Consider the following 57,671-nt stretch of genomic DNA (forward strand, 5'->3'; position numbering starts at 1 on the left):
TCCACTACCCCGACTACATCCACTACCCCGACTACATCCACTACCCCGACTACATCCACTACCCCGACTACATCCACTACCCCGACTACATCCACCACCTCGACTACATCCACCACCGCGCATCCAATGCCGGCCATTACCTCAAACTGTGGTCGCTCTCCATCCTCAAGCGTTTGAACTACTATATTGAAGACATCCAAATCGCCAAACGCGTGGAGGCGGGCAAATACGGCAAGTTTTTTATTGTTCCTCTGCAGGTATTCAACGACAGCCAAGTCCGTATCCATTGCGACTTTCCCAGCGTCCGCAGCTTCCTGCTCCATGTTTTGAGCTCATTCGCCGCGCACGCGCCTGCCGATACCAACATCATCATCAAGCATCATCCGATGGACCGCGGCTTTATCGACTACTGGCGCGACATTAAACGCTTTATCAAAGAACACCCCGAACTCAAAGGCCGCGTGACTTACGTCCATGATGTCCCCCTGCCCGCTTTCCTGCGCCATGGCCTCGGCATGGTCACCATCAACAGCACCAGCGGCCTGTCCGGCCTGATTCACAATATGCCTGTCAAAGTGCTCGGCCGTGCCTATTATGATATTCCCGGCATTACTGACCAAAATACCTTGGCAGAATTTTGGAATCATCCGACACCGCCTGATAAAGAGCTGTTCCATGCCTACCGAATGTACCACCTCAACGTGACCCAAATTAACGGTAACTTCTACAGTAAGGTCTTTTTTCCTCACAAAAACACATCCGACTCTTCCACACCGACAACCTGACTTAGTGAAGGAAAAGTTCAGGCCGTCTGAAAAACATTTCAGACGGCCTGAAGCAAACAATATCTTAGCTACTACCATGTAAATAAAACATAAAAACTGCATTTATCATTAACAATAAATTACAAAGACAGTATAATAACTGAGATGTCATAAAAGCATACCAACTCAAGCTGAGGCCTTAATAACACACAAAATATGGATGTACTCCCAGGCAAAACAATATAACAAGCCAAACATCCTAAAGATAAGCCAGCAAGGCAATACACTTTACAAAACTGTGGCGAGCAATATTTTTACAAAACCCTCAACCGGTATCGCCGCCCATATGCCGCAGCATCCGTCTTCCACTTTATATCCGCCCGCAAACCATGACCGCCGCTCCTGATATCCTCTACCGGCAAGCCGCCGCCCTTTTGGAACAATCCAATACCGCCCAAGCCCTGCCCCTGCTGCAACAGGCCGCAGAGCAGGGTTATACGGAAGCTGCTTTTGTATTGGGCAATCATCTGCTGCAAAATGGTCATCCGGAGCAGGCACTTCCATGGCTGGAAGCCGCCGCGGCCCAACGCCATCCTAAGGCACTCTTTACCCTGCTGCAACAACGCGAACACAACGGTACCCCAACAGGACAGCTTCTCAACGACTACGCCTGGCTGGGTGAGCAAGGTCATCTTGAAGCCCAATTAATCCTCATGCGTTACCACGCGCAGCGCAACAATCCACAATCCCTTTACTGGGCGGAGCTTGCTACCGCCCGATATGCCGCGCCTGCATATTACCATCTGGCACGCCATCACCAACGCCAAGGCGACATTGCGACAGCCATCGAACAATACGAAAAAGCGGCCGCGCTCGGCGTGACTGCCGCCTGCTGGCAACTCGGTCAAATCTACTTCTACGGCACAGGTGTCAGTCCAAACCACGGACAAGCCGAACATTATCTCGAACAAGCCGCGCAAGCCGGCCACATCGCCGCACAAACCCTGCTGGCCGACCTTCTTGCCACCCAACACAAACCTGAAGCCTTAGAATGGTATCGTCGTGCCGCCGATAAGGAACACGCGAAAGCACAGGCCAAGCTGGCCCAATACGCCCTGACCGGCGAACTTTCCGAACGCGACCCGTTCCAAGCGGCGCACTATGCCAAAGCCGCTGCCGAGAAAGACTATCCTGAAGCCCTAAAAATCATGGGCGACCTCTACCGCTACGGCCTCGGCATCAAAGCCGACAACCATATCGCGCATGATTACTACCACCGGGCCGCCGCGCTGGGTTCTGCCGCCGCCGCACAAAAACTCATCAGCGACGCCGCGCTGTACCATCCGCAACAATACGAACAAATCAAAACAGCCGCCCTGCAACAGCAACAAACCGAAACCATCTACCGTTTGGCGGAAGCACAAGCCCACGCCATCGGCCGTCCCGCCGACTACAATGCTGCGCGCAAGAATTACATGGAAGCTGCCGAGTTCCACCATAAAAACGCGGCGGCAGCCTTAGGCCGCATCTACCATTACGGCCTCGGTACAGCGCCAGACCCTCGGGCGGCTGCACACTGGTACGCCATCGCTGCCGAACAAAACCATCCTTCCGCCCAATACCACCTCGCCTGTTTTTACTATCACGGGCAAGGTGTCGGCTGTCATGTTCCGACCGCCTGCTACTGGCTGCAGGCCGCCATCAGCAACGGCCACACTTCGGCTGAATCTTTAACATCCCTATTAGAACAATGGCGCCGCGAAGCGCACCATACCATCGGGCAAAAGGCCGTCTGAAAAGATTTACACTCGCATTTTTTGACAATCTTTAACTATTCCCCTAATATTTGCCAGTTATTTTTCACGGACACGTCATTGTTTTCATTTCTTTCTGAAAACACCTTGTCCGCGCATCAATACCATGACACTCGGCGGATAACGCCAAGCGTTGAAACACACTACATCCGGAACAAAAACGGATGCTCGGAAAAACATTTCTAGGAGGTGAAACAACATGGAATGGGAATTCAACAGTTATTACACACTGATTGCCGCCACGCTCGTGTTGCTGGTTGGTAAATTTCTGGTTCAAAAAATCAAATTCTTAAGAGACTTCAATATTCCCGAGCCGGTCGCCGGCGGTTTGATTGCCGCTATCGTCCTGTTCGCCCTGCACGAAGCCTACGGTGTCAGCTTCAAATTTGAAAAACCGCTGCAAGATGCGTTCATGCTCATCTTCTTTACATCCATCGGTTTGAGCGCCGACTTCTCCCGTCTGAAAGCGGGCGGTTTGCCTTTGGTTATCTTTACCGCCGTGGTGGGTGCATTCATCATCGTCCAAAACTTCGTCGGTGTCGGCTTGGCGAGCGCATTGGGCTTGGATCCGCTGATTGGCCTGATTACCGGTTCGATTACCCTGACCGGCGGTCACGGTACTGCCGGTGCATGGGGTCCTGACTTTGAAAGCAAATTCGGCCTGACCGGCGCAACCGGCTTAGGTATGGCTTCTGCAACATTCGGCCTGGTATTCGGCGGTTTGATCGGTGGTCCTGTTGCACGCCGTCTGATCAACAAATTGGGCCGTAAACCTGTCGTCAAAACTGCCAAATCCGACGACAACGATGCTGCCGACGACATCTTCGAACAAGCACAGCGCACCCGCCTGATTACTGCCGAGTCTGCTGTCGAAACCTTGGCTATGTTTGCCGGCTGTTTGGCATTTGCCGAAATCGTGGATGGCTACGACAAAGCCTTCTTCGACTTGCCTAAATTCGTATGGTGTCTGTTTGCTGGTGTGGTCATCCGCAACGTCCTGACCGCAGCCTTCAAAGTCAATATGTTTGACCGCGCCATCGACGTCTTCGGCAATGCTTCCCTGTCACTCTTCCTTGCCATGGCTCTTCTGAATCTGAAACTGTGGGAGTTGACCGGTCTGGCAGGTCCTGTGACCATCATCTTGGCCGTACAAACCGTTGTGATGATTCTGTACGCCACTTTCGTTACCTACGTCTTCATGGGTCGCGATTACGACTCTGCCGTATTGGCAGCAGGCCACTGCGGCTTCGGTTTGGGTGCCACCCCGACCGCCGTTGCCAACATGCAGTCCCTGACCCAAACCTTCGGCCCGTCGCACAAAGCCTTCCTGATTGTACCTATGGTCGGCGCCTTCTTCGTTGACTTGCTCAACGCCGCCATCCTCTCCGGCTTTGTCAGCGTCATCAAAGGCTGATACGTCTAACATAGAAAAGCACTTGCCGCATTTACTTGCTGCAAGTGCTTTTGTTATGATAGGCACGTCAGGCCGTCTGAAAGGCCGTCATCTTCAGGAGTACCCATGTACAAAAAAACCGCTTCCGTATTGATTTTAAGCACGATTCTTCTTGCCGCATGCAGCAAAGAAGAGCCGAAAGCCGCGCTTGATTGCGCCCAACCGGCCACACTGCAAAACATCCGTACCACCATCGAAGACACCCTCAAACAACAAGCGCGCTCCTTTGCCCGCAATGACAACCGCCAATTCGTCGATGCCGACAAAATCATCGCCGCCGGCCTCGAATTAGAAACCCTGCTTGAAGACCCCAAAGAAACCGAAGACAACGGCAAAGCCATCTGCCGCGCCAACCTCAAAATCCGCATCCCCGACAACATCCTCAAAACGGCCATAGACAACAGCCCGCTGATTTACGGCAACACCCCGTTGTCCGACATGCTCGAACAAAAACTGATGGGCAGCAACCTGACTTTTGAAAATAACACGTTCAGCACCACCCTGCTCTACACCCCCGACAAAGACGGCAAACCGGTTCTCGAAGACAACACTCTGAGCACCACAGCCCAGACCCTTTCCGCCACCCTGTTGCCCTACGGCGTGAAAAGCATCGTCATGATAGACGGCAAACCAGTATCCAAAGAGCAGGCCATCAAGCTGCTGCAAAACCAAAATACGGAAGAGCCGCCGACTGTTGATCCACAAGACATCCTTGAAAACAACGCCGCCAGCCAAGCCGTCGGCTTGACCGATGATGACAACGATTCAGACTACGAAGTCCTGCGTCCTGACCGTGAAACTCCGCGCAACGAACCGCCCGGCCTCAGCCAAAGCGAACTCGACAACGCGCGCGCGCAAAACCGTCAGGCAGACGGCGAGATCAACGACCTCTGGGGCGGCATGGACAGCGATGTCAAACAACAAATCCTCGGCGAACAACGCGCCTGGATTCAAAGCAAAAAACTCAACTGCCAACAAGCCGCCGCCTCCGCAGACAGCGCCGCACAAGCAGAATACCTGCGCCTGCAGTGTGAAACCCGCATGACCCGCGAACGTACACAATACCTGCGCGGCTATTCCATCAACTAAAACCGATAAGGCCGTCTGAACATTCAGACGGCCCACAAGAAAGCACATCACATCATGCAATACCGAATCCACCGTGAAGGCGATGCCCAAAACACACCATCTTCAGCCTCCACACCCGTCGATAACTGGGAGCGCAACATCCTGCGCGAAGTCCTCCTCGCCGCCTACCAAGAACAGCGCCGCGCCCGCATTTGGCGCAATATCTGGCGCGGCATCGCCGTCCTCATCTTCCTCAGCCTGATCTTCGGCCTCGCGGAAGAAGAAGGAAAAACCACGAGCATCCACGCCCGCGGCGAACACACCGCCGTTATCGACCTGACCGGCGAAATCGGCAACGACATCGACGACCAAGTCCAAATCCTGCGCGACAGCATGGAAGCCGCCTACAACAACGGCAATGCCAAAGCCATCATCATCCGCGCCAACAGCCCCGGCGGTTCGCCTGTCGTGTCCAACACGGCCTTTAACGAAGTCCGCCGCCTCAAAGCCGAACACAAAGACATTCCTGTCTACCTCGTTGCCGAAGACATGTGCGCTTCCGGCTGCTACTACATTGCCGCCGCAGCCGACAAAATCTACGCCGACCCTTCCAGTATTGTCGGCAGCATCGGCGTGATCGGCGGCGGTTTCGACTTTACCGGCCTGATGGACAAAGCCGGTGTCAAACGCCGTCTGAAAACCGCCGGCAGCAACAAAGGTATGGGCGACCCTTTCACGCCTGAAACCCCGGCACAAACCCAAATTTGGGAAAGCATGTTGGGCGATATCCACCAAGAATTTATCAAAGCCGTCAAACTCGGCCGCGGTGCAAGGTTGAAAGACAAACAGTATCCCGATGTTTTCAGTGGACGCATCTACACCGGCAAAGAAGCCAAACAGGTCGGCCTGATTGACGACTTCGGCAGCATTTACAGCGTTGCCCGCGATGTTGTCAAAGCCCCCGAGCTGGTCAACTACACGCCGCAAGACGATTTCAGCAAAATGCTCAGCCGTCGCTTCGGTGCGGAAGTGAAGGCCAAAGTCAAAGAAACTTTGTCTGAAATTTGGTAAACCAAAAAACTAAAAGGCCGTCTGAAACCCAAAATATGGGGTTTCAGACGGCCTTTTTTATATGATTTTTAAAATAAAACGCTGATTATTGTCCAAACATCCATCGGCTTCATCAAATCGGCAGGCAGATGCTCCCTGATGATGCTGTTACAGGAACACATTACGCCTGCGAACGATTAAACCTTCACGCTTCAGACGGCCTGCTGCATATTGTGCGCCATATCAAGCGCGGCGCGGACGGCGGTAATCAGGCTGCCGGAATCGGCTTTGCCCGTGCCTGCCAAGTTCAAGGCCGTGCCATGATCGACGGAGGTGCGGATAAAGGGCAAGCCGAGGGTGATATTCACACCTTCGCCGAAACCGGCGTATTTGAGCACCGGCAGTCCTTGGTCGTGATACATGGCGAGGACGGCGTCGGCATCTTTGAGCAGGAAGGGTTGGAACACAGTATCGGCCGGATAAGGGCCGCGTGCGTCTATGCCTTCGGCCTGCAGGGCATGAAGCGCCGGAATAATGGTGTCGATTTCTTCGTGTCCCAAATGGCCGCCTTCGCCCGCGTGGGGATTGAGGCCGGTAACGAGGATGACCGGTTTGGCTATGCCGAACTTATGGCGCAGGTCGTGTTCAAGAATGCGGACAACCGACTTGATTAAAGGCTTTGTGATGGCGGCGGAAATATCTTTCAGCGGCAGATGAGTGGTGACCAATGCCACACGCAGGCCGCCGCCGGTCAACATCATGACGACCTGTTCGGTATGGCTTTTTTCGGCGAGGTATTCGGTATGGCCGCTGAAAAAGCCGTTGCCTGCGTGGGCATCGTTGATGATGCCTTTGTGCAGCGGCGCGGTAACCATACCGGTAAACAGGCCGTCTGAAATGCCTTGATACGCCGTATCCAGCAGCCGGAGGACATACGCGGCATTGGCAGGATTGAGCTCGCCCGCCCGACACGCGGCATCTAAAGGAATATGCAGGACTTCGAGTTCGCCCTTGGGCAACAGATCAGCCGCTTGGGCTTGGAAGTCGCGCAGGATGACGGATTTGCCGAGCTGTTCGGCCCTTTGCGCCAACAGGTTTTTGTCGCATAAAACAACGGGGCGGCAAGGAAAGTCGGCGAAAGCCAAATCGAGGCAGATGTCGGGGCCGATGCCGGCCGGTTCGCCGGATGTGATGGCGAGAATGGGAGCAGTCATGGTGTTTCTCGGTATGGTTTACAGTATTTAGACAACGTCAGGCAAAATGCCTGCCCTACTTTTTTCAGATTAACACAAATACAAAAAGGCCGTCTGAAAACAGTTTTTGCTTGGTCAAACTGTTTTCAGACGGCCTTGGCTGTTTATCATTTTACACTTAAGAACGGCGGCCAATCATGCGGTATAAAACGTCGTGGCCTTGAATGCGGTGGACGATAACCATGGCGATGTGGCCGGCGACAAGCGCGAAGAGCAGCCAACCGAGTTTGCCGTGCGCCATATTGCCGAGATTAGACATCCATTCGATTTTTTCAGGCGAACCCTGCATCACTTCGATACCGAATACTTTCAAAGGGCCGCGGCCGCCGCCATATTGGCGGATCATGCCGATAACGGGAACGGCAAGCATGAGGACGTAAAGGGCAAGGTGGCCTGCTTTGGCAGCAAAGCTGTCGGCGGCAGGACGTTTGGACGCATTGAGCAAAGCCCAAACAATGCGCACGGCAATCACCAACAGCGTGATGAAACCGATGGATTTATGCACGCCGAAGAGCGATTTGACCCATTCTTCGCCATCGTAGATGGTCCAAACGGTAATGGTGGAGAGGATGCCGATGAAACCGAGTACGGTCAGCCAGTGCAACGCGCGCGCGACAGCATCGTAGGTTTGTGGGCGTGTAGCGGTCATAATGTTTCCTTGTTTTTGATTTGTTTGGTTTTTTGAATCGGCGGCATTGTAACAAAAATGCTCAACCAATTATGTTGCCTTTTTGAAGAGATTTCGTAAATGTTTGGAAAATTTGAAGAAATGGCGGTTTTATCCGTAAGACTGCCCAGGCCGTCTGAAAACAAGGGCAGGAATACCACCTTCTATGCCGAACTCGGGCTAAAATAGGCGTTTTTATTCTCGGGTACGCATCGATGCAGGTTTGGATTCGGCGGTTTGCGCTGTTGCTTCTGCCTTTGGGTTTCTTGGCGGTCATGGTGGCCGCGCCTTTGCTGTCGCTGGCGTTTTACGACGGCGAAGGCGCTTGGGCGGAAGTGGTGGCTGATGACTATATGCGCCTGCGCTTGGGCTGGACGGTGGCGCAGGCGGTTTTGACCTGCGTCTTGGTCACGGCTTTGGGCGTGCCTGCGGCGTGGGTGCTGGCGCGGATGGACTTTGCCGGACGGCGCACGGTTTTACGCCTGCTGATGCTGCCTTTTGTGATGCCGACTTTGGTAGCAGGCATGGGCGTGCTGGCCTTGTTTGGCGCACACGGTATGCTGGCGGCAGGTTGGCAGGACACGCCGTGGCTGCTGATTTACGGCAACGTGTTTTTCAACCTGCCGGTTTTGGTGCGCTCGGCGTATCAGGGATTTGTGCGTGTGCCGCAGGCGCGGTTGCTGTCGGCACAATCTTTGGGCGCGGACGCGTGGCGGCGGTTTGTCTGGGTCGAATGGCCGGTGGTGCGCGCGTGGGTTGCCGGTGGTGCGTGTCTGGTATTTTTATATTGTTTTTCAGGCTTCGGGCTGGCCTTGCTGCTCGGCGGCGAACGTTTTGCAACAGTGGAAGTGGAAATCTACCGGCTGGTGGCGTATGAGTTGGACATGGCGCGTGCGTCGGTATTGGTGTGGCTGGTGCTGGCGGTTACGGCGGCGGCAGGCGGTTTGTATGCGTATTGGAGCAAACGCGTGGCTGTGGATAAGTCTGTCTCGCCTTTGCCTCCGCGTGCGCCGATATGGGCTTGGGAAAAATGGCTGACGGCAACGGTTTTGGCCATGTTGGCAGTGTGCTGTCTGCTGCCTTTGGCGGCGGTGTGGCTCAAGGCGGTATCGGCAGGCTCTTCGTGGGCAGTCTTGCTGGAAGCGCAAACGTGGGCGGCGGTGTGGAATACCGTCCGTTTCTCTGCGGCAGCCGTGGCGGCAGCAACGGTTTTGGGCGTGCTATATGCGGCAGCGGCACGGCAAATGGCGTGGTTGCGCGCGCTGATGTTTTTGCCGTTTATGGTGTCGCCCGTGTGCATCGCCTTCGGCGTTTTGCTGCTCTATCCGCAGTGGACGGCTTCGCTGTGGCTGCTGACGGCGACTTACGCGCTGTTGGCGTATCCGTTTGTGGCCAAAGACGTACTGGCCGCGTGGGATGGTTTGCCCAAAGATTACGTGGCGGCGGCGCGCACCATGGGCGCAAACGGTTTTCAGACGGCCTGTTATGTCACCGCACCTTTATTGAAACCGGCTTTGCGGCGCGGCCTGACTCTGGCTTCGGCAACGTGTATCGGCGAATTTGCAGCCACATTATTCCTGTCTCGCCCCGAATGGCAGACGCTGACCACTTTGATTTACGATTATCTCGGGCGCGCCGGTGCGGACAATTACGGACGGGCGATGGTGTTGACGGCGGTATTGACCGCTTTGGCTTTAACGGCATTTTTGCTGGTGGACGAAGCGGAAGGACAAAAGGCCGTCTGAACGTGATCGGCTCAAATTCCCCTCACATTCACTACACTATTGCCGCGCCTTGTATCGAAAATTGATTGAATCCGCTATATAATTTATTTTTAACCGCACTCAACACGACCTATCATGACCGACTTAGAAACCAAACGCCTTGAAACCCAGGCCATGCTGGACAATGCCGACTTGCTGTTTGACCAAAAACAATGCCGCGCGGCCTTGCAAAAAGTTGCCGACGACATCACCCGCGACTTGGGCGACAAATACCCCCTGCTCTTGCCTGTAATGGGCGGCGCGGTGGTGTTTACAGGGCAGCTGCTGCCGCTGTTGCGCTTTCCTTTGGACTTTGACTACGTCCACGTTTCCCGCTACGGTGACAAGCTCGCAGGCGGCGCGTTCAACTGGAAACGCATGCCCGACCCCGAGCAAATCAAAGGCCGTCATGTAGTCGTTTTGGACGACATTCTGGACGAAGGCCACACCATGGCCGCCATTCAGGAAAAACTGTTGGAAATGGGTGCGGCAAGCTGCCGTGCGGCCGTATTTGCCAACAAACTGATCGACAAAGAAAAACCGACCAAAGCCGATTATGTCGGTTTAGACGTGCCCAACCGCTACGTCTTCGGCTACGGTATGGATGCCGCCGGCTGTTGGCGCAACCTCGGCGAAATCTACGCCTTAAACAATAAATAAAACAAAGGCCGTCTGAAAAATCTTCAGACGGCCTCAACCCCATGCTAGGAACACATCATGATAGGTTTGTTAATCATTACACATGAAACCATAGGTGAAGCCTATCGCGGTTTGGCCGACCATTTCTTTCCCAACGGCTTCCCCGAAAATCTCCACATCCTCGGCGTACAGCCCGACGAGGATCAAAACGACATCATCAACAACGCCATCGCCGCGTTGCAGGAATTTCCCGACAACCGCGGCGTGCTGATCATGACCGACATCTTCGGCGCAACCCCGTGCAACGCCGCACGCCGGCTGGTGCGCGAAAACAAATCCGCCATCCTGACCGGCCTCAACGCCCCGATGATGATTAAAGCCATCCAATACTCATCACAAGCCGAAAACCTCTCCGACTTCACCGAAACCGTCAAAGAAGCCGCCATCCGGGGCATTTTCGCCATTACATCCGCACCTGAAGACCTGGTGTGCAAAGAACACGGCTAAGGCCGTCTGAAAACATTCACTTTACGAACATTACATTTAGGGGACATCCATGCTCAAACAAGAAATCGAAATCATCAACAAACTCGGCCTGCACGCGCGCGCTTCCAGCAAATTCACCCAAACCGCCTCCCAATTCCAAAGCGAAGTCTGGGTCACCAAAAACGGCAACCGCGTCAACGGTAAAAGCATCATGGGCCTGATGATGCTGGCCGCCGCCAAAGGTACCGTGATTGAACTGGAAACAGAAGGCGCAGACGAAGCCGCCGCCATGCAGGCATTGACCGACCTCATCAACGACTACTTCGGCGAGGGCGAATAATGAGCATCGTCCTACACGGTGTAGCCGCGGGCAAAGGCATTGCCATCGGCCACGCCCACCTCATCACGCGCGGCACAACGGAAGTCCCCCAATACGACATTGATCCTGACAAACTCGATGCCGAAGTTGCCCGTTTCGACAACGCCATCAAAGCCACGCGCAAAGAATTGGAACAGCTGCGCGGCGCGATTCCCGAAAACGCCCCGACCGAATTGGGCGCGTTCATCTCCCTACACCTGATGCTGCTGACCGACGTCACCCTCTCGCGCGAACCCATCGACATTTTGCGCGAGCAGAAAATCAACGCCGAATGGGCATTGAAACAACAAAGCGACAAACTCGCCGCCCAGTTCGACAGCATCGACGACGACTACCTGCGCGAACGCAAACAGGACATGCTCCAAGTCGTCCGCCGCATCCACAACAACCTTGTCGGCCAAAGCAACGAAATCAACCTCGCCGGCAACCTGTTTGACGACACCGTCCTCATCGCGCACGACCTCTCGCCTGCCGATACCGTATTGTTCAAAGAGCAGCACATTACCGCCTTCGTAACCGATGCCGGCGGTCCGACCAGCCACACCGCCATCTTGGGCCGCAGCCTCGACATCCCGTCCGTCATCGGCCTGCATAACGCCCGCAAACTCATTACCGAAAACGAAATCGTCATCGTCGACGGCATCAACGGCGTCCTCATCATCGATCCCGACGAAGTCGTCCTCAACGAATACCGCCGCCTCGCCCGCGAATACCGCAGCCACAAGCGCGAACTCAACAAAATCAAAAAAACCGCCGCCACCACGGCCGACGGCATCAACATTGAGTTGCTCGCCAACATCGAATCCGCCGAAGACATCAAAGCCCTGCACAACTTCGGCGCAGACGGCGTCGGCCTGTTCCGCAGCGAATTCCTCTACCTCAACCGCGACAACATGCCGACCGAAGACGAACAATACGAAGTCTATGCCGGCATCGTCAAAAAACTCAAAGGCAAAAACATCACCATCCGCACTGTCGATTTGGGCGTCGATAAAAATCCGCGCTGGTTCGGCCAAAACAGCACACCCAACGGCAGCCTCAACCCTGCACTCGGCCTGACCGGCATCCGCCTATGCCTCGCCGAGCCGGTCATGTTCCGCACCCAAATGCGCGCTATCCTCCGCGCCGCCGCACACGGCCCCGTGCGCATAATGTGGCCGATGATTACGTCCATTTCCGAAGTGCGCCAATGCCTTATCCATCTGGACACGGCCCAACGCCAGCTGACCGAACGCGGCGAAACCTTCGGCCCGGTCAGCATCGGCTGCATGATCGAAATCCCGTCCGCCGCCATGACCGTCGGCAGCATCCTCAAGCTCGTCGACTTCGTTTCCATCGGCACCAACGACCTGATTCAATACCTCCTGTCGGTCGACCGCGGCGACGACAGCGTCAGCCACCTCTACCAACCCGGCCACCCTGCCGTCCTCAAAACGCTGCAACACATCATCCGCACCGCCAACCGCATGGAAAAAGGCGTCTCCATCTGCGGCGAAATGGCCGGCGATACCGTCTTTACCCGCCTATTGCTCGGCATGGGCTTGCGCCGATTCTCCATGAACCCCAACAACCTGCTTTCGGTTAAAAACATCATCCTGCACAGCCACACCGGCCATCTTGAAAACGATGCTGCCAAAATCCTGCGCTGCGAAGACCCGGAAAAAGCCGAGAAACTGATTAAAATCCTCAACCAAAGCGAGCAGAACGAAGACAAGGCCGTCTGAAATTCGCAAAATATCCGAAACCGACACAAGGGCGTATTGAACACGCCCTTTTTATTTTTTCCCATTTTGGGTTGACACCCGATTCCCCTCAAGCCTTTCCTATTTCGCCATTTCAAAAACCAACCGAGACCTTTGCAATAACATAGGTTACTAAAATTTTATGCTCAATCTCATTTTCAAAATGCAAAACCTTTCTGATTTTTCCTATTTTTTGCTCAATATCAGGAAGGTTTTAGTCAATTGAATTTTTTTGGCGCATTTTTATGCGTCAAATTTCGTTAACAGACTATTTTTGCAAAGGTCTCCAACCTTTTTTACTTTTCCCAAACACCGCTTACAGGCCGTCTGAAAAATATAGGGCGCAAGTGAAATAAAACTTTTATGCCTACACTAAAGGCCGTCTGAACCCTGATTGCAAGGTTTCAGACGGCCTTGTTTTCAACCGAATACCTTTTATTTTGTTGCAATAAAAAACCCTTTACCTATCCATTTCAGCTACTGCCCACTATGGCTTTAGACACATCATATCATTCCTTTTCACTAAGTCTTCAGTACACCCAAGCCCTATATCAACACTATCCCTTCGTTTTAATGATGAAACTTTTTATTTCGAAATATGTCTACTCACTCGTTTCACTTGAAAAAAGATTCAATACCTTGTAAATTTATAAAAAGATAATGGTTATCATCATATTTTAAAGGAATAATCCATGAGATTTACGCAACTTTCTGCTTTGATTGCCGTCGCAGCTTTATCAGTCGGCTCCGTATCCGCTTTTGCCAAACCGGTTCAGCTGACCGATATCCTCGGCCGTAAGGTAACTGTCGACCTGCCTGCCAAGCGCGTGGTGTTGGGCTTCTACTACCAAGACTACATGGCCATCGGCGGCAAAACCGCGCTGGACAACGTCGTTGGTTTTTCCAAAGCAGTTTGGGCCGACTGGGCGCCGCCAAGCTGGGCGGCATTCAGCAAAGCCGTGCCTAAACTGAATCAGCTGACCGACGTGGGCGAAGTGGAAGTCGGCACGTTCTCGATTGAGAAAGTATTGGCGCTGAAACCCGATTTGCTGGTTTTGGCCGAATGGCAATACAAGGCTTTGGGTTCCGATCTCGACCGCATCAACAAAGCCGGCATCCCCATCGTCGTGTTGGATTACAACGCGCAAACAGTGGCCAAACACGTTCAATCGACCAAGCTCATCGGCACGCTGACCGGCCAGCAGCAAAAAGCCGACAAACTGGCGGCAGACTACAAACGCATCGCCGACACCATCCAGGCGCGCGTGAAAAAAGCCAACCGGCCCAAGCCTAAAGTCTATATCGAGTTCGGCAACAAAGGCCCTGCCGAACACAGCGTTACCTTCGGCAAGAGCATGTGGGGTTCGATGGCGACACTGGTCGGCGGCAACAATATCGCCGCTTCTTCGGTCGAATTCTACGGCCCGATCAATCCTGAAAAAGTCCTCGCCGCCAAACCCGACGTGATCGTGATTACCGGCCGCGAAACCGAATTGAAGAAAAACCCTGCCGCCATGGTGATGGGCTGGGGCATTCCAAAAGCCGAAGCGGAAAAACGCTTGGCAGGCTTTGCCAAACGCGCCGGCTGGGCCAACCTGCCTGCGATTAAAAACAACCGCCTCTATGCCGCCTACCACGCCAACTCGCGCACGCTGTCCGACAGCGCATCGATTCAGTTTATGGCCAAAGCGATTTATCCGCAGTTGTTTAAGGATTTCAACCCTGAAAAAACCTATTTGGACTTCTACCGCCAAAACCTGCCCGTCGTACCGAACGGCACATTCTACCTCTATCCGAAAGGACAATAAGGTAATTTAGATTTTCAGACGGCCTTTAAAATCGGAAGGCCGTCTGAAATTTTTGCGGAAGAAAAAGGCAAACCTGTTTCTCCCCTTTCACAACACTCTTTTTTAAAGGTTTGAAACATGAATGATTCGGTTGTCGCCGAGATTGTGAAAAACCAGCGCAAGTTGGAAGGCAAGCGTTGGTTGATTGTGTTGATGTTTTTAGTCATCGCGGCGGTCAGTTTCCTATTCGACATCGCCACCGGCCCTGCGATGACGGACACGCTGCCCGTCGGCGAAGTGGTCAATGTTTTGCTGGGCAAACCCGAAGTCGATGAAATGAACCGCCTGATTGTGATGGATTTGCGCCTGCCGATTGCGGTGATGGCGTTGGTGGTCGGCGCGGCTTTAGGTGTCGGCGGTGCGGAAATTCAAACGCTCTTGAACAACCCGATGGCCAGCCCTTATACGCTGGGCTTGGCTGCGGCGGCAGGTTTGGGCGCGTCGGCGGTGATTGCGTTCGGCGGTTTCGGGCTGCCTGAAACGGTCGCCGTCCCCATCGGTGCGTTTGTGATGACCATGCTGGCTTCGGGCATCTTGTTTCTGTTTGCCTCAGCGCGCCGCTTCAATTCGGCGATGTTGGTGTTGGTGGGGATTGCGCTGTTGTTCCTGTTTCAGTCGATTTTGTCGCTGATTCAATTTATCGCCGCGCCTGAGATTTCGCAGCAGATTCTGTTTTGGCTGTTCGGCAGCCTGACCAAGGCGACTTGGGAAACAGTCATCGTTACGGCGGCGGTTACGGCGGTATGCGTGTTTCTGCTTTCGCGCGATGTGTGGAAGCTGACTGCGCTGCGCTTGGGCGAAGAACGCGCCGTCGGGCTGGGCATCAATCTGCAATTTTTGCGTCTGAAAACGCTGGTGTTGGTGGCGGTAATGACGGCAACGGCCATCAGTTTTGTCGGCGTCATCGGCTTTATCGGACTGGTTGCGCCGCATGTGGCGCGGATTCTTTTGGGCGAAGACCAACGTTTCTTCCTGCCCGGCGCGATGCTGGCAGGGGCGGCGTTTCTGTCGGTGGCCAGCGTGTTGTCCAAGGTGATTATCCCCGGCGCGCTGTTTCCGGTGGGGATTGTTACGTCGTTTGTCGGCGTGCCGTTCTTCTTCTGGATTGTATTAACGAAACGATAGGCCGTCTGAAATGTTGAAACTTGAAAACGTACACATCCGGCGCGGCGATTATGTGGTCGCCGACAATATCGATTTGACGCTGGAACAAGGCAAAGTCTATTCCGTGCTCGGCCCGAACGGCACGGGCAAATCCTCGCTGATGAAAACGATTTTCGGCGAAGTCGCGCACAAAGGCACCATCCGCTACGGCGACGAAGTGTTGAGCAAAATCCACCTGCAAAGCTGGCGCAAACGCATAGGCTATATGCCGCAGGACACCGCCGCCGAAGCCTCGCTGACCGCGCTGGAAGTCGTGTTGCTCGGCCGCATGGACGCGCTGCACATGCACGTCGGCGACGAACTGCTGCACGAAGCCGCAAGTATCATGGCGGAGCTGGGTATCGGCCATCTGGCGCACCGCGACGTCATGCGGCTTTCCGGCGGACAGCGGCAGCTCGTGATGTTTGCCCAAGTCATGCTGCGCCGCCCCGAAATCCTGATGCTGGACGAACCGGTCAGCGCGCTGGATATGCACCATCAGCTCAATCTTTTGGAGCGCGTGGTGCAATACACGCACGAACACAATCTGGTTACGCTGATGGTGTTGCACGATTTGAGCCTCGCCGCGCAGTTTTCAGACGGCGTGATTCTGCTTGGTGAAGGCAAAGTACAGGCGCAGGGCGCGCCGCAGGACGTGTTGCAGGCGGACATGATAGGCAGGCTGTATAAAGTGGACATCGAGCTTTTGTACGACAGCAAAGGCCTGCCCGTTATCCGCCCGATGCGGCAATCCTAGCTGGGAATCTGCCACCAAGAAACCAGCCCCAGCAATCATTTTATACTCTTCACAAAAAGGACTTTCTCCATGAAAAAAACCCTCTTCCTCCTGATGCTGACCGCGTCCCTTAGCGCATACGCCGCCAACCACGAAGTCAAAATGCTCGACAACGGCAAAGACGGCAGCATGGTGTTCGAGCCCGGCTACGTCAACGCCAAAGTCGGCGACACTGTTACCTTCAAAGCCGCCAACAGCGGCCACTGGGTGCAAAGCAAAGCCCTGCCCGACGGCGTTGCCGACTTCCTCTCTGAAGACGGCAAAGACTTCACGCTCAAGCTCGACAAAGAAGGCGTGTATGTCTATACCTGCCCGCCGCACCGCATGATGAACATGAGCGGTGTGATTCAGGTCGGCAAACCGGTGAACAAAGCCAAAGCACAAGCCGTTGTCGATGAAATGGAAAACCGCGCCATGCAAAGCAAAGGCCGTCTGAAAAAATATATGGCGCAAGTGAAGTAAACGCGTTTATGCCTGCATTAAAGGCCGTCTGAAACCTTTCAGACGGCCTGTTTCCTTTGCGTAAAACACGCATCAAAGCTATATCTTCCGTTTCAGTTTCCGATAAAATAGGCCTATTCCGACATAAGACCCGTAAGCATGATACGCCGCCTTTACGCCACGCTGTGGCACCTCGCCCCCTTCCTGATCCGCCGCCACCTGCGCCGCCGCGCCCTCAAATCCCCAGCCTATCTCGAGCATTGGGACGAGCGTTTCGGGCAGGCGTATCCCAATCCCGTACAACGCCCGATTTGGATACACGCCGTATCCGTCGGCGAAACGCGTGCGGCCGAACCCTTAGTCCAGGCATTGCGCCGCCATTTTCCCGACTCGCCGTTTTTGATTACCCAAATGACACCGACCGGCCGCGCCACCGCGCAATCCCTGTTCCCCGATGCGCAATGCCGTTACCTGCCCTACGACAAATCCGAATGGGTCGCCCGATTTTTAGCCGAACACCGCCCCATCTGTGGCATTTTGATGGAAACCGAAATCTGGCCCAACCTGATGCAGGGTTGCAAAGAAGCAGGCATTCCCCTCTTTTTGGCCAACGCACGCCTCTCTGAAAAATCCCAACGCGGCTACCTCAAAATCCGCAAGCTGGTCGAGCCTGCCATGCAGACTCTCTCCGGCTGCTTTGCCCAAACCGCCGCCGATGCCGAACGCCTGCACCTCATCGGCGCGTCCAATGTCCACGTCTGCGGCAACACCAAATACGACATCGCGCCCCCCGACGACTCGCGCCCGCTTGCCGTCGCCTTTAAAGAACGCATCGGCGCACGCCCCGTCGTCGTCTGCGCCAGCACGCGCGTGTACAAAGGCACAGACGAAGCCGAGCTGCTCCTCAAAGCATGGCAGGGCTACCGCGGCAATGCCTTGCTGGTCATCGTACCGCGCCACCCTGAAAACTTTCAGACGGCCTACGATACTGCCAAATCGCTTGGCTATACCGTCCAAAAACGCAGCGACGGACAACCCGTTTCCCCCGATACACAAGTTTGGATAGGCGACAGCATGGGCGAACTTGCCGCCTACTACCTCAGCGCAGACATTGCCTTCGTCGGCGGCAGCCTCGTTGATGCCGGCTGCCAAAACATCATCGAACCCATCTCCTGCCACGTCCCCACCCTCTTCGGCTACTCCAACTACAACTTCGCCCAAGCCTGCAAAGGCGCAGTCGAAGCCAAAGCCGCCGTCCGCGTCGAAACCGCCGAAGCCTGGTACAGAACCACGCGCCAATACCTCGACGACGAAACGCTGCGCCAACAGCTGATCAGCCACACTGAGCAATTCATTTCGCAACACCAAGGCGCCAGTGCCAAAATTGCCAAAGCGATTGCAGATTGTTTGAATCAGCGTTAAGAGATAAAAAGGCCGTCTGAAACCAAAGTTTCAGACGGCCTTTTCTCAACCTACAAACTTAGCGTCCTGCTTTCAACACGCGACGTGCAAACACGAACATACCGAAAACAAAAAACGCCAAGCCCAGCCATTTGGCGGCCGTATCCCAGTTTTCCAAGTTCAGGGCCAAAGGCGCATCCGAACCGCCGTTGGTTACGGAGAAGGCAATGATAAACGCCATAATCACACCGATCAGGCTCTCGCCGACAATCAAACCGGCAGAGAACAGCGTACCGATACGTTCCGCATTTTTCAGACGGCCTTCACGGTTTTCTTGACGGCTGGCGATGACGGATTTCAACACCGCCGCCAATACCGCGCCGATCACAATCGGCATATTCACAGACGGCGGCAAGTAAATGCCCATGCCCACGGCCAATACCGGCAAAGCACGCTTGCCGCCGGAAGATTTGCGCAATGTGAAATCGACCGCAATCAACGCCACGCCGATGGCCACGCCGGTGAAAATATAATCCCATTGCAGATTGTGTGAGAAAATACCTTGGGCGATGGTGGCCATCAAAGTTGCCTGAGGCGCGGCAAGGGCTTGGGCCGCATCCATGCCTTCACGCGGCATCGCGCCGGTAAAGCCGTAGGCTTCATACAAAAGCTCCAACACAGGCGAAATCACCAATGCACCGACAACGCAGCCGATAATCAGCGCAACCTGCTGTTTCCAAGGCGTCGCTTTTACCAGATAACCCGTTTTCAAATCCTGCAGGTTGTCATTGGAAATTGAAGCCACACAGATCACAGATGCGCCGCAAAACAACGTCAACGCCAGCAGGAATTTGCGGTTTGCCTCATCCGCCATCAAGCCGCCGGATTCGCCGACCAGCAGCAACACCAGCGAAATGATAACGATAGAGACGATGCCCACACCCGAAATCGGGCTGGAAGACGAACCGACCAAACCGGCCATATAACCGCAAGCCGCGGCCACTAAAAAGCCGATAATCGAAGCCAGCAGCGTACATACGACCACCAACAGCCAAGCCAAACCGCCGGAAATATGCGAGTCGCCGATAAAGTGGAAGAAGGACACGCCCAACACCAGCATCATCGCCAACACCCAGGCAATCATCGCCTTAGGCGACAAATCCTGTTCCGTGCGCTCGGTCATCTGCGCGCCGCCGAAATTACGGAAAGACAGGCGCATACCCTCGACCATCGGTTTCATCAAAGTCAACAGCGTCCAAATCGCCGCAATACCGATCGTACCCGCGCCGATAAAACGGACTTTTTCCTTCCACAAAGACATCGCAAAAGGAATCATCTCCATATCGGCAGGTTGCGGAATATGCGCCGACAGATAAGGCACGGCCACGCCCCAGGCAATCGAAATACCCAGCAAAATCGCGATACCGCCGGTCAGGCCGACCAAATAACCCGCGCCCAGCAAGGCCAAAGAAAAGCCCATCGGCACTTGGAACACCGACGCGCCGCCTTTAAACCAAAAGCTCGCGCTGTCCGCCACCACGCGCAAACCGCTTGCGCAGAAGCTCATCAAACCCGCCAGAGCGCCGCCCGACACCAATTCCTTGATACCGCTGCCGCCTTCCTGTTGGTCCGCATCATGGTCGCCGACCTTTAAAATCTCGGCCGCTGCCACACCTTCCGGATAAGGCAAATCGCTCTTCACCACCATTGCATAACGCAAAGGCACAGTGAAAATCACGCCCAAAATACCGCCGGACATACACAGCAGCGTTGTCTGCCAAAACGGGAAGCCCGCCCAATAACCGGCCATCAGCAAACCCGGCAGAATAAAAATAATACTGGAGAGCGTACCCGCGGCCGAAGCCTGAGTCTGCACCATATTATTTTCCAGAATATTGCTGCCTTTAAAAAACTTCAAAACCGCCATCGAAATCACCGCAGCCGGAATCGAAGACGCAAAAGTCAGGCCCACCTTCAAGCCCAAATACACATTGGATGCCGTAAAAATCACCGTAATCAACGCGCCGAGTATCATCCCCCGCAGCGTCAGTTCACGGAAGCTCGCATAAGGATCAACCGCCTGTTTCATAAAAAATCTTCCTGTATCAGGTAAACAATCAAAACTTTTCAGACGGCCTTTTGATACATCCATCAGGCCGTCTGAAAAGCCTCTCTTTTACCATTTTAATGAACTATCCGACTACACGCAAAAGCCCTATTTATTTTCATTTGACGCCAAACAATAAAATCATATCGATACAGACGTTTGGGGCAGTTTGACGGTTTCAGGTAGAATAACGCCAAATTCATCAACCGTTCAGAAAGCCGCCGCCATGTATTCACTCGTCCGCCCTATCCTGTTCCGTTTCGATGCAGAAAAGGCCCATCATTTCACGCTCAACAGTTTGCGTTCTATCGAAAAACTCGGCCTGCTGCCCAAAGTAGACAGCCACACCCGGCCAACCGAGCTGATGGGTTTGCAGCTGCCCAATCCGGTCGGCTTGGCGGCGGGTTTGGACAAAAACGGCGAGTGCATCGATGCGTTTGCCGCTTTGGGTTTCGGCTTTGTCGAAATCGGCACGGTAACGCCCAAGCCGCAGCCGGGCAATCCGCAGCCGCGCCTTTTCCGCGTTCCCGAACACCAAGGCATCATTAACCGCATGGGTTTCAACAACCACGGCATCGACGCAATGATCCGCAACATTGAAAACAGCCGTTTTAAAGGCATTTTGGGCATCAACATCGGCAAAAATGCCGTTACGCCGATTGAAAATGCGGCCGACGATTATCTGATTTGCTTGGAAAAAGCCTACGCCCACGCAAGCTACATCACGGTCAATATTTCCTCCCCCAATACGAAAAACCTGCGCGCCTTGCAGGGCGGCGACGAATTGAGCGCATTGTTGGAGGCCTTGAAAAACAAACAGGCGCAACTGGCAGCCGCGCATGGCAAATATGTGCCTCTGGCGGTCAAAATCGCGCCGGATTTGGACGAAGCGCAAATCGACGACATCGCCCATGTGGTCAAATCTGTGGAAATGGACGGCATCATCGCCACCAACACAACCATCGACAAATCAAGCTTGGACAGCCATCCGCTCGCAGGCGAACAAGGCGGCTTGAGCGGCTTGCCCGTTCGCGAGAAAAGCAATCAGGTGTTGAAACTTTTGGCGGAACGCATTGACGGCAAGCTGCCGATTATCGGCGTCGGCGGCGTCATGAACGGCGCGGACGCGGCAGAAAAAATCCGCTTGGGTGCCAGTGCGGTTCAGGTGTACAGCGGTTTGATTTATCGCGGCCCTGAGTTGATTAAAGAGTGTTTGGCTGCGTTGAAATGATACTTTCCTAAAAAACAAGGCCGTCTGAAATCTTTCAGACGGCCTTTTGCTATGCTTTCATTCTTCAAACAGATTGCCTTGTGCCAATAAGGTTTTGACCGGTGCGAAATCGCGGCGGTGTTCCGGCAATACGCCGTATTGTTTCAATGCGGCCAAATGTTGCGCCGTGCCGTAGCCTTTGTGGCGGTCAAACCCGTATTGCGGATAGCGTTTCGCCAATTCATACATTTCTGCATCACGCGCGGTTTTGGCCAAAACCGAAGCGGCGGAGATTTCAATAATTTTGCTGTCGCCTTTGACCACGGCCTCTGCAGGGACATTCAAATCTTTCGGCACACGGTTGCCGTCTATCCATACTTTGTCAGGCACGACCGACAACCCCTCGACTGCGCGCTTCATCGCGGCCATGGTTGCGTGCAGGATGTTCAGTTGCAGGATTTCGTCGGGATCGGCAAAGGCAATGCTCCATGCAACCGCCTGTTCCTTAATCATCTGCGCCAACATATCGCGCTTTTTTTCGCTCAGTTTTTTTGAGTCGGTCAAACCCGGCAGGTCAAAATGTTCCGGCAAAATCACTGCCGCCGCAAATACGCTGCCGACCAAAGGGCCGCGCCCCGCTTCGTCCACGCCTGCGCTTAAAACCGTCGCCATTTCTTCACCGCCTGTCTGATTCAAAGCCGCCATTATATCCGCTTGCGGCAGATAAAATCCGCAATAGGACAAGCCGTTTGGGAGCAGTTCAAATTTCATCTGCTTTACCAATCAGTTATAATTTACATCCCCACATACCCATACGTCTTACAACATGCCTGCCCAATCCGAACGCCTCCATTTTTCCGAACGCTGGCTCAACGCCTACGAACGCTACCGCTATCGCCGCCATATCCACGCCTTCCGCCTCGGCTTGGCAATCGTGTTTTCCACCCTGTTGGCCAAAGTCTTCCACCTGCAACACGGCGAGTGGATCGGCATGACCGTCTTTGTCGTCCTCGGCATGCTGCAATTCCAAGGCGCGATTTACTCCAAAGCAGTCGAACGCATGCTCGGCACGGCCATCGGTTTGGGCGTCGGTTTGGCCGTTTTATGGTTGAACCAGCATTATTTGCAAGACGGCGTTTTCTTCTATCTGATTATCGGTGCCGCCAGCGCGGTGGCCGGTTGGTCTGCGGTCGGCAAAAACGGCTACGTCGCCATGCTTGCCGGTTTGACCATGTGTATGCTCATCGGCGACAGCAGCCACCATTGGCTCGACAGCGGTCTGATGCGCGCCATGAACGTTTTGATTGGTGCCGCCATCGCCATTGCCGCCGCCAAACTTCTGCCCCTGCGCTCCACCCTGATGTGGCGCTTCATGCTTGCCGACAACCTCACCGACTGCGCCAAAATGATTGCAGAAATCAGCAACGGTAAGCGCATGACGCGCGAGCGTTTGGAGCAAAACATGATTAAAATGCGCAAAATCAACGCCCGCATGGTCAAAAGCCGCAGCCATCTGGCCGCAACATCCGGTGAAAGCCACATCAGCAACAATATGATGGAAGCCATGCAGCATGCCCACCGCAAAATCGTCAACACCACCGAGCTGCTCCTGACCACAGCCGCCAAACTGCGCGCGCCCACGCTCAACGAAAGCGAAATCCGCCTGCTCGACCGCCATTTCAACCAACTCCAACGCGAGCTTCGGCTGACCGTCCGCCTCATCAAAGGCCACTACGCCCGCCGCATTCGCATCGATACTTCGCTCAATACCGAACTAAGCAAACCGGCCGCCCGCCTGCATTACGACTGGCAAGGCTTCCTCTGGCTCAGCACCAATATGCGTAACGAAATCGCCGCATTGGTGATCCTGTTGCAACGTTCGCGCAATAAATGGTTGGACAAAAAAGAATTGCAACGCTTGAAAGAATACCTACGCAACGATACCGATCCGGAGTAACAATAGGCCGTCTGAAAAACGCAAACTCACAAAATAAAAGCGAATTAGCCGCTGATGACATCAGCACATAAAAAAGGCCGCCTGAAACCCAATGGTTCAGACGGCCTCTTTCAATCAATCCAAGCAACAATAAATACCGCATAAAGCAAAATCCCCTGCGATTGCAGGGGATTTTTATATTTGGTTGCGGGAGCAGGATTCGAACCTACGACCTTCGGGTTATGAGCCCGACGAGCTACCATGCTGCTCCATCCCGCGTCAGAAGTTGTAACTATACGGAAAGACGGAATCGCTGTCAAGCGTTTTTGACAGAAAATGCGAAAAACGCCGCTTTACAAAAAACCATCCGCATGGTTTAATTTTTCCTTAATAAAGAAACAGGGGTGCTGCTTTCAAACCGAGCGGCTGAGAAATACCCTTTACACCCGAACAGGATAATACCTGCGTGGGGAGTTTCGGCAAATGTGTTTTTAGACGGTTGATTGAAGATATCCACAAGGCCGTCTGAAAAAAAAGCAATGCTCCTGTTTCCATTTCATAACCGAAAAACAGGAGCAATTTTTTATGACTACCGCTAAAAAAACCGGCGATGAGGCGCGCCGTCTTTCCGACTTGAGCGAAGACATCGGCATCCGCTTCCAATATCCCAATTCCAACCGCGTCTATATCCCGGGCAGCCGCGCCGACATCCGCGTGCCTTTGCGCGAAATCCGTCAGGACGATACCTACACGGCACAAGGTACGGAAGCCAATCCGCCAATTCCAGTGTACGACACCAGCGGCTCATACGGCGACCCGGCGGCACACATCGACTTAAAACAGGGTTTGCCACACGTCCGCACCGCATGGCTGGATGAACGCGACGATACCGAAATCCTGCCCAAGCTTTCCAGCGAATATGGCACCGAACGCGCACACGATCCGAAAACCGCCCATCTGCGCTTCAACCAAATCACCCGTCCGCGCCGCGCCAAAGCAGGCCGCAATGTAACCCAGCTCCACTACGCCCGCCAAGGCATCATTACGCCGGAAATGGAGTTTGTCGCCATACGCGAACGCATGAAGCTGGACGAACTTTTCAGACGGCCTGAATACGCCAAGCTCTTGAAACAACACGCAGGGCAAAGTTTCGGCGCGAATATCCCAACCCATCCCGACCAAATCACGCCCGAATTCGTGCGCCAAGAAATCGCCGCCGGACGTGCGATTATCCCTGCCAACATCAACCACCCCGAACTCGAACCGATGATTATCGGCCGCAACTTCCGCGTCAAAATCAACGGCAACTTGGGCAACTCCGCCGTAACCTCCAGCCTGACCGAAGAAGTCGAAAAAATGGTATGGTCGCTGCGTTGGGGCGCGGACACGATTATGGACTTATCCACAGGCGCGCACATCCACGAAACGCGCGAATGGATTATCCGCAACGCGCCCGTCCCCATCGGCACGGTGCCGATTTACCAAGCTTTGGAAAAAACCGGCGGCATTGCCGAAGACCTGACTTGGGATTTGGTGCGCGATACCTTAATCGAGCAGGCAGAACAAGGCGTGGACTATTTCACCCTGCACGCAGGTGTATTGCTGCGTTATGTCCCGATGACGGCCGACCGCCTGACCGGCATCGTATCACGCGGCGGCTCCATCATGGCGAAATGGTGTCTCGCCCATCATCAGGAAAACTTCCTCTACACACATTTCGACGAAATCTGCGAAATCATGAAAGCCTACGACGTATCGTTCAGCCTCGGCGACGGCCTTCGTCCCGGCTGCATTGCCGATGCCAACGACGAATCCCAATTTGCCGAGCTGCACACCTTGGGCGAATTGACCGCCAAAGCATGGGAACACGACGTACAGGTTATGATCGAAGGCCCCGGCCATGTACCGCTGCAACGCGTGAAAGAAAACATGACCGAAGAGCTGCAACATTGCTTTGAAGCACCTTTCTACACCCTCGGCCCGCTCGTTACCGACATCGCCCCCGGCTACGACCACATCACCTCGGGCATAGGCGCGACCAACATCGGCTGGTACGGCACAGCCATGCTCTGCTACGTTACCCCGAAAGAGCATCTCGGCCTGCCCGACAAAGAAGACGTGCGCACCGGCATCATCACCTACAAACTCGCCGCCCATGCCGCCGACCTCGCCAAAGGCTGGCCAGGCGCACAGTTGCGCGACAACGCTCTGAGCAAGGCGCGTTTCGAGTTCCGCTGGCGCGACCAATTCCGCCTCAGCCTCGACCCCGAACGCGCCGAAAGCTTCCACGACGAAACCCTGCCTGCAGAAGGCGCGAAAATCGCCCACTTCTGCTCGATGTGCGGCCCAAAATTCTGCTCGATGAAAATCACGCAGGAAGTGCGCGACTACGCCGACAAGCAAAAAGCCCAACAGCAAGGCATGGAAGAAAAAGCGATTGAGTTCGTCAAAAAAGGAGCGAAGCTTTACAGTTAAAACGTAACGCAAGAAAAGGCCGTCTGAAAATATTTCAGACGGCCTTTTTAGCGAATAGCCTTTAAGCCAAAGCAATACGCACTACGGCTGCTTATTTTTCCACCCTGCGGAAATGGTGCGGACGAAAACCGAGCGCGGCGAGGGAAACGAAGTAGAGGCCTCCGCCCAAGGCAATCAGAATGCAGAGTTGGCCTGCTTTTTTAAAGCCGCCGACGTGTACCCATTCAAACGGCAGATAATATTGCGCCAGCCACAAACCGCCGCCCATGACGACCAAAGAGATGGCCATTTTAACTAAAAACGCTGCCCAACCTTTGCCGGGGCGGTAGATGCCGTGTTTGCGCAAAAGGAAAAACAGCAAGCCTGCATTCAGACACGCGCCCAAACCAATAGCGAGGGACAGACCGACGTGTTTGAGCGGCGAAATGAAGGCAAGGTTCATCAGCTGCGTGCAAATCAGCGTGAAAATAGCGACCTTAACGGGGGTTTTGATGTTTTGGCGCGCGTAGAAGCCGGGGGCCAATACTTTAATCATAATCAGCCCGATCAAGCCGAAGGAATAGGCAATCAGCGCGTGTTGGGTCATTTGCGCGTCGTGCAGCGTAAATTCACGGTACATGAACAAGGTTGTAACCAGAGGGAAAGACAATACGGCAAGGCCGACGGCGGCAGGCAGGGTCAGCAGCATGCACAGGCGCAAACCCCAGTCGAGCAGGCCGGAAAACTGCTCGGTATCCTGACTGGCGGCGTGTTTGGACAAGGTAGGCAGCAAGATTGTACCGAGTGCCACACCCAAAACGCCGGTCGGCAATTCCATCAGTCGGTCGGCGTAATACATCCACGACACGCTGCCGGACTGCAAAAATGAGGCAAAAATGGTGTTGATAACCAAGGAAATCTGCGCCACGCTCACGCCCAAAATAGCCGGGGCCATCTGTTTCATTACGCGGTTGACCGCTGCGTCTTTAAAGCTGAGTTTGGGCATTTTCAAGAAGCCCAATTTTGCTAACCAAGGCAGTTGGAACACCAGCTGCAACACGCCGCCGACAAATACCGCCCACGCCAAAGCCATAACAGGCGGATCAAAATACGGTACGAAAAACAGGGAAAAGACGATAAAGGAGATGTTCAAAAAAGTCGGCGTAAAGGCGGGAATGCCGAATTTATGATAGGAGTTGAGTATTGAGCCGACAAAAGACGACAAGGAAATCAAAAAGATATAAGGAAATGTCACCCGCAGCAGATCGATGGAGAGCTGAAACTTATTGGCTTCTTTGGCAAAACCGGGCGCAGAAACATAAATCACCCACGGCGCGGCAAGTATACCCAGCGCGGTAACGATGACCAGCACAAACGACAACATACCGGCCACATGGCGCACAAACGCCTGCGTGGCTTCGGGTGAGCGGGTTTCTTTGTATTCCGCCAAAATCGGTACAAAGGCTTGGGCAAATGCGCCTTCTGCAAACACGCGCCGCAGCAGGTTGGGCAGTTTGAACGCGACAAAAAACGCATCCGTCGCCATGCCTGCACCAAACGCACGGGCAATAATCGTATCGCGCACAAAGCCCAAAATGCGCGACACCATCGTCAGGCTGCCAACCTTGGCCAAGGCTCCCAATAAATTCATGTATTTTCCTTAATTGTCTTTCAGGCCGTCTGAAAATCCGGCTTCTTCCAATACTGCCGCCGCCGCCAATGCCGCCGTATCTTTCTTCAACAGCAGATGCAAGGCGTGGAAATCCTGTTCCAATGCGGCCACTGCCTCAGGGCGGTCATACCAGTCTGCAACGGCCTGCGCCAGTTTTTCAGGGACGGCATCGTGTTGCAGCAGCTCGGGAACGGCGGCTTTACCCAACAGAATATTGGGCAAACCGACATGCGGCACTTTGATTTTGTTTTTCACATACGCATAAGTCAGCGGCGAAATTTTGTAGCTGATGACCATAGGCCGCTTGCACAAGGCCACTTCCAAAGTCGCCGTACCACTGGTGACCAATACCACGTCGGCAGCGGTGCAAACCGTATCCGACTGCTTGTCGGTCAACGTAATGGGAAGGGCGGCGAACTCAGGCTGCGCCAAAATTTCGGTAATGCGTTTGCGCGTTGCGGCCGTCGCCACAGGCAGCAAAAACTGTGCCTGCGGATAACGTTTCAGCAGCAATAAGGCCGTCTGAAAAAACACCGCCGCCATGTAATCGATTTCGCTCACGCGGCTGCCGGGCAATATCGCAAACACGGGCACGTCCGCAGGCACGCCCAGCTTCTGCCGTGCCGCCGCCCTATCCGCTTCCACGGGCATGGTTTGCGCCATTGGATGGCCGACAAATTCGGCCTTGCCGCCGGCATCGATATAAAGCTGAGGCTCCATCGGAAACAGGCACAACACGCGGTTGACCTGATGTACGATTTTATTGACCCGTTCGCGCCGCCACGCCCAAACCGACGGGCTGACGTAATGAATGGTATGAATGCCTGCCTGCTTGAGTTTTTCCGCCACGCCGAGATTAAAGTCCGGCGCATCGATGCCGATAAACACATCCGGCTTGAGGCGGATTAAATCGTTCACCAGCCCTTTGCGAATTCTCAAAATTTGCGGCAGGCGTTTGATGACCTCAACAAAACCGCGTACCGCCAGCTTTTCCTGATCGTACAAACTCTCGAAACCCTCCGCCTTCATGCGCTCGCCGCCGATGCCGGTAAACCGCGCATTCGGGCAACGCGCCTTAATGGCACGGATTAAGTGTGCGCCGAGCAAGTCGCCGGAAGCTTCGCCGACGCTGATGGCGATAAGGGGGGAAGGATTGGAATTCATGTGTTGAGGTTTAAAAGCTAAAAGATTTTGGGCAGACATTTGCCCGCCCGTTTTCAGACGGCATCGGCGGCAAACAGACAGGAAACCTGCCCTACTGCGCGGATTTTTGCAATCCAAAGGCCGTCTGAAAAAGTTTCAGACGGCCTTCAATCCATCCATCAACGGATAATGCCGCGTGTGGATTGTGCAAAAAAGTCTTTAAATACCGCCAATTCGCTTTGGGTTTCGGCACGTTTCAGAATGTCTGCCTTGGCCTCTTCAAACGGAATGCCGCGATGGTAAATGGTTTTATACGCATCTTTGACGGAGGCAATTTGTTCGGCAGTGAAACCGTTGCGGCGCATACCTTCGCTGTTGAGGCCGGCCGGTTCGGCGCGGTAGCCTGCAGCCATGAAGTACGGCGGTACGTCTTTGTGTACGCCGGCGGCAAACGCGGTCATGGCGTAGTCGCCGATTTGGCAGAACTGGAACACCAGCGTGTAGCCGCCCAAGACGACGTAGTCGCCGATGGTAACGTGGCCTGCGAGTGAGGCGTTGTTGGCGAAGATGGTATGGTTGCCGACCACGCAGTCATGGGCGAGGTGGCAGTAGGCCATAATCCAGTTGTCGTCGCCGATACGGGTTTCGCCGATACCGGTAACCGTGCCGAGGTTGAACGTCGTAAATTCGCGAATGGTGTTGCCGTTGCCGATAATCAGCTTGGTCGGCTCATCGCGGTATTTTTTGTCCTGCGGAATTTCGCCGAGGCTGGCAAATTGGAAAATGCGGTTGTTTTCACCGATGGTCGTATGGCCGTTGATGACGACGTGCGGGCCGATTTCGGTATTCGCACCGATTTGCACATTGGGGCCGATGATGCTGTATGGGCCGACTTTGACGCTGGAGTCGAGTTCGGCTTTAGGGTCGATGACGGCGGTCGGATGGATAAGGGTCATGCTGTCTCCTTGCTGTCTGATACAGGTATTGCCTGCAAGATGCCGTCTGAACGTTCAGACGGCCTGTCCCATTCTTACACCACGCGTTTGGCGCACATAATCACGGCTTCAACGGCAACTTGGCCGTCGACTTTGGCAACGGCGTTGAATTTGCCGATACCGCGTTTGTTGGTCAGCAGCTCGACTTCAAAAACCAGTTGGTCGCCGGGGATGACTTGGCGTTTGAAACGGGCATCGTCGATACCGGCGAAGAAGAAGAATTCGTTTTCTTTGCGGCCGCCTTCGCTGAGGATGGCCAGTGTGCCGCACGCTTGCGCCATGGCTTCGATAATCAACACGCCAGGCATCACGGGCAGGTCGGGAAAGTGGCCTTGGAACTGCGGCTCGTTCATGGTGACGTTTTTAATCGCAGTCAGGGTTTTCATCGGTTCGAACGCAGTAATGCGGTCGAGTTGCAAAAACGGATAACGGTGTGGGATAAGTTTTTGAATGTCTTTGGCTTCGATCGGGAGTTGTACGTCCATGATGTTCGTCTTTCCTTATTTGTATTGGGTTTAAACGTATTCGGATGCGGGGCGCGGACTGTTTGCGCCGCCTTTAGGCTTCGTCGCTGTCGGCAAGCTGTTTTTCCAGCGTTTTGAGGCGTTTGTTCATTTCGCTCAAACGGTGGATATAAACGGCATTGCGCGCCCAGTCTTTGTAGCCCGACATCGGGAAAATACCGGCCAGATGCTGGCCGCTTTCGGTAATGCTGTGGGTAACTGATGTACCGCCGCCGATGGTGGTTTTATCGGCGATTTCGATGTGTCCGACCGTGCCGACGCCGCCGCCGATAATGCAATAATTGCCGATGGTGACGCTGCCGGAAATACCGGTTTTGGCGGCGATAACGGTGTGCGAACCGATTTTGCAGTTGTGGCCGATTTGGACTTGGTTGTCGATTTTGGTGCCGTTGCCGACGGTCGTGTCGCTCATTGCGCCACGGTCGATATTGGTGTTCGAACCGATTTCCACATCATCGCCCAGCGTGACTGCGCCGGTTTGCGGGATTTTAAACCATGAATCGCCGGCGAAGGCCAAGCCGAAACCGTCTGCGCCGATGACTGCGCCGCTGTGGATTTCGACACGGTTGCCCAAAGTGCAGCCGTAATAGATGACGGAGTTGGGATGCAGCACGACTTCATCGCCCAACGTGCAATCGTGTTGAACAACGGCATTGGCCAAAATACGACAGCCTTCGCCCAATACGGCATTCGCGCCGATATAGGCATTCGCGCCGATTTCGCAGCTTGCCGGCACTTTGGCGCTGGCCTCAACAACGGCAGTCGGATGTACACCGCCCTGTGCTTTGACAATCGGCGAGAACAATCGTGCCACTTTGGCAAAATAAAGATAAGGGTCGGCAGCCACAATCAGGTTGCGGCCTGCAAATTCATCTGCGGCTTTCGGCGACACAATCACTGCGCCTGCCTGGCTGTCGTGTACTTCGGCTTTGTATTTCGGATTGGCCAAAAAGCTGATGTGTTCCGCCTGAGCCTGATCCAACGGACGGACGGCGGTAATGGCGATGTCTTCGCCTTTCCATTCGCCGCCGAGTTGGGAAACGATTTGGGACAGGGTGTATGCTTGTGAAGTCATGATAATCTGCCGTCAAGATGTCAGGCCGTCTGAAAGATGCCGGTTTGGGTTTCAGACGGCCTTAGGTTTGTCTGTATATCACATTCGCTGCCGAGCAGAGTCAGTGAGCATTTAGGGCTTTGATAACGCTGTCGGTAATGTCGTAACGGCCGTTGACGTAAATCACGTCCTGCAAGATGAAGTCGTAACCTTCGCGCTTGGCTAAATCGACGATGACGCGGTTGGCATTTTGCTGGAGCGCGGCGAATTCTTCATTGCGGCGCAGATTGTAGTCTTCTGCCAACTCGGCCTGCTGCTTGCGGAATTTCTGTACCAGATTGCGCCACTTTTGGGTTTCCGCTTCCCTTTGGCTGTCGCTGAGCTTGTCGCCGCTCAGTTTTCGCTCCAAAGCCTCGCCTTCCTGTTGCAACTTTTGCAAGGCGGTTTGACGGCTTTTGAACTCTTTTTCCAAAGTCATCTGAATGCTTTGCGCCTGCTTGGATTCCTGATAAACGCGCTCGGTATTGATAAAACCGATTTTCTGCACGCCATCCGCCGCCGCTTGCGGCAACAGCACGAAACCCGGCAGGGCTACGGTGAGGACACGGAGGGTGTCGGCTATTTTACTCATGATAAAAATCCTTGCTTGAAAACAAACGGGCGGTTTGCAATAAGCTTGCCGCCAATCTGCCATGAGGCCGTCTGAAACGGACAAACCCGGTTTCAGACGGCCTAAACATCATCAGAATGTCGTACCGAGTTGGAATTGGAAGCGTTGGATTTCGTCGCCTTCTTTTTTCTTAATCGGATAAGCATAACTGAACTTCATCGGACCCAGCGGAGAGAGCCAGGTCACGGCAGCACCGGCAGAGTAACGCAATTCGTTTTTGAATGTCGATTTGTGCGTTGTGCCTACGCCATACACGTTTTGGAGCGCGCCGTTGGTGTAATAAGAATTGCTGCTGCTGTCGTTGTAGGTTTTGCCGTCCCACACGCTGCCCGCATCGGCAAACAGGCTCAGACGGACGGTACGCGAATCTTTAATACCCGGCATCGGGAAGAGCAACTCTGCGGAAACGTTGGCTTTTTTGTTACCGCCGTAGCTGATTTTCTCGCCGTATTCGTCATAGACTTTCGGGCCCAGCGTACCGCTTTCAAAGCCGCGGACGGAGCCTAAACCGCCGCCGTAGAAGTTCTCAAAGAACGGCATTGTTTTGGTTTTGCCGTAGCCGTTGCCATAACCGACTTCGCCACCCAGCATCAGCGTGAAATCTTTGCTCAACGGGAAGAACCAAGTTTGGTTGTGGGTCAGGGTGTAGTATTGCAGGTCGCTGCCCGGCAAAGCGATTTCGCCGTTTACGCCGGTCAGGTAACCGCGGGTCGGCCACAAGGCATTGTCGGTTTTGTTGCGGCCCCAGCCGATGGTACCTTTGTACAACCAGCCTTTGAAGTTACCCACGCCACTGCCGTCGCCTTTACCGTATTGATTGATAAAGTCGGCATAGCGTTTAGGCGCGCCTTTGTAGGTGTTAACAGTCAGACGCTCTGCGGCCAAACCGAAGTTTACACGGTCATATTCGGTAACCGGAATACCGATACGCAAACCGCCGCCGAAAGTCGTGGTTTTATATTGTTTCGCGCTGGAAGAAGCTTTACGCGGGTCGTAAGACTTGCCGTAAAGGTCGTAGCCCAAGCTTACGCCGTCAGGTGTGAAATATGGGTCGGTAAACGACAATGAGCCGTTTACTGTGGTTTTACTGCGGGAAGCGCGCAGGGCAACGGATTTACCCGTACCGAACAGGTTGTCTTGAGCCACGCCGGCAGACATCACCAAACCGGTATCCTGAACCCAACCTGCGCTCAAGTCGAGCGAGCCGGTAGAACGTTCGGTCAGGCTCATGTTCAGGTCAACTTGGTCAGGCGTATTGGCCACAGGAGCCGCATCAAATTGAACGTTGTCGAAGTAGCCCAACAACTCAACGCGCTCTTTAGAACGTTGCAGTTTGGCAGAATCGTAAGGCGCCGATTCCATTTGGCGCAACTCGCGGCGGATGACTTCGTCACGGGTTTTGTTGTTGCCGGTAATGTTGATTTCGTTTACATAGATTTTGCGGCCCGGTTGAACGGTCAGTACAAAATCAACGGTATGCGTTTCGGCATTTGGAATAGGTTGGACATTGATTTCGCTGAATGCGTAACCTGCCTGACCCATGCGGTTTTGAATGGCTTCGAGCGAATTGGACATTTGCGCGCGCTCGTACCATTTGCCCGGCTTCATGGTCAGCAGTTTTTCCAAATCTTCTTTCGGCACTTCCAGCGTATCGCCTTCGATGCGTACATTGCCCCAGCGGAAGCGGTCGCCTTCGCTGACAGTTACTTTAATGGTTTGCTTGGTTTTGTCTTCGTTGGTTTGGATATCGGTATCCAAAATACGGAAGTTGAAGTAGCCGTTGTTTTGGTAGTAATTGGTGATTTTTTCCATGTCCTGAGCAAATTTTTGCTCATTGAACTGGTTGCTCTTAGTGATCCAAGTCCACATGCCGCCTTCGCTCAGGGACATTTGCTTCATCAGACGGCGGTCGGAATAAACTTCGTTGCCTTCAAATGAAATATCGGTAATCTTGGTAGATTTGCCCTCTTCGATGGCAATATCGATAGACACGCGGTTGCGGGCGAGTTTGGTTACAGTCGGCGTGATTTGGACAGACTGTTTGCCGCGGCTCAAATACTCTTCTTTCAAACCGGCAACGGCTTGGTTCAGCGTTGCTTGGTTGAAGTATTGGGATTGCGCCAAACCGAAGGCTTCAAGGTTTTTCTTGATGGCATCGTTTTGCAGCATTTTCGCGCCGGTAATATTGAGCGAGCTGATGGTCGGACGCTCAATCACGGTCAGCAGGACTTGATTGTCCATGGTTTCGACGCGTACGTCGTCAAAGAAACCGGTTGCGTAGAGTTTTTTAATGATTTCTTCACTGCGCGCATCATTGAAATTATCACCGACTTTAACGGGTAGGTAGTTGAAGACGGTACTTGGCTCGGTGCGTTGCAGGCCTTCGACGCGGATGTCCTGAATGGTAAAGTCAGCCAATGCCAGCGGGGACAGGCTCAATACCATTAAAGCGGAAGCAATCTGGTTCAGTTTCATAAATTATCCAAACAAACGGTTGATGTCATTAAAGAAAGCCACAGCCATCATCAAAAGCATGGCTGCCAGTCCGAAGCGCAGGCCGGCTGCCTGTATGCGCTCGCTCAAAGGCTTTCCGCGTATCCATTCGGCGGTATAGAAAACCAGATGTCCTCCGTCTAAAACGGGCACGGGCAAAAGGTTCAACACGCCTAAGCTGATGCTGACCAAGGCCAGAAATTCAAGGTAGCTCTGCAATCCGAGTTTGGCGGATTGTCCGGCGACATCGGCAATGGTCAGGGGGCCGGAAATATGGTTCAAAGAGGCATTGCCTGTAACCAGTTTTCCAAAAAATTTGAGGGTCGTCCACGAATAGTTGACGGTTTTGTTCCAACCCAATTCAAAGGCTTGGGCAACGGAAGGCGTATAACGGTAGCGGATGGTTTTATCCCACTCTTTATCCGCCTGGGCAGCAAGCCCTGCTCTACCCACCAGCACGCCTGCCGACTGCTCGACGCTGTCCGGCCGGATAGCGGTCACCAGTATTTTACCGTCGCGCTCGTAAGTCAGTTCGATTCGTTTGCCGGGGCTGGCGCGGAAGAGTTCCGTCCATGCCTGCCAGCTTTCGATGGGCTTCCCATCGGCGGTCAGCAGTTTGTCGTTTTCCTTCAAACCTGCTTTTTCGGCCGGACTATCAGCCAAGACTTTGCCGATGCGGTTAGTAATTCTAAAAGGCAAAAGGCCGATGTTGCCTTGGTTTTTCGCAACTTTACCTGCTTCAGGCGTACCGGCGGCATCAATTATGCGGACGGCTTGGGCATTTGAGGCCGTCTGAACGGCGACTTTTACAGGACCGGCTTCAAGGTTCAACACCATCTCGGTTTGCGCATCGCTCCAGTCTTTTACGGCGATTCCGTTGACCGATACAATCTTATCGCCTGCCTGAAAACCTGCTTTGGCGGCAATACTGGCAGGCTCGACCATGCCGACATAGGGGCGCAACTCGGTTACGCCGAAGGAAAAGCTCAAACCGTAAAGCAAAACGGCCAAAATCAAATTGGTCAAAGGGCCGGCGGCAACAATGGCGATGCGCTTGGCCGGATGCTGCTTGTCAAAGGCATACGGCAAATCTGCCTCCGCCACCTCGCCTTCGCGCGTATCGACCATTTTAACGTAACCGCCCAGCGGAATCGGGGCAAGACACCACTCGGTATCGCCGCGTTTTCGGGTGAAAAAGGGCTTACCGAAGCCGACGGAAAAGCGCACGACTTTAACGCCGCACCAGCGGGCAACAATATAGTGTCCGAACTCATGCAGGCTGACCAAAATCAGAATGGCGACGATAAAGGCTAAAAAGGTTTGCAAAAAAAATCCCCTGGGTGGAATGTGATAATCAACGGATAAGGCCGTCTGAAAACCGATTATAAAGGCAGTTGTTCCATTTTGTCTGCCTAAATGCCAAGCGGTTGGCGTTTCAGACGGCCTGTCATTGAAGCTTTATTGTTTGCCGATAAAGGCTTCTGCCTGTCTGCGTGTTTGCGCGTCTTGCGCCAGCAGGCCTTCGATATCGTGACGGCCGTCTGAAAAATCTTGGGCAAGGCAGTGGGCAACGACTTGGGCAATATCGGTAAACTTGATGCGTTTATCCAAGAAAGCGGCCACGGCAACTTCGTTGGCGGCGTTCAACACGCAAGGCGCGGCGCCACCTGCATTCATGGCCTGATAGGCAAGTTTCAGACATGGGAAACGGTCAAAATCAGGCTTTTGGAAGGTCAAAGCGGACAACGCGCCGAAATCCAACTCGCCCACGCCGGAATCGATGCGTTCGGGCAGACCCAAACAATAAGCAATCGGCGTACGCATATCGGGATTACCCAACTGCGCCAATACCGAACCATCGCGATAACGCACCATGCTGTGTATCACGGATTGCGGATGGATGACGACTTCCAGTTTTTCCGGCGGACAGTTAAACAGCCAATGCGCCTCAATCAACTCCAAGCCCTTATTCATCATTGATGCAGAATCAACGGAAATTTTTCGCCCCATACTCCAATTCGGATGCTTGACCGCCTGCTCGGGCGTAATGCTGTCAAATGTACTTAAATCGGTGTTAAGGAACGGGCCGCCCGATGCGGTCAGGATAATCGAATTGATACCGTGCTCATTCAGACGGCCTGTGTAATCCCTTGGCAATACTTGGAAGATGGCGTTGTGTTCGCTGTCAATCGGCAAGACGGCGGCGCCGTTTTGACGGGCGGTTTCCATGAACAATGCGCCGGAAACCACCAACGTTTCTTTGTTGGCCAGATAAATGGTTTTGCCCTTTTGAGCGGCGGCCAAAGCCGACGGCAAACCGGCCGCGCCGACAATGGCACACATCACGCCGCTGACTTCATCGGCCGAAGCCACATCAATCAGGGCTTGAGCACCATATAAAACCTGCGTATCGATGCCTTCTTGTTTGAGTTTCTTTTCCAGCTCGGCCGCATGGTCGGCATCGCCGACAACGGCATATTCCGGACGGAACTGTTTGCATTGCGCCGCCAGCTTGTCCACCTGCCTATGCCCTGCCAGCGCGAACACGCGGAATTTTTCGGGATGGCGGGAAATAACGTCCAAAGTGCTTTCGCCTATGCTGCCGGTACTGCCTAATATGGTCAGAACTTGTTGTGTCATGGTGTGTTCTTTGTGTGCTGTGCAAACGGTATTCATTGTGTTTGAAATAGATTTCTTTGCCGTTTCCAATTTTCAGACGGCCTTTTGCCTACCGGTTAAACAGGCCGTCTGAAAGAATTACTCAATGCCGTATTCGATGGTAACAACCAGTCGGACTTGTTTGCCGACGGTGCTTTTATCGTAAGAACCGCCGTATTCGTCGTCCTCACTGCTGCCGGTGTCGGCATAGATGTTGAACGAGCCTTGCGAAGCAGAACGCATGGCGCCCACTTTGCCGCCGCCGGTTTTGGCAAACTCGGCCGCTCGTTTCTGCGCATCCTCAGTCGCCTGCGTGATCAAATCGCGTTTGATGGTTTCCAAATTGCCCAGCAAATATTGCGGATTGTCGAAGCGGATGAATTCGTTTTGCGCACGGAAATTCAAAATGGCGCGCTGGGCGGCCTGGATTTTGTCCAGTTTTTTGGTGTTGACCACAATATTGAGGTCGCCGTCGTAGCCGTTGGGCGTGCGGGTTACGTTGCCCAGTTCGTCGCGGGTTTCATTGAAAACGCGCGACACTTCAGGCAGGCCCACTTTCATTTCAGCCGCCGTAAAGCCTTGCTCGCCCAAAAACTTAGACAGCTTTTTGCGTCTTGCCGTCAGCAAATCCAAAACTTCCTGATAGCTCTCGCCGTGCGCGTTCACGCCCGTATTCCACGTAGCGCTGTCGGATTGGAAGTTTTTCTCCGCCAAACCTTTTACAGTAATCGTCCCCGGTTGGCGCAGATTCTTAAACTGCACGCCCAAAATAAACGCCGCAGCCATCAATCCCAGTGCCAACAATACGCCCAAAATCGATAAAGATGAAATCTGTTTTTGTTCGGACATAATCAGCTCCCTCAACAACGTGAGACAGGCGGTTTAAAACAAATATACGAAAGCGGCATAAATGCTGATAACGGCAATCAGGCTGTCCACACGGTCGAACACGCCGCCGTGTCCCGGCAACAGATTGCTGCTGTCTTTGATACCGGCCGCACGTTTGAGCCAGCTTTCCAGCAAATCGCCGCACACGCTAACCACGGTCAGAATCAAGCCGATCAAAATCGTTTTGAACCAACCGGCTTCAAAAGTCAGCCAACCGGCTTTCCATACGATGGTCATGTACACGGCAACGCACAATGCGCCGCCGATCGCACCCTCCCAGCTTTTACCCGGACTGATGGTCGGCGCAATTTTGCGCTTGCCAAACGACTTGCCGCAGAAATACGCGCCAATATCGGCCACCCACACCAAGCCCATAATCGCCAATAAAGACAGCGCGTCTTCAGGCTGAGGGCGCAGGTAAACCAGTGCGAACCAAAACGGCATCACCAACAACCAACCGACAGTGTAAGCCTGCCAGCCGCCGTTTAACTTCCATTTCGCTTTCAGCCACCAAGGCATGACAATCAGCCAAAACGCCAATACGACACACCAAACCAAATCAGGCAGCTGCCAACCGCCGGCATAGGCAATCACGCCGAACACCAGCGTTGACGCTAAATAATGATTGATTTTCAGCTTGTCCAAGCCGCTCATGCGGGCATATTCCCACAAAACCAACATAGCAATCAGGCCACAAAACGCCGCCCACAACCACATAGGTGCATAAAACAGCATGACCAGCATCAGCGGCAAGAGCCACAGCGCCGTTAAAATCCGTTGTTTCAACATAATTCTCAACCCCGTTGCTGCTCAAGCGGCAGCTGTTCGGAAGTCCGCCCGAAGCGGCGCTCCCGTTTTTGGAACGAAACAATCGCCTCGTTCAGCGATTTCTCATTAAAATCAGGCCACAGCGTATCCGTAAAATACAATTCCGCGTACGCCATCTGCCACAGCAGGAAATTACTGATGCGCGTCTCGCCGCCGGTTCGGATAAACAAATCCGGCTCGGGTGCATCGCCCAACATCAAATAGCGCGACAACGCCTCTTCCGTAATCTCGGTTGCACCCTCGGCAATCAACTGATTTGCCGCCTGCAAAATATCCCAGCGGCCGCCATAATCGGCGGCAATGCTCAAAGTCAAGCCGGCATTGTTTGCCGTCAACGCCTCTGCCGCCTCAATCCCCTTCAGGATTTCAGCATTAAACCGCTCACGGCTGCCGATGACTTTCAAGCGCATATTGTTATCGTGCAAACGGCGCACCTGCTTTTGCAAAGCCTGCAAAAACAGCCCCATCAGAAAAGAAACCTCTTCCTCGGGGCGTCGCCAGTTTTCAGTCGAAAAAGCAAACACGGTCAAATACTGCACACCCAGCTCAGCACAATGCTTCACCATGTTCTCCAGCGCATCCAAACCGCGCTTATGCCCCATCACACGGGGAAGAAAACGCTTCTTTGCCCAACGTCCGTTGCCGTCCATAATCACGGCAATATGTCGGGGGATGGCAGAGTGTTCCAAAATCGTCTGCGTACTGCTTTTCATGTCTGCCTTTCAGGGAACAAACCGTCCAAAGGCCGTCTGAACGGTTTGCACACAGGATTAAATCGCCATCAAATCTTCTTCTTTGGCAGCCAAGAGCTTGTCTGCCTCAGCAATATATTTGTCGGTCAACTTCTGAACCGCTTCCTCGCCTCGGCGGGCTTCATCTTCAGAAATTTCTTTGTCTTTCAACAATTTTTTGATGTGGTCGTTTGCATCACGGCGCACATTGCGGATAGACACACGGCCCTCTTCCGCTTCGCCGCGTACTACTTTGATCAAATCTTTACGGCGTTCCTCAGTCAACATAGGCATTGGAACACGGATCAAATCACCGACAGAAGCAGGGTTCAGGCCCAAGTTGGAATCACGAATCGCTTTCTCGACTTTTGCAGCCATATTGCTCTCGAACGGTTTCACACCGATCGTACGCGCATCCAAAAGCGTTACGTTTGCCACTTGGCTCACAGGCACCATGCTGCCCCAGTATTCCACTTCCACTTGGTCGAGCAGGCCGGTATGCGCACGGCCGGTACGCACTTTAGCCAAATTGTCTTTCAATACTTCCAGAGAACGCTGCATTTTGCCTTCAGCTGTCTTTTGAATATCATTAATCATCTTATACTTTCAATTTCATAGGAATAAAACAGGATTAACCGAGAATAGTACCGTTAAACCGCCACCACGACAAGGCTTTACGCCCCAACAGCCTTGTTTTCTAACCGATATTTAACATCAAACAAAATAAAGGCCGTCTGAAAATCTTTCAGACGGCCTTTTCCTAATTCAAATCCTACTCTCTATTCCGTTCATTCCAAAAGTAACGCCATACAAAGCATGGAAAAGCAAAAATCAGGTAGAGGCAGACAACGGTCGCGTAAAACTCCCAATCTTGGGCATGCACGGCACCAGCTCGCGATTCGAGGATATAGGCGAGGATCGAGGTAAGAAGGAAGCCTGCCAGCAACTCGATCAAGTGATGGCCGATATGTTTGCGTTTCAGGGCGATGATGCCGAAGAATTTGGTGGTAATAAATGGTGCGTTGGCAAAGATAAGTGCCAACAGCAAAAGAATGTACATGGATGCGGTCATGATGGTCTTTCGGTTTTCAGACGGCCTATATGTGATTTTAACATGTTAAATGGGCATTCTTGCCCATCATTATCCGTGGAATATTCAATATCTTGATGATACCTGCTTGATGATTGTTCAAAGGCTTGAGGCCGTCTGAACTTTGGGTATATTTCATCCGAATGCGAATCCTAACAAAAACGGCGGCTTTGGAACAGCCGCCGTTGGTTTTGTTTGAAGCTTACAGGGTATTTTCCAATGCTTTGGCACACCAGTCGATAACGGTTTGCGGCATGATACCCCACAGGAGCAGCAAGAAGGCATTGACCGTCAGAACAAATTTAGCGGCATAGTTACTGCCGACCGGCTGGTCATGATCAGGCGCATCGAAGTAGATGACTTTGACCACGCGCAGGTAGTAGAAGGCGCCAATCAGCGACATGATGACGGCAAATACGGACAACCAAACATGGCCTTGTTTCAAGAGTGCCATAATCACGCCGAATTTGGCGTAAAAACCCATCAGCGGCGGAATACCCGCCATGGAGAACATAGACAGCAACATCAGGAAGGCAAACCATGCATGGCGTTGGTTAAGGCCTGCGAGGTCTTTGATATTTTCACATTCAATGTCTTTGGTGGACAATACCATCAAAACACCGAAGCTGACTGCCGCCATCAAAGCATAGGTAATGGCGTAATACAAACCTGCAGTAAAGCCGACTGCGCCTGCCATAAACGCCAACAGGATAAAGCCCATGTGCGATACAGTGGAATAGGCAAGCATACGTTTGATATTGGTTTGCATGATGGCGGCAAGGTTACCGACCACCAAAGAAGCAACGGCAAGAATGGCCAACATCGGCGCCCAGTCTGAATGTATGGTACCCATGCCAGTAACAAGGATACGGAACGCAAAGACAACGGCGGCGATTTTCGGAGCCGTACCCACAAAGGCGGTAACAGAGGTCGGCGCACCATCGTACACATCGGGCACCCACATATGGAATGGAACCGCACCCAATTTAAATGCAATGGCAACTACAATAAACACCATACCCAATTTCAACAGCCACTCGTTGGCCTGCTCATTGAAAGCAGAAGCCAAGACGGAAGCAAAATCAAGAGAACCGGTGGCGCCGTAAACCATAGAAATACCATAGAGTAGCAAACCGGAGGCCAACGCGCCCAATACGAAGTATTTCAGCGCGGCCTCGGCAGAACGACCGGAATCGCGGCGTAGGGCAATCATGGCATATAGCGATAAAGACAACAATTCCAAACCGATATACGCAGTCAAGAAATGTGCCGAGCTGACCATGACGCTCATACCCAACAGGGCAAACAGCGACAGGGTGTAAAACTCGCCTTTAAAGATTTGGCGGTCTTGGTTGTACGGTTTACTGTAAATAAACAAACCAAACGTCAGCGCATACAGTACCAGTTTTGCCAAACGGGACATGCCGTCTGCAATATACATACCGTGAAAGGCATCGATACTGCCCTGCTCCCATACCGCCAATTGGGTAATGGCCACGACAATGACCGTTCCCAAACTCATCAGATGGGTCAGATAGCGGTTTTTATCGCAAATCCACAAGTCTGCCAGCAATACGACACCCAATAGCGCAAGCAGCACGATTTCGGGCATGGCGGGCATTAAATTCAAATCAGACCAGTTCATTTACACACCTCAAATCTTGCTTTGTGCCACATGGGCAATCAAATCGTTTGCCGCTTGATGCACCACTTCGATAAACGCTTGCGGATACAGACCCATGCCCAAAACAGCAACCGCCAAAATCGCCAAAATCGCAAATTCGCGGCAATTGATGTCTTTCATTTCGGCAACGTGCGGATTGTGGATCGCACCAAAAATAACGCGTTTATACATCCACAGGGTATAAGACGCACCGTAAATCAGGGTCATAGCAGCCAACGCGCCTACCCAGAAATTCACTTTAACCGCACCCATAATCACCATAAACTCGCCCACGAAGCCGGAAGTCGCAGGCAGACCGGCATTGGCCATACCGAACAACATCATAAACGCCGCAAACTTAGGCATCACATTGACCACGCCGCCATAGTCAGCAATATTGCGGGTATGCAGGCGGTCGTACATCACGCCGATACACATAAACATCGCGGCAGACACGAAACCGTGGGAAATCATTTGAATGATTGCGCCTTTCAATGCCCAGTCATTCAGCTGGCCGTTCACAAACAGGAACATGCCCAAAGTGACAAAACCCATATGACTGATGGAAGAGTACGCCACTAGTTTTTTCATATCGGTTTGCACCAAAGCCACCATACCGATATAAATTACGGCAATCAGGCTCAATACGATGATCACAGGGGCAAAATAGCGTGCCGCATCCGGCATAATCGGCAGGATGAAGCGCAAGAAACCATACGCACCCAGTTTCAGCGTAATTGCCGCCAACACCATCGAACCGCCGGTCGGCGCTTCAACGTGGGCATCCGGCAACCAAGTGTGCACAGGGAACATCGGCACTTTTACGGCGAATGACAGGAAGAACGCTATAAACAAAAGCTGTTGTACGCCCAACGGAATCTGTTTGATGTTTTGGAAATCGACAATAGAGAAGCTGCCTGTTTGATAGTACAGGTAAACCATGGCAACCAGCATCAAGAGCGAACCCATCAGCGTATAGAGGAACAGCTTGACCGAAGCATAGACGCGGCGCGGGCCGCCCCATACACCGATAATCAGGTACAGCGGAATCAGCATACCCTCGAAGAACACATAAAACAGAATTGCATCCTGCGCAGCAAACGCGCCGTTAATCAAACCCGACATCATCAGGAATGCCGCCATATACTGCGCCGGACGTTTCTGAATGACTTCCCAACCGGCCAATACCACCAACAGCGTAATAAACGCATTCAAGATGATAAAGAGCACTGAAATACCATCTACACCCAATGCGTAGTTGATTTTCAGAAGCGGAATCCACTCGTGGAACTCGGTAAACTGATAGCCGCCGCTCAAACGGTCGAAACCGGTAAACAGGGGCAGCGTTACCAAGAAACCGGCAAGCGCACCCATGAAGGCAAGCACACGCGCCAGCGGCGCACGGCTGTCTTTACCGGTCGCCAAAACCAGCACACCTGCGGCGATGGGTATCCATATTGCCAAGCTGAGTAGGTAGTTGGAAAACATAGTGGTTAACCTGTGGTTAAAATAAAAATGTGTTTATGTGGATATTTCTTCGTTTCAGACGGCCTGAAGGTTTAAGACCGTCTGAAACCTTATTCTTATCGGAACAATCCCCAGAAGGTCATGCCGAGCAGTACCAATACGCCGAATACCATAGCAGCGGCGTAGGTGTAGATAAAGCCGGTTTGGGCTTTACGCACTTGCGCAGCAATCGCGCCGACCAGTTTGGCGGAGCCGTTGACAATACCGTTGTCGATAATGGCGGTATCGCCGACTTTCCAGAAGAAGGTACCCAATGCGCGCGTGCCTTTAGCGAAGACGTTGAAATACAGGGCGTCGAGGTAGTATTTGTTTTCAAACAAAACGTAAATCGGACGGAACGCCTGTGCAATTTTCGCTGGCAGGTGCGGCAGTTTGACGTACAGGAGCCATGCGCTTAAGACACCTGCGATAGCAAGGTAGAGTACAGGCGAATGCAGGCTGTGTGACACCATTGCCAATGCGCCGTGGAACTCTTCCTTCATGATGTGCATGGTCGGATGCGCGTCGGCATTGACAAAGATTACGTCTTTAAAGAAATCGCCGTAAAGCATAGGCTCAATGGCAACGTAGCCGATGATAACGGACGGAATGGCCAGCAGAATCAAAGGCAGGGTAACAACCAACGGGCTTTCGTGCGGATTGTCGTTTTTGCCCAAGCCGTGATGCTCTTCGCCATGATGATCGTCATGATGCTCAGGCAGGTTGCGCCATTTCTCTTCACCGTGGAACACCATAAAGTATTGGCGGAACGCGTAGAACGCAGTAACAAACACACTGGCAAGGACCGCAAAATAGGCAAAGCCACTGCCCGGCAGGGTGCTGTATTTCGCCGCTTCGATAATCGAATCTTTGGAATAGAAGCCGGAGAAGAACGGCGTACCGATCAGCGACAAGTTACCGATCAGCATGGTCAGCCAAGTAATCGGCATGTATTTTTTCAGGTTGCCCATGTGGCGCATATCTTGGTCATGGTGCATACCGATAATCGCGCTACCTGCAGCCAAGAACAGCAAGGCTTTAAAGAAAGCGTGAGTCATCACATGGAACATCGCCACGGAATAGGCGGACGCGCCCAGAGCCACGGTCATGTAGCCCAGTTGCGACAGGGTAGAATACGCAACCACACGTTTGATGTCGTTTTGAATCACGCCCAAGAAACCCATAAACAGGGCAGTAATCGCACCGATTACCATGATGACAGACAGCGCAGTGCTGCTCATCTCATAAATCGGCGACATACGCGATACCATGAACAGACCGGCGGTAACCATGGTTGCGGCGTGAATCAACGCGGAAATCGGTGTCGGGCCTTCCATCGAATCAGGCAGCCAAACGTGTAGCGGGAATTGCGCTGATTTACCCATCGCACCCACAAACAACAGCAAACAGGTTACGGTAATCAAAGACCATTCCACACCGGGGAACAGTTGAATGGTGGCCGTCTGAACATTAGGCAGATAAGCGAATACATCTTGATAGCGCAGGCTGCCGCCGAAATAGGCAAGCACCAAGCCGATACCGAGCAAAAAGCCGAAGTCGCCGACACGGTTAACCAAAAAGGCTTTCAGGTTGGCAAAAATCGCGCTCGGACGTTTGAAATAGAAACCGATCAAGAGATACGACACCAAGCCCACAGCTTCCCAACCGAAAAAGAGCTGGATGAAGTTGTTGCTCATAATCAGCATCAACATGCTGAAAGTAAATAAAGAAATGTAGCTGAAGAAGCGTTGGTAGCCGACTTTTTCATCGTGCATATAGCCGATGGTGTAGATATGTACCATCAGCGATACGCCGGTGACCACGACCATCATCATCGCCGTCATCGTATCGACCAAGAAGCCGACGGAAAAATCCAAACCGCCCATCGTCAGCCAGGTATAGACATTCTCGTCAAACTTGGCGCGGCTGCCGTCGATAAAGCCCCACAGCACATAAGCCGACAACACGGCGGACACCGCCACGCCGAGTATCGTAACCGTATGCGCGCCGGCACGTCCGATTTTATTGCCGAACAAACCCGCAATCAGCGAGCCTGCCAAAGGCACGAGGGCAATGATGAGATATAAAGTCATGTCGTTCATTTTGGATGAACCTTTTTGATTTAAAAATCTATGTTTGTTTTGTCGGTCGGATTCCCTAATCCGACCAATCTACTTTGTCTTGGTTTTCAGACGACCTCACGCCATAAGGCAGGTTGTCCAACCTTAAATTTTTTTCCTTACAGGCTTCAGATTTTCAGCCAAACCGTGCAACAGCATTCAAATCCGATAAAGCTGCCTGTCTTGGCAACGCGCCCTAATCGCTTTAGTGATGATGTCGCGTGGATCTGCCAATTTGAAACCGTTCCTATCTAAGTCCAAGCGGTCTAGGTCAGTCAGCATTATTGTATCCAAAACCACGCCTGTTTCAGGTCTACGGTATTCCACCGCAATGCCTTGACAGCCCCTTGTATGAACTTGATACACAGAGCGTATCCATGTGTATTTCACCTTACCCGCCCCACAGCCGTGTATGCAATAAGACAAACCGTCTTCGTCCAAACGTATGAATTCCCGATCTCTGCCCGTATTGCGGCGCGAATTTTGCCACATCTTCCATCCGGCAATCCCGATACCCGCACACAAAACCGACAATAAGCCAAACAGCCAGCCCAACCGCCCAGCCCATGCAAACGCAAACCACACCAGCCAAATCGACAGGAAAAATGGGACAGCAACCCAGCACAAAACTAAAAGCGAACGCGGCTTAAACACCCATTGCTCGATATTCGCTTGATCGGTTTGTTCAGACGGCATCCGCCCTACCCTTTCAACTCGTCCAAATCGGCAACATTAATCGTTTGTCGGTTGCGATACACCAGCACCATAATCGCCAAACCGATGGCGGATTCGGCAGCAGCAACGGTCAGTACGAAGAATACGAAAATCTGTCCGGCGGTATCGCCTAGATGTTGCGAAAAGGCGATAAAGTTGAAGTTCACCGCCAAGAGCATCAGCTCGATGGACATCAGCAATACCAGCACGTTTTTGCGGTTCATAAAGATACCCATTGCGCTGATACCGAACAGGAGCGCACCCAATACCAAATAATGCGTCAAGGTAATCATGCTTTGCCCTCCCCTTCCGGCTTGAGGCCGTCTGAAACTTCGCTTTCTTCGGCAGATTCGACTTGCGGTTTGACCGCTTCCATTTTCACCAGACGCATACGGCCTTGATCGGCGCGTACTTTAACTTGGTCGGCAGGATCCATGCGTTTCGGATTAACCGTTTTACGGTGAACCAGAGCAATCGCGGCTACCATACCCAACAGCAGCAATACCGCCGCCAATTCAAACGGCAACAGATAGTCGGTATAAATACGGCTGCCCAAATCGCGGATATTGTTGTAATCGGCCGGAATGTCTTTCATCAGGCCAAATGCGGCAAGGTCGGTTTTCGGGTTGACCAAAATCAGGATCAGGGTAACCGCCAACAATGTGCCAACCACACCGGCAACAGGCGCATGACGCCAGAAACCGGCGCGCATTTCCTCAATGTCGATGTTCAACATCATTACAACGAACAAGAACAACACCATCACGGCGCCGACGTAAACCACCACCAGCGTCACGCCCAAGAATTCGGCCTGCATCAGCATCCAAAGCATCGCGCTCACGCAGAAGGTCAGCACCAGATGCAAAGCGGCGTGAACAGGGTTTTTAGCGGTGACGGTACGAACCGCACCGTACAAAACGATAGCGGCAAGAATATAGAACAGAATCGCAGAAAAAGTCATTCGTCTGCTCCTTAACGATACGGCGCGTCAGCGGCTTTGCGTTTGGCGATTTCAGCTTCGTATTTGTCGCCAATGGCCAAAAGAATCGGCTTGGTCATGTGCAAGTCGCCTTTTTTCTCGCCGTGGTATTCAAAAATATGGGTTTCTACAATCGCATCGGTCGGGCAGGCCTCTTCGCAGAAACCGCAGAAGATACACTTGGTCAGGTCGATGTCGTAACGCTTGGTGCGGCGGGTGCCGTCTTCGCGTTCTTCCGATTCAATGTTAATCGCCATTGCTGGACAAACTGCCTCGCACAATTTACACGCAATACAGCGCTCTTCGCCGTTCGGATAACGGCGTTGCGCGTGCAGGCCGCGGAAACGCACGGATTGCGGCGTTTTTTCTTCGGGGAAGTAAATCGTGTCTTTGCGGGCGAAGAAGTTTTTGAGCGTTACGCCCATGCCTTTCACCAATTCGCCCAGCAGGAAGGTTTTTACTAAATTAGCCATTTTCGGATGCTCTTTTCGGATTGTTCTGTTTACAGGCCGTCTGAAAGCGGTTTTTTTAACCTGCCGCGCCCACCATTTCTAAAAACTCGGCTTCGGTCAGCTTCGGGGTATCGTTGGCCAAGTCATAATACGGAGCTTTGCAATCAATAAAGATTTGTGAGGTAGTTTCAAAGCCCGCGTTGTCGGCAAACAGCCCGGCGTTGATGTAATAATCGTTGCCAACCTGCACAAACAGGTGTGTGCCGCAGTGTTTGCAAAAACAGCGTTGCGCCCATTCGGACGACTGATAATGCGCGATGTGCTCGCTGCCTGTGATTTCGGGCGACCGGGCGGCCAAAGTAAAAGACGCGCCGCTGCCCCATGTGCGGCATTTCCCGCAATGGCAGGCGTGGAGTTCGCGGTTTTCGGCGGTTTCCAGTGATACTGCGCCGCACAGGCATTGAGCTTTCATCGGTTTCTCTCGGTTTGAAACGGTTAAAAATTTGGGGTTCAGGCTACCTGAAAACTTTCAGACGGCCTCCCTGCCCTATTTCCACAAATTCAGCGGTGAAATCATCCACACACCCAAAACCACGATGTAGGCGAAGCCGATCGGAATCAGCACTTTCCAGCCCAAACGCATGATTTGGTCGTAACGGTAGCGTGGGAAAGTTGCACGGATCCACAGATACCAGTACAGAACCGCCGCCATTTTCACAAACATCCAGAATGCGGAAGGCGTACCGATAAAGCCCCAGCTTTGCGGGAACGGAGACAACCAGCCGCCGAGGAACATCAGCGATGTCAGAGCGGCAATCAGAATCATGAAAATGTATTCGGCAAGGAAGAACAGCGCGAATGCGAAGCCGGAATATTCAACGTGGTGACCGGCAACGATTTCAGATTCACCCTCTGCCACGTCAAACGGCGCGCGGTTGGTTTCGGCAACGGCGGAAATCAGATAGACGATGAAGATTGGGAAGAGCGGCAGCCAGTTCCAAGAGAATACCGAACCGCCGGCAATACCTTTGGCTTGCGCGGCAACGATGTCGGAGAAGTTCATGCTGCCCGACACCATCACGACGCACACCAGCGCGGCACTCATGGCAATCTCGTAGGAAATGCTTTGTGCGGAAGCACGCATTGCGCCCAAGAACGAATATTTGGAGTTGGAAGCCCAGCCCGCGATGATCACGCCGTAAACCGACAGCGAGGTAATCATCAGGATGTACAAAAGGCCGATATTGATATTGGTCAGCACCCATTCTTCGTTGAACGGAATCACCGCCCACGCCGCAAAAGACGGTGCAAGCGACATAATCGGGCCGATATAGAACAGGGCTTTGTTTGACAGCTTCGGACGGGTTACCTCTTTAAACAAGAGTTTGAACACGTCGGCAAACGGCTGAATCAGGCCCCACGGGCCGGTTACGTTCGGGCCGACGCGAAGCTGCATAAAGCCGATGACTTTACGTTCGAAATACGTCAGGTAGGCAACGGTCAGAATCAGCGGAATCAGGATAATCACGATTTTGACGATGACAGATACCACCAAACCTACGGTGATACCCAAATCGCCCAGACCGAGCGTTGCGGCAAAGAGGTTTTGGAACCATTCTTGCATGATCAAGCTCCCGCCAGTTCAATAGTGTCCATCAACGCACCCAGCGCGGCATTTTCGGTATGCAGCGGCAGATGCACCACGTTTTCAGGCAAACCGGCATCAGCTTTGACGTCAACCGATACGCTTGCGCCGTTTTGTTTGGCGATAGCGGTTTGTCCGTCTTGCAGGCCCAAGCGTGCCAAAGTATTTGGATTTACACGCGCAGCAGGCACGGCGGCATGGCTGGTTTCTTGCAACGGTGCGGAACGGCGTACGATAGAATCAGTGTGATAAATACCGACGCCGCCGACACGGACGAGACGGTCTGAGGCCGTCTGAATGCCCTCCCCTGTCCATGTGCTGCGGTTGTCCAGTTTGGACGGCAGACTTTCTGCATCCAGCGCATCTTTCAGAATCGCAGCGGTATCGTGGTATTCAAAACCTTTCAGGTCAAACAGGTTGCCTAATACGCGCAACACTTTCCACATCGGACGCGAATCGCCGAAGCCTTGTACCACGCCGTGGAAAGATTGCAGACGGCCTTCCATATTGATGAAGCTGCCTGATGTTTCGGTAAACGGCGCAATCGGCAACAATACGTCGCACACGTCCAGCAGCGTTTCGCTGACAAACGGTGTAAACGCCATCACGCTTTTCGCCTGTTTCAAGGCAGCTACGGCTTTTGCACCGTCAACCGTATCGATTTCAGGCTCGACGTTGAGCAGCAAGACTGCCTGTTTCTGCGCATTTGCCATTTCGGCAACGCTCTCGCCGGAGTTCACGCCCAAGACATCCGCACCAACGCTGTTGGCGGCTTGCGGCAAAATGCCCAGCACTGCGCCGGTCGCGTCAGCCAGCTCTTGCGCGGCAGCATAAATGGCGGCGTAATCAGGATGGTTTTGCACTTCCGCTCCTAAAATCACTGCTGCTTTTTCAGCATTTTTCAGGCTGGCGGTAACTGCGTGTTCCGCATTGGCAGACAGGTTTTTCAGACGGCCTGCCCACTCGTCGGGATGTACGGCTTCTTGAGACAGAAGCGGCATAAACAATTCTTCTTTACTGCTGGCCAATACGCTCAAGGCCATACGGTCTTTGGCGGCGCGGCGCAGGCGGGCGGTCAGGAGCGGCTGTTCTTTGCGTAAGTTCGCTCCGACTACCAATACGGCATCGTTGTCAGCCAAAGATTCAATGCTTTGTCCCAACCATTGCGCGCCTTTAAGGCCGTCTGAAAGACGTTTGTCTTGTTGGCGCAAACGGGTTGCAAAGTTTTTAACACCCAAACCGTCGGCAAGTTTTTTGGCCAGATACAGCTCTTCAACCGTATTCATCGGATTGGCCCAAACGCCGACTTGGTTTTGGTTGCCGTCTTTGGCGATACATTCAATCGCGCTGCGGACATATTCCAACGCGGTTTTCCAATCCACGTCCATCCACTCGCCGCCCTGTTTGATTTTCGGGTTTTTCAGACGGCTTTCGTGATACAGGCCTTCGTAGGCAAAACGGTCGCGGTCGGACAGCCAGCATTCGTTGATGGCTTCGTTTTCCAGCGGCAACACACGGCGGACGGTATGGTCTTTGGTTTGCACAATCAGGTTGCTGCCCAAAGCATCATGGGCGGAAACGGATTTGCGGCGGTTTAGCTCCCAAGTACGCGCGTTGAAGCGGAACGGTTTGCTGGTCAATGCGCCGACAGGACACAAATCGATGACGTTGCCTGACAATTCGGTTTCCACCGCTTTGCCGATAAAAGGCATGATCTCGGAATGTTCGCCGCGGTTGGCCATAGCGATTTCTTGCACGCCGGCGATTTCTTCAGTGAAACGAACGCAACGGGTACAGTGGATACAACGGCTCATTTCCTCGGCGGAAACCAAAGGCCCCATGTCCTTGCCGACGACGGAACGTTTTTCTTCAGTATAACGGCTGGTGGTTTTGCCGTAGCCCATCGCCAAATCCTGCAACTGGCATTCGCCGCCTTGGTCGCAGGTCGGACAGTCAAGCGGATGGTTGATGAGCAAGAACTCCATCACGCCTTCTTGAGCCTCTCGGGCTTTTGCCGAATGCGTACGCACAATCATGCCGTCTGTAACCGGCGTGGCACAGGCGGGCAGGGGTTTGGGGGCTTTTTCCACGTCCACCAAACACATACGGCAGTTGGCGGCGATGGAAAGTTTTTTGTGGTAACAGAAATGCGGGATATAAGTACCGAGCTTGTGCGCGGCTTCAATCACCGTCGCGCCCTGCTCCACAGATACCTGTTTGCCGTCGATTTCGATTTGTAACATGGTTCGTTCCTAGTTACGTGTATTTAATAAATAATTCTTTTAGAGGCCGTCTGAAAAACTTAGCACCACTTATTCGGTTTCATCGGTCCGCCGTGTTCGATGTAATGCACAAACTCATCACGGAAATGCTTGGTAAAGCTGCGGACAGGGAAGACGGCGGCATCGGCAAGGGCGCAGATGGTGCGGCCTGCCATTTGGTTACCGACAGAATCCAGCAAATCCAAGTCTTCCATGCGGCCTTTGCCTTCTACGATGCGGTGGACGATGCGGTAAAGCCAGCCCGTACCTTCACGACAAGGCGTACATTGGCCGCAAGACTCGTCGTAGTAGAAGTAGCTCAGGCGCTCAAGGGCTTTCACCATGCACACGTCTTCGTCCATGACGATAATCGCGCCGGAACCCAGCATCGAGCCGGCTTTGGAAATCGAGTCATAGTCCATATTGGTCTGCATCATGATATCGGCAGGCAAAACTGGCGCGGACGAACCGCCGGGAATAACGGCCTTGAGTTTTTTACCGCCGCGCATACCGCCCGCCATTTTCAGGACTTCGGCAAACGGTGTACCCAATGGCACTTCATAGTTGCCCGGACGCTCGACATGACCGGAAATACAGAACAATTTGGTACCGCCTGCATTCGGAATACCTTTATCGGCAAATGTCTGTCCGCCGTCGCGGATAATGAAGGGGACAGAGGAGAACGTTTCAGTATTGTTGATGGTAGTCGGTTTGCCGTACAGGCCGAACGAAGCAGGGAATGGCGGCTTAAAGCGAGGCTGGCCTTTTTTGCCTTCCAGCGATTCGAGCAATGCGGTTTCTTCGCCGCAAATATATGCGCCGTAGCCGTGGTGGGCGAAGAGTTCAAATTCAAAATCCGAGCCTAAAATATTTTTACCCAAAAAGCCTGCGGCACGCGCCTGCTCCAAAGCGGCCTCAAAACGTTGGTAGCCTTCAAAAATTTCGCCGTGGATATAGTTGTAGCCGGCTTTCGCACCCATCGCGTAACCGGCAATAATCATGCCTTCAATCAAGGCATGAGGATTGAACATGATGATGTCGCGGTCTTTAAATGTACCCGGCTCGCCTTCGTCGGTGTTACAAACCACATATTTTTCGCCCGGGAAGGAACGGGGCATAAAGCTCCATTTCAAACCGGTCGGGAAGCCCGCACCGCCACGACCGCGCAAACCGGAGGTTTTGACTTCGTCAATCACATCGGTTTGCGAGATGTTTTCGGACAGGATTTTACGCAGGGCGGTATAGCCGCCACGTTTGACGTATTCGTCCAATGTCCAGCAATCGGGATTGGCGGTATCCACTTGGTCAAAAATCACGCCTGATTGGTAAATAGCCATTTTTGGTGTGCCTGTTTGTTTTCGTATAGGTTGCAGCCGTTGTTTTCAGACGGCCTTTTATTTCAGTTCGGCAAGTTTCTTGTCAATCGCTTCTTCGGTCATAAAGCTGCACATGCTGTGGTTGTTGACCAGCATAACCGGAGCGTCGCCGCATGCGCCCATACATTCGCCTTCGACAAGGGTAAATTTGCCGTCAGGCGTGGTTTCACCGTAGCCGATACCGAGTTTTTGTTTGAGGTATTCGCCGGTAGCCATACCGCCGCGCAGGGCGCAGGGCAGGTTGGTACAAACGGTCAGTTTGTATTTGCCGACAGGCTCAAGGTCGTACATATTGTAGAAAGTAGCGACTTCGTAGGCTTGTGCAGGCGAGATGCCGATATAGTTTGCGACAAAGGCGATGGTCTCAGGAGCAAGCCAGCCTTTTTCGGTCTGGGCAATACGCAGCGCACCCATAATGGCGGAGCGGTGGCAATCAGCTGGGTATTTGGCCAGTTCTGTGTCGATTTGTTGCAACGATTGTGCGGATAACATGGTTTTATTCTCGATAAAATGATGGGCAGGTTTCAGACTGCCTGAAGACTAATTTAAACGGTTAAATCCACTCTTCGTTTTGCAAATGATTTCACTACGGCTTCATACCATTGTTTAATGGTTTGAGTGGTTTCCACATCATCATTGGCGCAGCGGTTTAGTGTACCGCGCGGCTGTTTTAATATTTTTGGGTCAATCGCCCAATCCAATACGCGGATAGGACGGCGGTTCACAATCCATGCAGTTTCCGGATTTGCATCATCGGTAACCTTATATGCTCCGCCGGTAACTTGAACAAGCGCAATCAATTCTTGACCGCGTTTTAGCGCAACAATGTCATTAACCTGAATTTCATTGATAAATGCGGCAATTTGACCTTCTCCGCCTTTCCACTGTCCCAAACCGATGATTTTTTTGTGTTCTAAAATCCAATCAATGTTTTCAGAAAATTCCATTTCGCCAGTTGGATGCATCTGCATATGCCAAAAATTCATTTCTAATATTCCTCGTATTTGTTTGCCCAGCTTTCAGGCAGCCTGAAAAGTGCAGGCTGTTTTTTTTACGGCTTACCTGTCCACTTCCCCGAATACGATGTCTTGCGTGCCGATGATGGCAACGACGTCGGCCAGCATGTGGCCTTTTGCCATTTCGTCCATGCCTTGCAGATGGGCGAAGCCGGGTGCGCGGATTTTCAGGCGGTAGGGTTTGTTTGCGCCGTCTGAAATGATGTAAACGCCGAACTCGCCTTTCGGATGTTCGACAGCGGTGTAGGTCTCGCCCTCGAGAACGTGCATACCTTCGGTAAAGAGTTTGAAATGGTGAATCAGGTCTTCCATACCTGTTTTCATTTCGGTACGTTTGGGCGGAGCGAATTTGTGGTTTGTGGTAATGACCGGACCCGGATTAACACGCAACCACTCGGAACATTGTTTGATGATGCGTACGGATTGACGCATTTCTTCCATACGGCAGAGGTAGCGGTCGTAGCAGTCGCCGTTGATGCCGACGGGGATGTCGAAATCCATTTTGTCGTACACTTCGTAAGGCTGTGTCTTACGCACGTCCCATTCCACGCCGGAACCGCGCAACATAACGCCGGTAAAGCCTTTTTGCATGGCGCGCTCAGGAGTGACAACGCCGATGCCGACGGTACGCTGTTTCCAAATACGGTTGTCGGTCAGGAGGGTTTCGAGTGTGTCGATGTTTTTCGGGAAGCGCTCGCAGAAGGCGTCGATAAAGTCGAGCATGGTGCCTTCACGGGATTCGTTGAGCTGCTTCAATACTTTGGCGTTGCGGAATTTGCTGCTCTCGTATTTAGGCATGAAGTCGGGCAGGTCGCGGTAAACGCCACCGGGACGGAAATAGGCTGCGTGCATACGCGCGCCGGAAACGGCTTCGTACAAGTCCATCAGCTCTTCGCGGTCGCGGAAGGCGTAGAGGATGGCGGTCATCGCGCCAATGTCGAAGGCATGCGAACCGATGCCCATCAAGTGATTGAGAATGCGCGTTACTTCGGCAAACATCACGCGGATGTATTGGGCGCGGATAGGCACATCGATACCGGCAAGTTTTTCTACTGCCAAACAATACGCCTGCTCATTGACCATCATGGAAACATAGTCCAAGCGGTCCATATAGGGCAGGGCTTGCAGATAGGTTTTGGTTTCAGCCAGTTTTTCAGTACCGCGGTGCAGGAGGCCGATATGTGGGTCGGCACGGACGATGGTTTCGCCCTCCAACTCCAAAATCATACGCAATACGCCGTGCGCCGCAGGGTGTTGCGGGCCGAAGTTGATGGTGTAGTTTCTTAATTTATTGGCCACCGTAGTTCTCCTCACGGACGATACGCGGCGTGATCTCGCGCGGCTCAATGGTAACAGGTTGGTAAATCACGCGTTTTTGCTCTTCGTCGTAACGCATTTCCACATAGCCGGAAATCGGGAAGTCTTTGCGGAACGGATGTCCGACGAAACCGTAATCGGTCAGGATGCGACGCAAGTCCGGGTGGTTGTTGAACATGATGCCGTACATATCGAAGGCTTCGCGTTCGTACCAATCCGCGCTGTTGTAAATATCGACTACGGATTCGACTACGGGGAAGTCGTCGTCTGAAACCCAGACGCGTACGCGGATGCGTTGATTGTTTTTAACGGAAAGCAGCTGACTGACAACGGCAAAGCGTTTGCCCTGCCATACTTCGTTTTTGTAAGTGCTGTAATCGACACCGCACAAGTCAACCAGAAGCTCGAAATGCAAGTCTTCATGGTCGCGCAATGCGGTCATGACGGAAATATAGTGTTCGGGCAGACACTCGACGGTAATCTCGCCCAAAGCTGAAATGACTTTGCCTGCCTGATCGCCAAGCACGCCGACGACGGTCTCATATAAGTTTTGAATGCTTGCCATATCGTCTTCTCCTTACTCGTCACGCGCGATGGTGGAAGTGCGCTTGATTTTTTGTTGGAGCTGAATCAGGCCGTAAATCAGGGCTTCCGCAGTCGGCGGACAACCCGGCACATAAACGTCTACCGGCACGACGCGGTCGGCACCGCGCACAACGGAATAAGAATAGTGATAATAGCCGCCGCCGTTGGCACACGAACCCATAGACAACACCCAGCGCGGCTCGGCGAGCTGGTCGTATACACGGCGCAGGGCTGGCGCCATTTTGTTGGTCAGCGTACCTGCCACAATCATCAGATCGGCCTGACGTGGGGACGGACGGAAAATGATACCGAAACGGTCAAGGTCATAACGCGCCATACCCGCATGCATCATTTCCACGGCGCAGCAGGCCAAGCCGAAAGTAACCGGCCACAATGAACCGGTACGCATATAGTTCAACACCGTATCCGCGCTGGTGGTGATGAAACCTTTTTTCAAAACGCCTTCTATTCCCATTCCAGCGCACCTTTTTTCCATTCGTAAATAAAGCCTACCGTCAAAACGACGATAAACACCAGCATAGACCAGAAGCCGTACGCGCCCAAATCTTTGAACACGACTGCCCACGGCAACATGAACGCGACCTCCAAATCAAACAGGATGAAGAGGATGGCGACGAGGTAATAGCGCACGTCGAATTTCATCCTTGCGTTTTCAAAGGCTTCAAAACCGCATTCGTAAGCCGCGTCTTTTTCGGCATAGTGACGTTTCGGGCCTAAAATTGTGCCGAGCAGAATAAACAGCACGCCGGCTGCAAGACCGACGAGGATGAATACGAGGACGGGAAAATAACTGGCCAACATGGTCGTACCTAACTGGTTGACAGACAAATCTTAAAAATAGGTTACCATTTTATCGA

Annotated in this window: 53 protein-coding genes, 1 tRNA gene and 1 riboswitch; of the genes, 18 read left to right on the forward strand and 36 right to left on the reverse strand. The window is 53.0% G+C overall.

The window, feature by feature from the left end:
- From ACTHSN_RS08915 to ACTHSN_RS08935, 5 genes are all read left to right on the forward strand, one after another.
- Positions 1-785 (forward strand): capsular polysaccharide export protein, LipB/KpsS family (locus ACTHSN_RS08915; RefSeq protein WP_440365271.1); only part of this gene is annotated, 785 nt, incomplete at its 5' end.
- Between the two features lie 368 nt (positions 786-1,153).
- The gene (locus ACTHSN_RS08920; protein ID WP_070461098.1) at positions 1,154-2,560 is read left to right on the forward strand and encodes a tetratricopeptide repeat protein; all 1,407 of its coding nucleotides are present in this window, start codon (positions 1,154-1,156) and stop codon (positions 2,558-2,560) included.
- Positions 2,561-2,777: 217 nt separating this feature from the next.
- Positions 2,778-3,992 carry a sodium/glutamate symporter gene (gene gltS, locus ACTHSN_RS08925; RefSeq protein ID WP_070461095.1) on the forward strand — a complete coding sequence of 405 codons (1,215 nt, stop codon included), beginning with the start codon at positions 2,778-2,780 and terminating at the stop codon, positions 3,990-3,992.
- A gap of 105 nt (positions 3,993-4,097) precedes the next feature.
- Positions 4,098-5,120, forward strand: a complete 1,023-nt coding sequence (locus ACTHSN_RS08930) for a lysozyme inhibitor LprI family protein (protein WP_070461092.1) — start codon at positions 4,098-4,100, stop codon at positions 5,118-5,120.
- Positions 5,121-5,174: 54 nt separating this feature from the next.
- Positions 5,175-6,170 carry a S49 family peptidase gene (locus ACTHSN_RS08935; RefSeq protein ID WP_070461090.1) on the forward strand — a complete coding sequence of 332 codons (996 nt, stop codon included), beginning with the start codon at positions 5,175-5,177 and terminating at the stop codon, positions 6,168-6,170.
- 191 nt (positions 6,171-6,361) lie between these two features.
- Here the strand turns inward: ACTHSN_RS08935 and pdxA are convergent, their stop codons facing one another.
- Together pdxA and ACTHSN_RS08945 are read right to left on the reverse strand one after the other, a co-directional pair.
- On the reverse strand, positions 6,362-7,363 hold the full coding sequence (gene pdxA / locus ACTHSN_RS08940; RefSeq protein WP_070461088.1) for a 4-hydroxythreonine-4-phosphate dehydrogenase PdxA: 1,002 nt from the start codon (positions 7,361-7,363) through the stop codon (positions 6,362-6,364).
- A gap of 157 nt (positions 7,364-7,520) precedes the next feature.
- Complete coding sequence (locus ACTHSN_RS08945; RefSeq protein ID WP_083290050.1) at positions 7,521-8,051, reverse strand: cytochrome b; 531 nt, start codon at positions 8,049-8,051, stop codon at positions 7,521-7,523.
- A gap of 233 nt (positions 8,052-8,284) precedes the next feature.
- Between ACTHSN_RS08945 and ACTHSN_RS08950 the strand changes: the two genes are divergently transcribed.
- The 10 genes from ACTHSN_RS08950 (at position 8,285) to waaA (ending at position 18,727) form a co-directional block, all read left to right on the forward strand.
- Positions 8,285-9,814: an ABC transporter permease gene (locus tag ACTHSN_RS08950; RefSeq protein WP_107768641.1), complete on the forward strand. Its 1,530-nt coding sequence runs from the start codon at positions 8,285-8,287 to the stop codon at positions 9,812-9,814.
- A 114-nt stretch (positions 9,815-9,928) separates the two neighbouring features.
- Complete coding sequence (locus tag ACTHSN_RS08955) at positions 9,929-10,492, forward strand: hypoxanthine-guanine phosphoribosyltransferase (RefSeq protein WP_107811094.1); 564 nt, start codon at positions 9,929-9,931, stop codon at positions 10,490-10,492.
- Between the two features lie 57 nt (positions 10,493-10,549).
- A complete protein-coding gene (locus ACTHSN_RS08960) occupies positions 10,550-10,978 on the forward strand; it encodes a PTS sugar transporter subunit IIA (protein ID WP_049344952.1) in 429 nt (142 codons plus the stop codon).
- Positions 10,979-11,027: 49 nt separating this feature from the next.
- Entirely contained in the window at positions 11,028-11,297 is a 270-nt protein-coding gene (locus ACTHSN_RS08965; protein WP_003683718.1) for an HPr family phosphocarrier protein, read from the forward strand.
- On the forward strand, positions 11,297-13,060 hold the full coding sequence (gene ptsP / locus ACTHSN_RS08970; protein WP_070461078.1) for a phosphoenolpyruvate--protein phosphotransferase: 1,764 nt from the start codon (positions 11,297-11,299) through the stop codon (positions 13,058-13,060). Before ACTHSN_RS08965 ends, ptsP begins: the two co-directional genes overlap by 1 nt.
- A 710-nt stretch (positions 13,061-13,770) precedes the next feature.
- Positions 13,771-14,886, forward strand: a complete 1,116-nt coding sequence (locus tag ACTHSN_RS08975) for an ABC transporter substrate-binding protein (protein ID WP_107811093.1) — start codon at positions 13,771-13,773, stop codon at positions 14,884-14,886.
- A gap of 117 nt (positions 14,887-15,003) precedes the next feature.
- Positions 15,004-16,050, forward strand: a complete 1,047-nt coding sequence (locus ACTHSN_RS08980) for a FecCD family ABC transporter permease (RefSeq protein WP_049332949.1) — start codon at positions 15,004-15,006, stop codon at positions 16,048-16,050.
- A 10-nt stretch (positions 16,051-16,060) separates the two neighbouring features.
- On the forward strand, positions 16,061-16,825 hold the full coding sequence (locus ACTHSN_RS08985; RefSeq protein ID WP_004519103.1) for an ABC transporter ATP-binding protein: 765 nt from the start codon (positions 16,061-16,063) through the stop codon (positions 16,823-16,825).
- A gap of 69 nt (positions 16,826-16,894) precedes the next feature.
- On the forward strand, positions 16,895-17,326 hold the full coding sequence (locus ACTHSN_RS08990) for a plastocyanin/azurin family copper-binding protein (protein WP_070584383.1): 432 nt from the start codon (positions 16,895-16,897) through the stop codon (positions 17,324-17,326).
- A 138-nt stretch (positions 17,327-17,464) separates the two neighbouring features.
- Complete coding sequence (gene waaA / locus ACTHSN_RS08995) at positions 17,465-18,727, forward strand: lipid IV(A) 3-deoxy-D-manno-octulosonic acid transferase (protein ID WP_107768635.1); 1,263 nt, start codon at positions 17,465-17,467, stop codon at positions 18,725-18,727.
- Positions 18,728-18,785: 58 nt separating this feature from the next.
- Here waaA and ACTHSN_RS09000 read toward each other — a convergent pair whose 3' ends face one another.
- Entirely contained in the window at positions 18,786-20,795 is a 2,010-nt protein-coding gene (locus ACTHSN_RS09000; protein WP_107811092.1) for an OPT family oligopeptide transporter, read from the reverse strand.
- Positions 20,796-21,039: 244 nt separating this feature from the next.
- Between ACTHSN_RS09000 and ACTHSN_RS09005 the strand changes: the two genes are divergently transcribed.
- Positions 21,040-22,044: a quinone-dependent dihydroorotate dehydrogenase gene (locus ACTHSN_RS09005; RefSeq protein ID WP_070461070.1), complete on the forward strand. Its 1,005-nt coding sequence runs from the start codon at positions 21,040-21,042 to the stop codon at positions 22,042-22,044.
- A gap of 57 nt (positions 22,045-22,101) precedes the next feature.
- Here ACTHSN_RS09005 and rnhB read toward each other — a convergent pair whose 3' ends face one another.
- Entirely contained in the window at positions 22,102-22,695 is a 594-nt protein-coding gene (rnhB, locus tag ACTHSN_RS09010) for a ribonuclease HII (RefSeq protein ID WP_063068644.1), read from the reverse strand.
- 154 nt (positions 22,696-22,849) lie between these two features.
- On the opposite strand from rnhB, the gene ACTHSN_RS09015 reads away from it, so the two are divergent.
- Entirely contained in the window at positions 22,850-23,980 is a 1,131-nt protein-coding gene (locus ACTHSN_RS09015; protein WP_070584389.1) for an FUSC family protein, read from the forward strand.
- A gap of 181 nt (positions 23,981-24,161) precedes the next feature.
- Here the strand turns inward: ACTHSN_RS09015 and ACTHSN_RS09020 are convergent.
- Positions 24,162-24,238 (reverse strand) — tRNA-Met (locus ACTHSN_RS09020).
- A 111-nt stretch (positions 24,239-24,349) separates the two neighbouring features.
- Positions 24,350-24,449: riboswitch (TPP riboswitch) on the forward strand.
- Between the two features lie 95 nt (positions 24,450-24,544).
- Between ACTHSN_RS09020 and thiC the strand changes: the two genes are divergently transcribed.
- Entirely contained in the window at positions 24,545-26,434 is a 1,890-nt protein-coding gene (gene thiC / locus ACTHSN_RS09025; protein ID WP_070584390.1) for a phosphomethylpyrimidine synthase ThiC, read from the forward strand.
- Positions 26,435-26,525: 91 nt separating this feature from the next.
- On the opposite strand, the gene murJ is transcribed toward thiC, so the two are convergent.
- The 31 genes from murJ to ACTHSN_RS09180 form a co-directional block, all read right to left on the reverse strand.
- On the reverse strand, positions 26,526-28,064 hold the full coding sequence (gene murJ / locus ACTHSN_RS09030) for a murein biosynthesis integral membrane protein MurJ (RefSeq protein ID WP_070584392.1): 1,539 nt from the start codon (positions 28,062-28,064) through the stop codon (positions 26,526-26,528).
- Between the two features lie 9 nt (positions 28,065-28,073).
- Positions 28,074-29,249 carry a lipid-A-disaccharide synthase gene (gene lpxB / locus ACTHSN_RS09035; protein WP_107792311.1) on the reverse strand — a complete coding sequence of 392 codons (1,176 nt, stop codon included), beginning with the start codon at positions 29,247-29,249 and terminating at the stop codon, positions 28,074-28,076.
- 158 nt (positions 29,250-29,407) lie between these two features.
- Complete coding sequence (lpxA, locus tag ACTHSN_RS09040; protein WP_107723875.1) at positions 29,408-30,184, reverse strand: acyl-ACP--UDP-N-acetylglucosamine O-acyltransferase; 777 nt, start codon at positions 30,182-30,184, stop codon at positions 29,408-29,410.
- Positions 30,185-30,258: 74 nt separating this feature from the next.
- Positions 30,259-30,708 (reverse strand): 3-hydroxyacyl-ACP dehydratase FabZ, encoded by a 450-nt coding sequence (gene fabZ, locus ACTHSN_RS09045; protein WP_003681704.1) that lies wholly within the window; start codon positions 30,706-30,708, stop codon positions 30,259-30,261.
- 73 nt (positions 30,709-30,781) lie between these two features.
- Positions 30,782-31,822 carry a UDP-3-O-(3-hydroxymyristoyl)glucosamine N-acyltransferase gene (lpxD, locus tag ACTHSN_RS09050; protein ID WP_049328731.1) on the reverse strand — a complete coding sequence of 347 codons (1,041 nt, stop codon included), beginning with the start codon at positions 31,820-31,822 and terminating at the stop codon, positions 30,782-30,784.
- 100 nt (positions 31,823-31,922) lie between these two features.
- Positions 31,923-32,432, reverse strand: a complete 510-nt coding sequence (locus ACTHSN_RS09055) for an OmpH family outer membrane protein (RefSeq protein WP_070624925.1) — start codon at positions 32,430-32,432, stop codon at positions 31,923-31,925.
- A gap of 111 nt (positions 32,433-32,543) precedes the next feature.
- Complete coding sequence (bamA, locus tag ACTHSN_RS09060) at positions 32,544-34,946, reverse strand: outer membrane protein assembly factor BamA (protein ID WP_107792269.1); 2,403 nt, start codon at positions 34,944-34,946, stop codon at positions 32,544-32,546.
- A gap of 3 nt (positions 34,947-34,949) precedes the next feature.
- On the reverse strand, positions 34,950-36,290 hold the full coding sequence (gene rseP, locus ACTHSN_RS09065; protein ID WP_070461057.1) for an RIP metalloprotease RseP: 1,341 nt from the start codon (positions 36,288-36,290) through the stop codon (positions 34,950-34,952).
- A 132-nt stretch (positions 36,291-36,422) separates the two neighbouring features.
- The gene (gene ispC, locus ACTHSN_RS09070; protein ID WP_070461110.1) at positions 36,423-37,604 is read right to left on the reverse strand and encodes a 1-deoxy-D-xylulose-5-phosphate reductoisomerase; all 1,182 of its coding nucleotides are present in this window, start codon (positions 37,602-37,604) and stop codon (positions 36,423-36,425) included.
- Between the two features lie 117 nt (positions 37,605-37,721).
- Positions 37,722-38,471, reverse strand: coding sequence for an SIMPL domain-containing protein (locus tag ACTHSN_RS09075; RefSeq protein ID WP_003747899.1), 750 nt, complete (start codon positions 38,469-38,471; stop codon positions 37,722-37,724).
- A 33-nt stretch (positions 38,472-38,504) separates the two neighbouring features.
- On the reverse strand, positions 38,505-39,299 hold the full coding sequence (locus ACTHSN_RS09080) for a phosphatidate cytidylyltransferase (RefSeq protein ID WP_070461055.1): 795 nt from the start codon (positions 39,297-39,299) through the stop codon (positions 38,505-38,507).
- Between the two features lie 5 nt (positions 39,300-39,304).
- Positions 39,305-40,051, reverse strand: a complete 747-nt coding sequence (locus ACTHSN_RS09085) for an isoprenyl transferase (RefSeq protein ID WP_107768627.1) — start codon at positions 40,049-40,051, stop codon at positions 39,305-39,307.
- A gap of 57 nt (positions 40,052-40,108) precedes the next feature.
- Positions 40,109-40,666 (reverse strand): ribosome recycling factor, encoded by a 558-nt coding sequence (gene frr / locus ACTHSN_RS09090; protein ID WP_003686718.1) that lies wholly within the window; start codon positions 40,664-40,666, stop codon positions 40,109-40,111.
- Between the two features lie 175 nt (positions 40,667-40,841).
- On the reverse strand, positions 40,842-41,141 hold the full coding sequence (locus ACTHSN_RS09095; protein ID WP_107768626.1) for a DUF2818 family protein: 300 nt from the start codon (positions 41,139-41,141) through the stop codon (positions 40,842-40,844).
- A gap of 220 nt (positions 41,142-41,361) precedes the next feature.
- Entirely contained in the window at positions 41,362-42,804 is a 1,443-nt protein-coding gene (gene nuoN / locus ACTHSN_RS09100) for an NADH-quinone oxidoreductase subunit NuoN (protein WP_107792270.1), read from the reverse strand.
- Positions 42,805-42,813: 9 nt separating this feature from the next.
- A complete protein-coding gene (locus ACTHSN_RS09105; RefSeq protein ID WP_107792271.1) occupies positions 42,814-44,310 on the reverse strand; it encodes an NADH-quinone oxidoreductase subunit M in 1,497 nt (498 codons plus the stop codon).
- A gap of 95 nt (positions 44,311-44,405) precedes the next feature.
- Positions 44,406-46,430 carry an NADH-quinone oxidoreductase subunit L gene (gene nuoL / locus ACTHSN_RS09110; protein WP_070606423.1) on the reverse strand — a complete coding sequence of 675 codons (2,025 nt, stop codon included), beginning with the start codon at positions 46,428-46,430 and terminating at the stop codon, positions 44,406-44,408.
- A 177-nt stretch (positions 46,431-46,607) separates the two neighbouring features.
- On the reverse strand, positions 46,608-47,144 hold the full coding sequence (locus ACTHSN_RS09115; RefSeq protein WP_070606426.1) for a hypothetical protein: 537 nt from the start codon (positions 47,142-47,144) through the stop codon (positions 46,608-46,610).
- A gap of 5 nt (positions 47,145-47,149) precedes the next feature.
- Complete coding sequence (nuoK, locus tag ACTHSN_RS09120; RefSeq protein WP_002215628.1) at positions 47,150-47,455, reverse strand: NADH-quinone oxidoreductase subunit NuoK; 306 nt, start codon at positions 47,453-47,455, stop codon at positions 47,150-47,152.
- Positions 47,452-48,123, reverse strand: coding sequence for an NADH-quinone oxidoreductase subunit J (locus ACTHSN_RS09125; protein WP_070606428.1), 672 nt, complete (start codon positions 48,121-48,123; stop codon positions 47,452-47,454). The genes nuoK and ACTHSN_RS09125 overlap by 4 nt, the downstream gene beginning before the upstream one ends.
- 11 nt (positions 48,124-48,134) lie before the next feature.
- Entirely contained in the window at positions 48,135-48,614 is a 480-nt protein-coding gene (gene nuoI, locus ACTHSN_RS09130) for an NADH-quinone oxidoreductase subunit NuoI (protein ID WP_002216341.1), read from the reverse strand.
- A 55-nt stretch (positions 48,615-48,669) separates the two neighbouring features.
- Entirely contained in the window at positions 48,670-49,065 is a 396-nt protein-coding gene (locus tag ACTHSN_RS09135; protein WP_003676990.1) for a GFA family protein, read from the reverse strand.
- A gap of 75 nt (positions 49,066-49,140) precedes the next feature.
- A complete protein-coding gene (nuoH, locus tag ACTHSN_RS09140) occupies positions 49,141-50,217 on the reverse strand; it encodes an NADH-quinone oxidoreductase subunit NuoH (protein ID WP_002228932.1) in 1,077 nt (358 codons plus the stop codon).
- A 2-nt stretch (positions 50,218-50,219) separates the two neighbouring features.
- Positions 50,220-52,481: an NADH-quinone oxidoreductase subunit NuoG gene (gene nuoG, locus ACTHSN_RS09145; protein ID WP_049335754.1), complete on the reverse strand. Its 2,262-nt coding sequence runs from the start codon at positions 52,479-52,481 to the stop codon at positions 50,220-50,222.
- Between the two features lie 59 nt (positions 52,482-52,540).
- Entirely contained in the window at positions 52,541-53,836 is a 1,296-nt protein-coding gene (nuoF, locus tag ACTHSN_RS09150; RefSeq protein WP_049335752.1) for an NADH-quinone oxidoreductase subunit NuoF, read from the reverse strand.
- Between the two features lie 57 nt (positions 53,837-53,893).
- Positions 53,894-54,367, reverse strand: a complete 474-nt coding sequence (nuoE, locus tag ACTHSN_RS09155; RefSeq protein ID WP_049335750.1) for an NADH-quinone oxidoreductase subunit NuoE — start codon at positions 54,365-54,367, stop codon at positions 53,894-53,896.
- 53 nt (positions 54,368-54,420) lie between these two features.
- Positions 54,421-54,861, reverse strand: coding sequence for a hypothetical protein (locus tag ACTHSN_RS09160; protein ID WP_049335747.1), 441 nt, complete (start codon positions 54,859-54,861; stop codon positions 54,421-54,423).
- A 72-nt stretch (positions 54,862-54,933) separates the two neighbouring features.
- Positions 54,934-56,190 (reverse strand): NADH dehydrogenase (quinone) subunit D, encoded by a 1,257-nt coding sequence (gene nuoD, locus ACTHSN_RS09165; RefSeq protein ID WP_049335746.1) that lies wholly within the window; start codon positions 56,188-56,190, stop codon positions 54,934-54,936.
- Complete coding sequence (locus ACTHSN_RS09170) at positions 56,180-56,773, reverse strand: NADH-quinone oxidoreductase subunit C (RefSeq protein ID WP_049335744.1); 594 nt, start codon at positions 56,771-56,773, stop codon at positions 56,180-56,182. The genes nuoD and ACTHSN_RS09170 overlap by 11 nt, the downstream gene beginning before the upstream one ends.
- A 12-nt stretch (positions 56,774-56,785) precedes the next feature.
- Positions 56,786-57,268, reverse strand: coding sequence for a NuoB/complex I 20 kDa subunit family protein (locus ACTHSN_RS09175; protein ID WP_002215610.1), 483 nt, complete (start codon positions 57,266-57,268; stop codon positions 56,786-56,788).
- Entirely contained in the window at positions 57,259-57,615 is a 357-nt protein-coding gene (locus tag ACTHSN_RS09180; RefSeq protein ID WP_003686600.1) for an NADH-quinone oxidoreductase subunit A, read from the reverse strand. The genes ACTHSN_RS09175 and ACTHSN_RS09180 overlap by 10 nt, the downstream gene beginning before the upstream one ends.
- Between the last annotated feature and the right edge of the window lie 56 nt (positions 57,616-57,671).

This window comes from Neisseria sp. P0009.S010 (assembly GCF_051958545.1).
Lineage (GTDB): Bacteria > Pseudomonadota > Gammaproteobacteria > Burkholderiales > Neisseriaceae > Neisseria > Neisseria subflava_A.

Coding starts and splice junctions, on each gene's coding strand:
- ACTHSN_RS08920 (WP_070461098.1), top strand. CDS start 1,154: ATGACCGCCGCTCCTGATATCCTCTACCGGCAAGCCGCCGCCCTTTTG.
- gltS (WP_070461095.1), top strand. CDS start 2,778: ATGGAATGGGAATTCAACAGTTATTACACACTGATTGCCGCCACGCTC.
- ACTHSN_RS08930 (WP_070461092.1), top strand. CDS start 4,098: ATGTACAAAAAAACCGCTTCCGTATTGATTTTAAGCACGATTCTTCTT.
- ACTHSN_RS08935 (WP_070461090.1), top strand. CDS start 5,175: ATGCAATACCGAATCCACCGTGAAGGCGATGCCCAAAACACACCATCT.
- pdxA (WP_070461088.1), bottom strand. CDS start 7,363: ATGACTGCTCCCATTCTCGCCATCACATCCGGCGAACCGGCCGGCATC.
- ACTHSN_RS08945 (WP_083290050.1), bottom strand. CDS start 8,051: ATGACCGCTACACGCCCACAAACCTACGATGCTGTCGCGCGCGCGTTG.
- ACTHSN_RS08950 (WP_107768641.1), top strand. CDS start 8,285: ATGCAGGTTTGGATTCGGCGGTTTGCGCTGTTGCTTCTGCCTTTGGGT.
- ACTHSN_RS08955 (WP_107811094.1), top strand. CDS start 9,929: ATGACCGACTTAGAAACCAAACGCCTTGAAACCCAGGCCATGCTGGAC.
- ACTHSN_RS08960 (WP_049344952.1), top strand. CDS start 10,550: ATGATAGGTTTGTTAATCATTACACATGAAACCATAGGTGAAGCCTAT.
- ACTHSN_RS08965 (WP_003683718.1), top strand. CDS start 11,028: ATGCTCAAACAAGAAATCGAAATCATCAACAAACTCGGCCTGCACGCG.
- ptsP (WP_070461078.1), top strand. CDS start 11,297: ATGAGCATCGTCCTACACGGTGTAGCCGCGGGCAAAGGCATTGCCATC.
- ACTHSN_RS08975 (WP_107811093.1), top strand. CDS start 13,771: ATGAGATTTACGCAACTTTCTGCTTTGATTGCCGTCGCAGCTTTATCA.
- ACTHSN_RS08980 (WP_049332949.1), top strand. CDS start 15,004: ATGAATGATTCGGTTGTCGCCGAGATTGTGAAAAACCAGCGCAAGTTG.
- ACTHSN_RS08985 (WP_004519103.1), top strand. CDS start 16,061: ATGTTGAAACTTGAAAACGTACACATCCGGCGCGGCGATTATGTGGTC.
- ACTHSN_RS08990 (WP_070584383.1), top strand. CDS start 16,895: ATGAAAAAAACCCTCTTCCTCCTGATGCTGACCGCGTCCCTTAGCGCA.
- waaA (WP_107768635.1), top strand. CDS start 17,465: ATGATACGCCGCCTTTACGCCACGCTGTGGCACCTCGCCCCCTTCCTG.
- ACTHSN_RS09000 (WP_107811092.1), bottom strand. CDS start 20,795: ATGAAACAGGCGGTTGATCCTTATGCGAGCTTCCGTGAACTGACGCTG.
- ACTHSN_RS09005 (WP_070461070.1), top strand. CDS start 21,040: ATGTATTCACTCGTCCGCCCTATCCTGTTCCGTTTCGATGCAGAAAAG.
- rnhB (WP_063068644.1), bottom strand. CDS start 22,695: ATGGCGACGGTTTTAAGCGCAGGCGTGGACGAAGCGGGGCGCGGCCCT.
- ACTHSN_RS09015 (WP_070584389.1), top strand. CDS start 22,850: ATGCCTGCCCAATCCGAACGCCTCCATTTTTCCGAACGCTGGCTCAAC.
- thiC (WP_070584390.1), top strand. CDS start 24,545: ATGACTACCGCTAAAAAAACCGGCGATGAGGCGCGCCGTCTTTCCGAC.
- murJ (WP_070584392.1), bottom strand. CDS start 28,064: ATGAATTTATTGGGAGCCTTGGCCAAGGTTGGCAGCCTGACGATGGTG.
- lpxB (WP_107792311.1), bottom strand. CDS start 29,249: ATGAATTCCAATCCTTCCCCCCTTATCGCCATCAGCGTCGGCGAAGCT.
- lpxA (WP_107723875.1), bottom strand. CDS start 30,184: ATGACCCTTATCCATCCGACCGCCGTCATCGACCCTAAAGCCGAACTC.
- fabZ (WP_003681704.1), bottom strand. CDS start 30,708: ATGGACGTACAACTCCCGATCGAAGCCAAAGACATTCAAAAACTTATC.
- lpxD (WP_049328731.1), bottom strand. CDS start 31,822: ATGACTTCACAAGCATACACCCTGTCCCAAATCGTTTCCCAACTCGGC.
- ACTHSN_RS09055 (WP_070624925.1), bottom strand. CDS start 32,432: ATGAGTAAAATAGCCGACACCCTCCGTGTCCTCACCGTAGCCCTGCCG.
- bamA (WP_107792269.1), bottom strand. CDS start 34,946: ATGAAACTGAACCAGATTGCTTCCGCTTTAATGGTATTGAGCCTGTCC.
- ispC (WP_070461110.1), bottom strand. CDS start 37,604: ATGACACAACAAGTTCTGACCATATTAGGCAGTACCGGCAGCATAGGC.
- ACTHSN_RS09075 (WP_003747899.1), bottom strand. CDS start 38,471: ATGTCCGAACAAAAACAGATTTCATCTTTATCGATTTTGGGCGTATTG.
- ACTHSN_RS09080 (WP_070461055.1), bottom strand. CDS start 39,299: ATGTTGAAACAACGGATTTTAACGGCGCTGTGGCTCTTGCCGCTGATG.
- ACTHSN_RS09085 (WP_107768627.1), bottom strand. CDS start 40,051: ATGAAAAGCAGTACGCAGACGATTTTGGAACACTCTGCCATCCCCCGA.
- frr (WP_003686718.1), bottom strand. CDS start 40,666: ATGATTAATGATATTCAAAAGACAGCTGAAGGCAAAATGCAGCGTTCT.
- ACTHSN_RS09095 (WP_107768626.1), bottom strand. CDS start 41,141: ATGACCGCATCCATGTACATTCTTTTGCTGTTGGCACTTATCTTTGCC.
- nuoN (WP_107792270.1), bottom strand. CDS start 42,804: ATGAACTGGTCTGATTTGAATTTAATGCCCGCCATGCCCGAAATCGTG.
- ACTHSN_RS09105 (WP_107792271.1), bottom strand. CDS start 44,310: ATGTTTTCCAACTACCTACTCAGCTTGGCAATATGGATACCCATCGCC.
- nuoL (WP_070606423.1), bottom strand. CDS start 46,430: ATGAACGACATGACTTTATATCTCATCATTGCCCTCGTGCCTTTGGCA.
- ACTHSN_RS09115 (WP_070606426.1), bottom strand. CDS start 47,144: ATGCCGTCTGAACAAACCGATCAAGCGAATATCGAGCAATGGGTGTTT.
- nuoK (WP_002215628.1), bottom strand. CDS start 47,455: ATGATTACCTTGACGCATTATTTGGTATTGGGTGCGCTCCTGTTCGGT.
- ACTHSN_RS09125 (WP_070606428.1), bottom strand. CDS start 48,123: ATGACTTTTTCTGCGATTCTGTTCTATATTCTTGCCGCTATCGTTTTG.
- nuoI (WP_002216341.1), bottom strand. CDS start 48,614: ATGGCTAATTTAGTAAAAACCTTCCTGCTGGGCGAATTGGTGAAAGGC.
- ACTHSN_RS09135 (WP_003676990.1), bottom strand. CDS start 49,065: ATGAAAGCTCAATGCCTGTGCGGCGCAGTATCACTGGAAACCGCCGAA.
- nuoH (WP_002228932.1), bottom strand. CDS start 50,217: ATGCAAGAATGGTTCCAAAACCTCTTTGCCGCAACGCTCGGTCTGGGC.
- nuoG (WP_049335754.1), bottom strand. CDS start 52,481: ATGTTACAAATCGAAATCGACGGCAAACAGGTATCTGTGGAGCAGGGC.
- nuoF (WP_049335752.1), bottom strand. CDS start 53,836: ATGGCTATTTACCAATCAGGCGTGATTTTTGACCAAGTGGATACCGCC.
- nuoE (WP_049335750.1), bottom strand. CDS start 54,367: ATGTTATCCGCACAATCGTTGCAACAAATCGACACAGAACTGGCCAAA.
- ACTHSN_RS09160 (WP_049335747.1), bottom strand. CDS start 54,861: ATGAATTTTTGGCATATGCAGATGCATCCAACTGGCGAAATGGAATTT.
- ACTHSN_RS09170 (WP_049335744.1), bottom strand. CDS start 56,773: ATGGCAAGCATTCAAAACTTATATGAGACCGTCGTCGGCGTGCTTGGC.
- ACTHSN_RS09175 (WP_002215610.1), bottom strand. CDS start 57,268: ATGGGAATAGAAGGCGTTTTGAAAAAAGGTTTCATCACCACCAGCGCG.
- ACTHSN_RS09180 (WP_003686600.1), bottom strand. CDS start 57,615: ATGTTGGCCAGTTATTTTCCCGTCCTCGTATTCATCCTCGTCGGTCTT.